This window comes from Siccirubricoccus deserti, assembly GCF_014283215.1.
GTDB classification, from domain to species: domain Bacteria; phylum Pseudomonadota; class Alphaproteobacteria; order Acetobacterales; family Acetobacteraceae; genus Siccirubricoccus; species Siccirubricoccus deserti.
In genome coordinates this window covers 1-55,128 of record NZ_JACOMF010000026.1, presented here as the reverse complement: position 1 = coordinate 55,128, position 55,128 = coordinate 1, and the positions used below count along the sequence as shown (strand labels likewise).

The following is a 55,128-nucleotide window of genomic DNA, read 5'->3' as shown; positions in this document are numbered from 1 at the left end:
GGCGGAAGCGGTGGGATTCGAACCCACGATACGGTTGCCCGTATGCCAGTTTTCAAGACTGGAGCCTTCAACCACTCGGCCACGCTTCCATACCGCCTCAGGGCTCAACTGCCGATGATAGGCTCATGGGTGATTTTCTCGCCACCCCGCGGCCCTCGCGAACCCGCCCACAACTCGTCGTAATCACACTCCTGCTTTTCGGCCCAATGGCCAACGGCGGTCAAACCTCGATCAGTATTCAAGACCGCTGCCTTAAACCGCTTGGCCACTCATCCTCACCGTGGTGGTGGACCGCTGCGCTGAAGCACCCGTCTTGCAGCGCCACATCCGCCCGACCCACTCTGTAGCCCAAGGCAATTCAGGCTGCAAAAGCCCAAGGGCGTGACGGTCCCGGACCGAAGGCCGACCCTGGCCGGCATGGCAGGGCAATGCCGCCCCGCCTGAAGGCCGCCGGATCGTGGCGCCGGTGGGTTCGAGCGCCACCGGCGCAGATCGCGCCGCCGCCCGTTGCGGAACTTCACCTTCCGTGCGGTAGTCCGCCCAGCCACGCCGCACGACATAGGGGAGAAGCGCCATGCGAAACTTCGATCAACCGACCCGCTACGGCCGCATCTTCCCGCCCAATCCCGCCTGGCTGGCGCAGCGCCCGCCGGAGCCGATCCTGGAGCCGGAACTGCCGATCGTCGATGCCCATCACCACCTCTGGGAACGGTCTGATCAGCGCTATCTGCTGCCGGAATTCCTGGCCGACCTGAACACCGGCCACAACATCGCCGCCACTGTCTTCATCCAGTGCCACGCCATGTACCGCGCGGCCGGGCCGGAGGAGATGCGCCCGGTCGGCGAGACCGAATTCGTCGCCGGCATTGCCGCGATGAGCGACAGCGGTGCCTATGGCCCCACCCGGATCGCCGCCGGCATCGTCGGCTTCGCCGATCTCACCCTGGGCGAGCGGGCCGGGCCGGTGCTGGATGCGCATATCCGCGCCGCCGGTGGGCGCTTCCGCGGCGTGCGGCATTCCGCCGCCTGGGATGCCGATCCGATCATCGGCAATGGCCATGACGCGCCCCACCTGCTGCGCCGGCCGGAGTTCCGCGCCGGGTTGCGGGAGCTGACGGCGCGCGGCCTGGCCTTCGACCTCTGGGTCTTCCACACCCAGCTCGACGAGGCGCTGGAACTGGTGCGGGCCTGCCCCGAGACCAGCTTCATCCTCGGCCATTGCGGCGGCCCGTTGGGCTACGGCCCCTACGCGGGCCGCAGGGACGACGTCTTCGCCCGGTGGAAAGCCGGCATGGCGGCGCTGGCCGGCTGCCCGAATGTGGTGGTGAAGCTCGGCGGCATGATGATGCGGCTGGCCGCCTATGACTACGGGGCGCTGCCGATACCGCCGACCTCGGCCGAGCTGGCGGCGCATTGGGAGCCCTACATCATCACCTGCATCGAGCTGTTCGGCGCCGATCGCTGCCTGTTCGAGAGCAATTTCCCGGTCGAGAAGATGGGCATCGGCTACGCCGGGATCTGGAACGCCTTCAAGCACCTGACGCACGGCGCCTCGGCGGAGGAGAAGCGGGCGCTCTTCGCCGGCACGGCGCAGCGGGTGTACCGGCTGTAGCGCCGAATCACACGCCCGGCGCCACGCTACCCTCTCGCCTTTGTCGCCGATCCGCCGCAGGCTGGCCGGCGACAAGGAATGGAGGAAACGCGCAGTGAAGTTTGCCCTGCATCTCAGCAACATCGTCTTCCCCGACGCCGCCGGCGCGGCGCGGCTCGGCCAATGGGCGGAGGCGGCGGGCTTCGACACCGTGCTGGCCATCGACCATGTGGTGCTGCCAGAGAATTTCACCACCCGCTACCCATACTCCGCCACCGGCCAGATGCCGGCCGGTCCCACCGAGCCATACCCCGATCCCTTGATCTGGCTGGCCTTCCTGGCCGCCACCACCGCCCGGATCAGGCTGCTGACCGGCGTCATCATCCTGCCGCAGCGCGAGCCGGTGGCGCTGGCCAAGCAGGTGGCGACGCTGGATGCGATGAGCGGCGGGCGGCTGGAACTGGGCATCGGCGTCGGCTGGCTGCGCGAGGAATTCGAGGCGCTCGGCGTACCCTTCGAGCGGCGGGGCAAGCGGGCCGACGAATACATCGGCGCGATGCGGGCACTCTGGGCGCCGGGCACCGCGCAATACGCCGGGGAATTCGTCAAATTCCCGCCGGTGCACTGCTACCCCAAGCCGGTGGCGGGGACGGTGCCGATCATCGTCGGCGGCCATTCCGAGGCGGCGGCGCGCCGCGCCGGGCGGCTCGGTGATGGCTTCTTCCCCTCCATCGGCGCGCAGGTGGATGTGGCGCCGCTGTTCGACGTCGCCCGCCGCGCCGCGGAGGCCGCTGGCCGCGACCCCGCAGCGGTGGAGATGATCACCGGCTGCCCCGAGGCGCTGCCCGGCTCCGGCAAGGATGCGATCGCCGCGGTCGAGGCCCGCATCGCCCGCGGCATCGGCCGGGTGGTGGTGCCGCTCACCGCCTTCCTGCCGAATGTCGAGGAGGGGCTGGCACGGTTCGGGGAGGAGGTGATCCGGCCATTCGCCGGGCGGTAGTGCCGGAGAAGTCGCTGCCCTCCCCAGGCCCCATCCGCCAGGGGCCACGCGGCCCCTGGACCGGCCTGGTACCATCGGCATGAATGTTCCATTCGTGCCGAGCGCCCGAACGGGCACCATGCCGCGTGACGCGTAGTCAAGGCTTGCGGAGCAAACCGCCCGGCGGCCGAGGCAGCGGTTGATCGGTCACGATCAACCGCCGTTGGTCTTGAGTCAGTGTTTGCCGGACATCTCCACCAGCTCGAACAGGATGCCCGCGGTGCTGGCCGGGTCGATGAAGGCGATGCGGTGGCCGCCATGGCCGCTGCGCGGCACCTCATCCAGCAGCTTCACCTGCTTCGCCTTCAGCTCCGCCAGCGCCGCATCGATGTCATCCACCTCCAGGCAGAGGTGATAGATGCTCTCGCCCTTCGCCTTCAGCCATTCGGCGGTGCCGCCGGTATCGCTCTGCGGTTCCAGCAACTCGATCGCACTCTCGCCGATCGGCAGCATCGCCAGGCGCACGGCATATTCCGGCAAGGTCTCCTCATGGTCGCAGGTGATGCCGAGTTTGCCGAGAGTGTCGCGCACCGCGTCGAGGTTGCGGACGGCGATGGCGACATGCTCGATGCGCTTGATCTTCATGAAGGGCTCTCCCTGGCCTGGGTTGGGCCGTTGCCGCCCGGCGGGGCGGGTGCCAGCCCCTATGATGCTGCCCGCCGGGCGATGAAGTCGAGGGTCGCCGCGGCGCAAAGCTCCGGATGGGTGGCGGCGACATGGTAGCTGTCGCCCGGCACCACCATCAGCTCCGACCCCGGGATGTGCTTCTGCCAGGCGCGGGTGGTCTCGACGCCGTCCAGCCCGCTGTCATCGGTGGTGACCACCAAGGTCGGCGCCGCCACCTGGGCAAGATCGCCCCGCACATCCAGCTTCGGCACCTGCGCAATGAAGCCGAGCTGGGTGCTCAGCGGCGTCGCCCCCATCAGCCGGCTCCAGCCTTCCACCATGGCGGGCGGCGCACCGGCACCCAGCCGTCCCCGCATGGTCCAGCGCGCCCAGCTCTCGACGCCATGCTCGCGGATATGCGCCATCCAGGAGGCATGGCGGTCGCCGAGCGTCGTCTGCCCCGCGACCAGCGTGCCGAGCAGCACCAGCGACCGCACCCGTCCGGGATGCAGCGCGGCCAGCCGGATGGCGATGGGGCCGGCGACCTTTGCCGCCACCAGATGCACCCGGTCGAGCCCGAGATGGTCCAGCAGGGCGATGAAATCCGCCACCAGCCCATCGAAGGACCAGGGGTGGTCCTGTGGCATCGGGCTGGACCGGCCGAAGCCACGCATGTCCGGCCGCACCACCTGTAGCCGGCGGCCGAGCGTCGGCATCCAGCCATTCCAGGCCTCGCCGCTCTCGGCATTGCCGTGCAGCAGCAGCGCCGCCTCCGGCCGGGCCCAGGGATCGGCGAAGCATTCGTCGCGGTAATGCATGGTCGCGCCGTCGGCCAGGGTGAAGACGGGCATAGGGTGCTCCTGGACGTTGCTGTTGGGACCTGCCGCATCCAGCCGGCCCTCCGCGGCGGGCCGGCCGGAGCGCCGATCAGGAAGGCATCAGTCCGGCTCGATTCCGGCCTCCCGCACCACCCGCGCCCATTTGGCGATGTCGGCGCGGATCAGCGTGGCGAATTCCTCCGGCGTGCAGGGCGCCGGCATGGTGCCCTGGCGGTCGAGCTGGGCCCGCACCTCCGGCTCGCCGAGGATTGCCACCACCTCCCGGTTCAGCAGGGTGATGATCGGGGCAGGGGTGCCGGCCGGCGCCAGCAGCCCGTTCCAGCCGAGCACCGCATAGCCGGGCAGCGCGGCCTCGGCGATGGTCGGGATCTCCGGCAGGCTCGCCAGCCGCTCCCGCGTGCTGACGCCGATGGCGCGCACCTGGTTGCCGGCCAGCAGCGGCAGGGTGGTGATCGGCGGGTCGAGGAACATCGCGACCTCGCCCCGCATCAGCGCGGTATGCGCCTCCGGCGCGCTGCGGAAGGGCACATGCACCATCTCGATCCCGGCGGTGGAACAGAACAGCGCCGCCGCCAGATGCGCCAGGCTGCCGCTGCCGACCGAGGCGTAGTTCAGCTTCTCCCGCTTCGCCCGGTCGATCAGCCCGGCCACGTCGCGGTCCGGCCCGTCGCGCGGCACCAGCAGCACCAGCGCGACGGTGGTGACGGTGCTGATCGGCGCCAGGTCGCGTTCGGTGTCATAGGGCAGCCGGGCCTTCAGCGCCGGATTCACCGGATGGCTGGGATAGACCATCAGCAGGGTGGTGCCATCCGGCCGCGACCGCACCACCGCTTCGGTGCCGATGATGCCGCTGGCGCCGGGCCGGTTGTCCACCACCACCGGCCTGCCGAGACGCTGCGCCAGCCGGTTGGCGACGATCCGCGCCAGGATGTCGGTGATGCCGCCGGCGCCGGTTGGCACCACGATCCGGATCGGCCGGTCGGCCGGCAGCTCCTGCGCCAGGGCGGCGGGTGCGGCGAGGGCGGCGGGCAGCGGCGCAAGGCCGGCCAGCAGGCTGCGGCGCGACAGCATCAGCCGAGCCGCCGGCGATAGAGCGCGATCAGCCTCTCCCAGTGCCGCTCCGCCGCCGGCTTGTCGAAGCACCAGCGTTGCGGGAAGGCGAAGCCATGGTGGACGCCGGGATAGATCTCCAGCTCCCCGGCCGCGCCGGAGGCCGCGAACAGCCCCTTCAGCTCCTCGACCATCGGCAGCGGCGCCAGCTCGTCATGCTCGGCGCAGCCGATGTAGAGCTCGCCCTTGGCACGGCCGAGCGAGAGATGCGGGCTCTCCACCGCGTCGCTGACCAGCCAGGTGCCGTAGAAGGAGGCGGCGGCGGCGATGCGGTCCGGGTAGCGGGCCGCGGCGGCCAGGGAGTAAGGGCCGCTCATGCAATAGCCATGGGTGCCGACCGGGCCGGGCTTCGCTTCCTTCTGGGTGTCGAGGAAGCGCAGCATGGCGCCGACATCCTCCATCACCGGCGGGATGGTCATCTTGGTGCGGATGGCGCGCATGCGGTCGCGCTCCGGGTCGCCCATGGTCAGCACGCCGGGGCCGAAGACGCTGTCGCGGCCGGCGCGGTAGTAGAGGTTGGGCAGCACAACGTAGTAGCCGACGGTCGCCAGCCGCCGCGCCATGTCGCGCAGCTCCTCGCGGATGCCGGGCGCGTCCATCAGCATCAGCACGGCGGGGAAGGGGCCGCCGCGTTCCGGCCGGCAGATGAAGCTCTCCATCGCGCCATCGGCGGTGGCGATGTCCAAGGTGGTCTCGATCATGGGCGTCTCCCCGGGTCCGCGATGGCGCGGCAAACCCTTTCCTTGCCGCAATCTTGGCCCTCCGGGCGGAACTGCGCCAGACCCCGCCCGGCATGGGAGGCTGGCACGCCTCACCCCCTGCCGAGATGCGGACGGCCGCGCGGGTATTGCAGCAGCAGGAATTCGGCGCCGCCGGCCCCGGCCACCGCCTCCGCCGCCGGCTCATCCGGGAAGACGAAGGCGCAGGAGAGCGGCGGCAGCGGCGCTGCATCGCCGAACGCCAGGCTGCCGGCGACGACGACCCAATACTGCCCATCCCCCTCGGCCGGCGCCGGCCCGCGCAGCCGGGCACCGGGGGGCAGGCGGTGGCGCCACGCCGCCAGCCCATCCTCCGCGTCCGGCAACAGGCTTTCGCCATGGGCTTCGGTCAGGCGGGCCAGGTCTTTCTCGGCCAGTGGCGGGCCGGGCTCGGCGACCGCGACGCGGTAGCGCCGCGGCCGGTGCCGCAACTCCGCCGCCGCGCCTGGCACGTAGCGCGCACCGGGGTCGTAGCCGTTGCGCAGGGTGAAGTAGTGCAGCCCCTGGCTGCCGGCGCGCAGCGGCCCGTAGGAGCTGAAGGCATTGGCGTATTGCACCGCGATCGGCCCCACGTCCTGCCGGCCCAGCATGCCGCCGCCGCCCACCACCACCTGGAACTGGTTGGCGGCGTGGAAATGCGCCTGCACCAGACTGTCGGCTGATTGCTCGACAAGGAAGCCCATCGGGTAGACCGCCTCAGGCCCTGGTGGTGGTGGGGTGTCCGGGCCGCGGACGGCGAAGTTGGTGCCGAAATAAGTGGTGATATGCGCCGGCACGCCATTGGCGACGACGGGCTTGCGCGTGGCCGCCGCCGATTGGCCGTTGGTGATCTGCATCTCGGCGTTGCTCCCTTGGCGTTGCGGCGGAGCTTAGAGCGGATCGCGGAGGGGCGTGAACGCCCAGCAGCGCAAATCCAGCCTACAGACAACAGGCTACAGCGGATTGGCGTTCAGCCATGGACGCCGCCCGCCGTAGAGCATGACCGCTCAGGCATGGAACTGCCGAGCGCGCCGGTCGCGTGATCAGGTGTGGGACAGGTCGGAATGCTTGGTCGTGGAAGCAATCCAGCTACAGCGCCTGCCGCCGCCGCAGCCGCCGCATCGCTGCTGCCAGGCGTCGCCGCAGCGCGCCGCGACCGTGCGGGAAGATCCTGGCCCGCAACCGCCGCGCCATGGCGCGAAGCCGAACCCAGGCCGGCCAAGCCTCCAGCAGCGCATGGCCGAGCGCCAGCAGCCGCTCCACCCAACCATGCCCCCGCACGAACCTGCGCACCTGCATGAGCTTCGGCCGGGCGATGGCGAAGAGCCGGGTGGAGAAGGCCGCCCCCACCACCTTGGCGCCGAGGATGAGCACCGCCGCCCAGACGAAGTGATGGTGGCGGATCAGCCATAGCTCCCCGAGCTTCAGCAGCGGGAGGATCGGCACCCAGGGCAGGACGAAGATGGCGGCGACCACATTCGGACTGAGCCGCTCCGCCGCCGCGAACAGCCGCAGCCGGGCAAGCCTCCGGCCGAGCGCCTCCAGCCAGCGCCAGATCGTCGCTTCCATCAGCACGCCGATGAGGGCCACGGCGAACAGGAAGGGCGTGACGACGCGAGGCAGCGACGTGTCCCGGCTCATCCGTCGGGCCGCCCGTGCCGGAATGCCGACTATCGCGAGTGGGTGATGCACTTGCCGGAAGGATGGCCACGCAAGCATGGGCCAGCATGAACCACCCCCTCCGGCCGCCCGCCGATTCTCGCCGAGAAGCAAGAAATCTGCGCCGATAATAGTCCGTGACGAAACGCCAGCCGAAGGTGGCGGTTGTAGCACCGCGTCGATGCCAGCCCCTGCAAGCCCAACCGGTAAAGCCGAGCCGGAGCTGCCGAAGCGACCGATCCGGTTGCCATCCGTGGTTCCCCGCAGGGTTGCCGTCCTTGCCTGGCATGGCGCCGGCGCCACGGCTTAACCGACCGTGTAGGTATGGTTTTGACAGGGGCCATGGTCATGTATGTAGGCCTGTGGGTTAGGGGTGGCGTTTCACCGGTACGAAAGGGCGACCTGCCCACCCGATGCGAGAGGAAGGCGTGACTGAAGCGAACGACACTCTGGCAGTGGCCGGGGAGGACCCGCCCCGCATCTCGACCGGCAGCGACGGGCTGGACGACATCCTCGGCGGTGGCCTCGACACCGACAGGCTGTACCTTTGCGAGGGTCGGCCAGGCACCGGCAAGACGACGCTCGCCTTGCAGTTCCTGCTGGAGGGCGCCCGCCGGGGCGAGGCCACGCTCTACATTTCCCTCTCTGAATCGGAACGGGAGCTGCGGCTGGTCGCGCAGCGGCATGGCTGGTCGCTCGAGGACATTTCGGTGTTCGAGCTGGTGCCACCGGAAGCCAGCCTCGACCCGAACCGGGAACTGACCGTCTTCCATCCTGCCGAGGTGGAACTCAGCGAGACGATGCAGCTGATCTTCGAGCGTGTCGCCACGCTGAACCCCTCGCGGGTGGTCTTCGACAGCCTGTCGGAGATGCGCCTGCTGGCGCAGAACCCGATGCGATACCGGCGCCAGATCCTGGCGCTGAAGCATTTCTTCGCCGGTCGCGCCTGCACGGTGCTGCTGCTGGACGACATGTCCTCGAAGGCTGATGACCTCCAGCTCCACTCCATCGTGCATGGCGTCATCCTGCTGGAACAGATCGCCATCGATTTTGGGACCGAGCGAAGGCGGCTGCGCGTCATCAAGATGCGGGGCATGTCGTTCCGTGGCGGCTTTCACGACTTCACCATCAAGCGCGGCGGGCTCGAGATCTATCCGCGGCTGACCGCGGCCGAGCACCACCGGGACTTCGTCAGCGGGGTCATCCCGAGCGGCAATGCGGCGCTCGACGCCATGATCGGCGGCGGGCTGGAGCGCGGCACCAGCATGCTGCTGCTCGGTGCGGCGGGTGTCGGCAAATCCTCGCTGGCGCTGTTCTATGCGATCGCCGCCGCTGGCCGTGGCGAGCATTCGGTCATCTACGCCTTCGACGAGGGCCGCGGCACAGTCTACACACGAGCCAGGGCACTCGGCCTGCCGATGCAGGAGGCCGTCGAGGCGGGGCTGATACGGGTGCAGCAAATCGACCCGGCCGAGATGTCGCCAGGTGAATTCGCCAGCCTGGTGCGGCGTGCCGTGGAGGCGGATGGCGCGCGGGTCATCGTTATCGACAGTCTCAACGGCTATCTCAGCGCCATGCCGGATGAGCGCTTCCTGATCCTGCAGATGCATGAGCTGCTGAGCTACCTCGGTCAGCTCGGCGTGCTGACCATCCTCGTCCTGGCCCAGCATGGGCTGGTCGGGCCGATGCAGACCCCGGTCGACATCAGCTACCTCAGCGACACGGTGCTGATGCTGCGCTACTTCGAATTCGAGGGCTCGGTCCGGCGTGCACTCTCCGTCGTGAAGAAGCGTAGCGGTGCGCATGAGATGACCATCCGCGAGTTCCGGCTCAGCTCGCGCGGGGTGACCATCGGTCCCCCGCTCATGGACTTCAGTGGGGTCTTTACCGGCACGCCCCGCTATACCGGCACCGGCTCCCCGCTCCTGGACGACGATGAGTCCGCAGGCAGCTGAACGGCACCGCCCGCGAGTCCTGGTCCTCGCCCCGACCGGCCGTGACGCCGCGGCCTCGGCAGAGCTGCTTGCCCGGGCCGACCTGTCCGCCCAGATCTGCGCCAACCTCGACGCGCTCGTCGCTGGCCTTGCAGCCGAAGCCGATGCGGTGTTCGTCGCGGAGGAGGCGCTGCTGGGCAGGCCGATCGATCGGCTGTGCGCCTGGGTCGAGGCCCAGCCGCCTTGGTCGGACATGCCTTTCGTGATGCTGACCAGCCATCGCGAACAGCCGGTGGTGGTGGCGGGGCGCAGTCGGCTGGTGGCCGCGCTGCGGAACGTTTCCCTGCTTGAGCGACCGGTCCAGGCGATCACCCTGACGAGCACTATCCAGGCCGCCGTGCGCGCCCGGCGGCGGCAATATGAGGTGCGCAGGTATCTGGCCGAACAGGAACGGGCGGCGCGGGAGCTGGAAGATCTGGTCGCGGCGCGGACCCGCGAACTGGAGGCGGCGAACCAGGAGTTGCGGGCGCAGATCGCCGAGCGCGAGCGGATGGAGGTGACGCTGCGCCACGCCCAGAAGATCGAGGCGATGGGCCAGCTCACCGGTGGCGTGGCGCATGATTTCAACAACCTGCTGATGGTCATCTCCGGCGGCCTCGACATGATCGATCGCCAGGACGACCCCGGCCGGCGCAAGCGGCTGATGGATGGCATGCGGCAGGCTGCCGGGCGAGGCGCGGCGCTGACGCGCCAGCTTCTGGCGTTCTCCCGTCGCCAGGCCCTCAGGTCGGAGCCGGTCGACCTCGGCCGGCAGATCGGCGGCATGCGCGAGCTGCTGGACCGCAGCCTCAGTGGCGACGTCCATGTCACCCTCGACTTCGCCGCCACTCTCTGGCCGGTGGAGGTTGACCCGGGCGAGCTTGAACTGGTCGTGCTGAACCTCGCGGTGAATGCGCGCGACGCCATGCCCGAGGGCGGCACGATCACCATCCGCGCCGAGAACCTGGCCGGCCTGGCGGAACGGGAGCTTTGCGGCGACTTCGTCCGCCTTTCGATCATCGACACCGGGATCGGCATGCCGCCCGAGGTGGTTTCGCGTGCCTTCGAACCCTTCTTCACGACCAAGGACATCGGCAAGGGTTCGGGGCTGGGGCTTGCCCAGGTCTATGGCTTCGCCAAGCAATCCGGCGGCACGGTGCGCATCGAGACAGCGGTCGGGCGCGGCACCACCATTGCGCTGTTCCTGCCACGGTCGCACAAGGCACCTGCGGTGGAGGAGCACCACCTCATCGACCTCCATGCCGGGCGGCCGGCAGCCGGTGTGGCCGGCCATGTGCTGCTGGTCGAGGATGATGACGAGGTCGCGGCGCTGGTGTCCGAGATGCTCTCCCAGCTCGGCTTCGAGGCAACGCGCGCGTCGAGCGGCGCGGCTGCCCTTGGCGCGCTGACGAACGGCCGAGCCTTCGATCTGGTGTTCTCCGACATCATGATGCCGGGCGGCATGAATGGCGTGGACTTGGCCCGTGAGGTGAGGCGGCGGCGGCCCGGCCTGCCGGTTCTGCTGACGACGGCCTATGCGGCGGCGGCGAAGCGTGACGCGGAGGCGGAGGGGGTTGCCGTGTTGCCGAAGCCATACCGGCTCGAGGAACTCGCCGCAGCCACCCGCAACGTGCTTGGGCGGTAGCACGCGATCTCGCCCGACGCTCGGGGAAGGGGGAGCGGCATCAGCGCCGGCGGATTCCGTCCAGCGCGAGATCGACGTGCAGCGCGACGATCTCCGCCCGCCCGAGCCGGCCGCCGGGCCGGTACCAGGTGCAGACACCGGTGAGCATCGCCAGCATTGCATAGGCGGTGACGCGCACATCGCTCATCGCCAGCGTGCCCTCGGCAACACCTTCCTCCAGTAGCGCGATCAGCCGGTCCTCATAGGCGCGCCGCATCGCCAGGATGCACGCGGCATTTGGCGGATCCAGCGCGCGCAACTCGAAATTGGCGATGTAGACTTCCTGCTTGCGTTCCAAGTGATAGAGCACGTGGTGGGCAATGAAGCCGCGCAGCCGGTCGATCAGGGCCGGACCGGCGGCGGCCAGGGCTGCATCGGTCTCCGCCAGCAGGGTCGTCATGTGCTCCTGCATCAGGTCGAACAGCAGGCCCTGCTTGGTCGTGATATGGTTGTAGAGCGAGCCGGGCTGGATGCCGACGCCGGCGGCCAGCTCGCGCAGGTTCATGGCGGCGAAGCCATGCCGATGGATCAGCCGGAGCGCGGCGCGGCGGATGGCCGCGGCGGTCCGCTCGCCGTTCGATCCCGTGATCCGTGCCATCCGCCTCCCGCTCCGGGGTAGCCGTCACCCCGGCAACAGGCTTGGCTGCGATAGCGCTTGCGGTCAATGAGAAAACAAACGTATGTTAGTTTAGAGCAGGCACGAAGATGCCTGCCGGGGAGGGACATCGTGGCACTGCGCGCGCCGCATTTCCACAGCCGGATCAGCCGCCATGGCTGAGGCCGGCGCGCCGATCCTGGCGGCGGAGCAAGTTAGCCTGCGGTTCGGTGGCGTGCGGGCGCTGACCGATGTCTCCTTCCAGGTGAACCGCGGCGAGGTCTTCTCCATCATCGGCCCGAACGGTGCCGGCAAGACCTCGATGGTCAATTGCATCTCCGGCCGCTACCGCCCGACCGAGGGCGCCATCCGCTTCGACGGTGCCGACATCACCCGCGTGCCGACCCGCAGGCGCGCCGGCCTCGGCATCGGCCGCACCTTCCAGAACCTGGCGTTGTTCGGGCATATGAGCGTGCTCGACAACATCATGGTCGGCCGCCACCACCTGCTGCGGCGCGGTTTCCTGCCCGGCATGATCTATTGGCTTGGCGGCGCCCAGGACGAGGAGATCGCGCATCGGCGCGAGGTCGAGGAGATCATCGACTTCCTCGAAATCCAGCACATCCGCAAGGCGCCCGCCGGCACACTCCCCTATGGGTTGCGCAAGCGAGTGGAGCTGGCGCGCGCCGTCGCCCTCAAGCCCAGGCTGATCCTGCTGGATGAGCCAATGGCGGGCATGAACCTCGAGGAGAAGGAGGACATGGCGCGCTACATCCTCGACCTCAATGAGGAATGGGGCATGACCGTGCTGATGATCGAGCACGACATGGGCGTGGTCATGGACATCTCCCAGCGCGTCATGGTGCTGGATTTCGGCCGCAAGATCGCCGAGGGTACGCCGGAGGCGGTGCTGGCCGACCCGCATGTGCGGCGTGCCTATCTCGGCGAGGCCGATGAGGTGGTGCGCGATATCGATGAGTCGATGCCGGTATGATCGCGGACACCTTGCCGAAGCTGCTGCTTCGCAATGCCCGCGCGCATGGCGCCGAGGTGGCGCTGCGGGAAAAGCAGTTCGGCATCTGGCGCAGCATCACCTGGGCGGAATACGAGGCGCGCACGCGGGCCTTCGCGCTCGGGCTGCGTGCGCTTGGCCTAGGCGCCGGCGATGTGGTCGGGCTGATCGGCGACAACCGGCCGGATTGGGTGATGGGTGAGGTCGCCGCGCATGCGATCGGCGCCCGCAGCCTCGGCATCTACCGCGACGCGCTGGATGATGAGGTGGCCTATCTGCTGGCGCATAGCGGCGCCGCCGCGGTGATCGCCGAGGATGAGGAGCAGGTCGACAAGCTGCTCGGCATGAGCGGCCGGGCGCCCCGGCTGCGCCACATCATCTATTGCGACCCGCGCGGCATGCGCAAGCATGCCGATCCGCGGCTGCTGCCGGTCGCCGAGCTGGTACGGCTGGGCGAGGCGGCGCATGCCGCCGATACCGCGGGCTGGGAGGCGATGGTGGCGGCGACGCGGGGGGAGGAGGTGGCGATCCTCTGCACCACCTCCGGCACCACGGCGCGGCCGAAGCTGGCGATGCTGACCGGCGGCGCGCTGGTGCGGCATTGCGCCAGCTACCTCAAGGCTGATCCGAAGGGGCCGGAGGATGAATACGTCTCGGTCCTGCCGCTGCCCTGGATCATGGAGCAGATCTACGCCCTCGGCTGGAGTCTGCTGGCGCGGATGAAGGTCAATTTCGTCGAGGAGCCGGAGACGATGATGGCCGATTTCCGCGAGATCGGCCCAAGCTTCGTGCTGTTTGCCCCACGCGTCTGGGAGGCGCTGGCGGCCGAGGTCCGCGCCCGGGTCATGGACGCCAGCCCCATGAAGCGGGGGATGTTCGATCTCGGGATGCGCTGGGGGCTGGCGGCGCTCGACAGCGGCGGGCGTTCCGCCGCTGCCGACCAACTGCTGTTCCGCGCGCTGCGCGACCGGCTCGGCTTCACCAACCTTCGCTCGGCCGCCACCGGCGGTGCCGCGCTGGGCCCTGACACCTTCCGCTTCTTCCTGGCGATGGGCGTGCCGCTGCGCCAGCTCTATGGCCAGACCGAATTGCTGGGCGCCTACACCGTGCACCGGCCGGGCGAGGTGAATTTCGACACCGTGGGTGTCGGCTTCGACGCGAGCGTCGAGATGCGGATCGACCAGCCGGACCAGAACGGCGTTGGGGAGATCGTCACCCGCCACCCCAACATGTTCAGCGGCTATTTCGGCTTGGCGGATCCCGGCGACCTGCGCGACGGTTGGCTGCACACCGGCGATGCCGGCTACTTCGACAAGGCCGGGCATCTGGTGGTCATCGACCGCATCAAGGACATCGCCACCACCAGCGGCGGTGACCGGTTCAGCCCGCAATACATCGAGAACAAGCTGAAATTCAGCCCCTATGTGGCGGAGGCGGTGGTGCTGGGCGACAGAAGGCCGCACCTCGCCGCGATGATCTGCATCCGCTTCTCCATCGTCGCCAAATGGGCGGAGCGGAACCGCATTTCCTTCACCACCTACACAGACCTCTCGGCCCGCGACCAGGTGCTGGCGCTGCTGCGCGCCGAGGTGGCGAAGGTGAACGCGACCTTGCCGGAGCCGCAGCGCATCCGCGACTTCCTGCTGCTCTACAAGGAGCTGGACGCCGATGACGAGGAGCTGACCCGCACCCGCAAGATCCGCCGCGGCGTCATCAACGAGAAATACGGCGATATCATCGAGGCGATCTACCGTGGCGATGCGGCCATTCCGGTCGACACCACCATCGCCTTCCAGGACGGCACGAGACAGCGCATTCGGACCACCCTGCGGGTGATCTCCATGCGCGAGCCGGCACTGGCGCAGGCAGCGGAGTAGAGCTGATGGACTGGACCCTGCTGCTGCAACTCACGCTCAACGGGTTGATCGTCGGCGCGCTCTATGGCGTGGTCGCGATGAGCTTCGTGCTGATCTACAAGGCCAGCCAGGTGGTGAATTTCGCCCAGGGCGAGTTCCTGCTGGTCGGCGCCTGGGTCTGCTGGTGGATGCTGACGGAATGGCAGCTGCCGTTCTGGATGGGCTTTCTCTTCACCTTGGCCTTCATGACCATTTTCGGCATGGTGCTGCAGGTGATGGTGCTGCGGCCGCTGATCGGCGAGCCGGTGATCAGCGTCATCATGGCGACCATCGGCCTCGGCATCTTCTTCCAGGCGCTGATGAAGTGGATCTTCGGTGTCTTCGCCAAGCCCTTCCCGCCGATCTTCACCACGGAGCAGGTGAGCCTCCTCGGGCTGCAGGTGCAGACGGTCTATCTGATGAGCCTTGGCATCTCCATCCTCATCATGGCTGGCTTCGCCTGGTTCTTCACCGTCAGCAAGCATGGGCTGGCGATGCGGGCGACGGCCTTCGACCAGCAGGTGGCGCAATCCCTTGGCATCTCCGTGCCCAAGGTCTTCGCCATGTCCTGGGCGATCTCGGCGGTGGTCTCGGCGGTGGCCGGGGTGGTGGTCGGGGTGGTGAACGGCGTCTCCTCGGCGCTGTCCTTCTACGGCATCAAGGTGTTCCCGGCGGTGATCGTCGGCGGGCTGGACAGCGTGGTGGGCGCGGTGCTGGGCGGGCTGATCGTCGGGCTGCTGGAGAACTGGGCGCAGTACCTCGATGCCGGCTGGCTGAACTGGGGCAACATGTACACCGTCGCGCCCTTCTACGCGCTGATCCTGATCCTGCTGGTCAAGCCCTACGGCTTGTTCGGCACCAGGAACATCGAGCGCGTCTGATGTCCGCCACAACCCCTTCCGGCGACTTCCGGACCAGCTACCGGGAAGACATGACCATCTTCCCGACCCGCAACAGCCGGATCGCGCTGTGGGCCGGCCTTGCGCTGCTGTTGGCCTCGCCGCTGCTGCTCGGGCGCTATGAGCTTGGGCTGCTGATCAATATCGGCATCATGGGCATCGCCGCGCTGGGGCTGAACATACTGGTCGGCTTCACCGGCCAGATCAGCATCGGCCATGCCGCCTTCTTCGGCTTCGGCGCCTTCGCTTCCGCCTGGCTGCATGAAGGCTGGCACATCCCCGTCGCTTTCTGCATCCCGCTGGCGGGGCTGATGACGGCGCTGGTCGGCCTGGTGTTCGGCGCGCCGGCGGCGCGGCTGAAGGGCCTCTACCTCGCCATCGCGACCCTCGCGGCGCAGTTCATCCTGGAGGATTTCTTCGCCCGCGCCCAATGGTTCACCGGCGGCGTCGCCGGCCGCATCACCGAGCCCTTCGCGCTCGGCGGCTGGGTGGCGGACAGGGAGGAAACCTACCTCTACGTCGTCGTCGCCTATGTGGTGGTGATGTTCCTCGGCGCCGCCAATCTGATGCGGACGCGCGACGGAAGGGCGCTTGTGGCGGTGCGCGACCACTACCTCTCGGCCGAGGTGATGGGCATCAATCTTGCCTATTACCGCACGCTTTCCTTCGGCATCGCCAGCTTCTACGCCGGCATCGGCGGCGCGCTCTATGCCCATTACCTGCTCTTCGTCAGCGTCGAGGCGTTCAACATCCTGTTCTCCATCCAATTTCTCGGCATGGTGATCATCGGCGGCCTCGGCAGCATCATGGGCAGCCTGATGGGCGCCGCCTTCATGGTGCTGTTGCCGGAGGTAGTGCAGGCCGGTGCCGATCTGCTGGCCGGCGGTGCCATCGACCGCGCGCTGAAGCTCGGCGCCTCGATCTCCTTCCTGCGGGAGATGGCGGTCGGTGCCGCCATCATCCTCTTCCTGCTGTTCGAGCCCGATGGCCTTGCGCACCGCTGGCGCCTGATCAAGGCCTATTGGAAGCTCTATCCGTATTCGCACTGATAACAATCGGGAGGAAACCACGATGAGGATGCGAAGGATAATGCTGGGGCTGACGGCGGTTGCGGCGCTGGCGTTGCCAGCTGTGGCGCAGCAGCGGATTCCGGTCGGTCATCTGATGGACAACTCCGGCGCCACCAGCGATGTCGGCGTGCCCTATGGCCAGGGCGTGGCGGATACTCTTGCCTGGGTGAACGCCAGCCGCAACGGCATCGCCGGACGGCCGTTGAACGTGCTGAGCTTCGACTACGGCTACCAGGCGCCGCGCGCCGTCAGCCAGTACCAAGCCTGGTCGCGCGAGCGGGTGGTGGCCATCCAGGGCTGGGGCACCGCGGATACCGAGGCGCTGGTGCGCTTCGTGACGCGCGACCGCATTCCCTTCATCTCCGGCTCCTACTCCGCGGCGCTGACCGATGCCGGCGGCAAGTCCGGGCGGCAGGGCGTCGAGGCTGCGCCCTATAATTTCTTCTACGGCCCGTCCTACTCCGACGCGCTGCGCGCCATGCTGCGCTGGGCTGCGGATGACTGGAAGGCGAAGGGCGGCCAGGGGAGGCCGAAATACGTCCATATGGGCGGCAACCATCCCTATCCGAACTCGCCCAAGGCGGCGGGCGAGGCGCTGGCCGCCGAACTCGGCTTCGAGGTGCTGCCGGCGATCGTCTTCGCCCTGACCCCGGGCGACTACACCGCGCAGTGCCTGACCCTGAAGAGCCAGGGCGCGAACTACGCCTACCTCGGCAATACCGCGGGATCGAACATCTCCGTTCTGCGCGCCTGCCAGACCGCCGGGGTGCAGGTGCAGTTCCTCGGCAATGTCTGGGGCATGGACGAGAATGCCATGAAGGCCGCCGGCGCGGCGGCGAATGGCGTGGTCTTCCCGGTGCGCACCGCGGTGGTCTGGGGTCAGCAGGCGCCGGGCATGGCCACGCTCCAGCAGATCAGCCGCGTCTCCGACCCCGCCGGCACCGCCTATCGCCCGGTGCACTATCTTGCCGGCGCCTGCGCCGCGATGCTGATGGTGGAGGCGATGGAGACCGCCACCGCGAACAACGGCCAGATCACCGGGGAGCGCATCCGCGACGGCTTCTATGCAAAGCAGAATTGGGTGCCGCGCGGCTTCGACGGTGTCTGCAACCCTTCGACCTTCACCGCGGACGATCATCGCGGCACCTTGCGCGTCGGCCTCTACCGCGCCGTGGTCAGCGGCGACACCAGCCAGGGCAGCGTCGCCGATCTCATGCGCGCCGGGACCATGAAGCTGGAGCCGGTGACGACCATCGAGCTGGAACGCCGGCGCGAGCTGCTGGGCTGGTGAGGCGATGAGCGCCGGCCAGGAGACGCTCGGGCGAGCCCCGGCAGCGGCGGCGCAACCCGCGCCGCTGCTGGAGGTGAACAACATTGAGGTCGTCTACAACGACGTCATCCTGGTGCTGCGCGGCTTGTCGCTCAGCGTGCCGGCGGGCAAGATCGTGGCGCTGCTCGGCGCCAATGGCGCGGGCAAGTCGACCACGCTGAAGGCCATCTCCGGCCTGTTGAAGACCGAGGAAGGCGAGGTGACGCGCGGCGAGATCCGCTTCGGCGGCGAGCGCATCGACGGCATCGACCCGCACCTCATTGTCCGGCGCGGCATCTTCCAGGTGATGGAAGGCCGCCGGATCATCGCCGACATGACCTGCCTCGAGAACCTCCGCCTCGGCGCCTTCATCCGGAGGGATGCCGAGGTGAAGCATGACATCGAGATGGTCTATTCCTATTTCCCCCGGCTGAAGGAGCGCACCGGCCTTGCCGGCTACCTCTCGGGCGGGGAGCAGCAGATGCTCGCCATCGGCCGGGCGCTGATGGCGCGGCCGAAGCTGATCCTGATGGACGAGCCCTCCATGGGTCTGTCGCCGCTGCTGGTGAAGGAGGTCTTCGGCATCATCCGCCGGCTGAACGAGGAGCTCGGCATCACCATCCTGCTGGTCGAGCAGAACGCCCGCATGGCGCTCTCCGTCGCCAGCCACGCCTATGTGATGGAGCAGGGCAAGGTCGTGCTGGACGGCACCGCCGAAGCGCTCGCATCCAATGAGGATGTGAAGGAGTTCTACCTCGGCGGCCATGGGACGGAGCGGAAATCCTTCCGCAACCTGAAATCCTACAAGCGACGGAAGCGGTGGCTGTGAGCGAGCATTTCGACTCTCTGGAAACCCGCAGCGCCGAGGCGCGTGCCGAAGCGCTGGCCGCCGCCCTGCCGCGCCAGGTCGCGCATGCGAGAGCCAGTGCGCCCTATTATGCGCAGCGGCTGGATGGCTTAGACCCGGCGGTAGTCACCGATATGGCCGCATTGGCGCATCTGCCGGTCACCCGGAAATCCGCGCTCATTGAGCACCAGGCGGCGGAGCCGCCCTTCGGCGGCGTGGTCGCCTCGCCCTTCGGCAGCCTCGCTCGCGTCTACGCCTCGCCGGGCCCGCTCTATGAGCCGGAAGGCGAGGGACCGGATTACTGGCGCTTCGCCCGGGCGCTGCACGCCACCGGCTTCCGCGCCGGAGACCTGCTGCATAACTGCTTCGCCTATCACTTCACCCCGGCCGGCAGCATGCTGGAAGGTGGCGCCCGCGCCCTCGGCTGCCCGGTCTTCCCCGCCGGCACCGGCAATACCGAGATGCAGGCCCGCGCCGCGGCGCAGCTGCGCCCACGCTGCTACAGCGGCACGCCGGAGTTCCTCAAGGCGATCCTGGAGAAGGGCGAGGAGCTGGGCCTCGACCTCGCCTCGCTGCGGCTCGGCCATGTCTCCGGCGGCGCCTATCTGCCGTCGCTGCGCGCTTGGTACGCCGAGCGCGGGATGACCGTGCTGCAAAGCTACGGCACCGCCGATCTCGGCCTCATCGCCTATGAGAGCGTGGCGCGCGAGGGGCTGATCCTCGATGAGGGCGTGGTGGTGGAGATCGTTCGGCCTGGCACCGGCGAACCGTTGCCGGAGGGCGAGGTGGGGGAGGTGGTGGTGACCACGCTCAACCCGGTGCATCCGCTGCTGCGCTTCGCCACCGGCGATCTCTCGGCGATCCTGCCCGGCGCCTCGCCCTGCGGCCGCACCAATGCCCGCATCCGCGGCTGGATGGGCCGCGCCGACCAAGCCGCGAAGGTGCGCGGCATGTTCGTCCGCCCCGAGCAGGTGGCGGAGTTGCTGCGCGCCGTGCCTGGCGTGGCGCGGGCGCGGCTGGTGGTGGCGCTGGACGGCGACCGCGACACCATGCTGCTGCGCGCCGAGGCCGCGGCGCCGGATGAGGCGCTGGTGACCCGGCTCGGCCTCGCCCTGCAGGCGGCGACGCGGCTGCGCGGCACGGTCGAGCTGGTGCCGCCGGGCAGCCTGCCGAACGACGGCAAGGTTATCGACGATACCCGCCCGGTGCCCGGCTGATGCTGCCGCCGGGCGACAGCTACGACGCGATCCGCGCCGGTTTCCGCTGGCGCATCCCGCCGCGCTACAACATCGGCGTTGATGTCTGCGACCGTTGGGCGGATGGCTCCGGCCGGCCTGCTGTGCTGCACCTGCTGGCCGATGGACGCATCGAGCGCATCAGCTTCGACGCGCTGAAGGCCGCCAGCAACCGTCTCGCCAATGTGCTGCGGGCAGAGGGCATCCGGCGTGGCGACCGCGTCGGGGTGCTGCTGCCGCAGGTGCCGGAGGCGGCGATCGCCCATATCGCCGCCTATAAGCTCGGCGCCATCGCGGTGCCGTTGTTCCAGCTCTTCGGCGAGGAGGCGCTGGCCTTCCGGCTGCGCGACTGCGGCGCCGCGGCGCTGGTCACCGATGCCGTCGGCCTCGGCAAGCTCGCCGGCATCCGTGCCGCGCTGCCCGCGCTGCGGCTGGTGCTCAGCGCCGATGGTGCGGGCGATGCGGCGCTCGACCTGGGGGCGCGGATGGCGCGCGCCAGCGACCGCTTCGCGCCGGTGGACACTGCCGCCGACGACCCGGCGCTGATCATCTACACCTCCGGCACCACCGGCGCGCCGAAGGGTGCGCTGCATGCGCATCGGGTGCTGCTCGGCCACCTGCCCGGCGTCGAGATGCCGCAGGAGATGTTCCCGCAGAAGGGCGATCTGTTCTGGACGCCGGCGGACTGGGCCTGGATCGGCGGGCTCTGCGACGTGCTGCTGCCGAGCCTGCACCACGGCGTGCCGGTGCTGGCGCATCGCATGGCGAAGTTCGATCCGGATTTCGCCTTTCGGCTGATGGCCGAGCATGGCGTGCGCAATGCCTTCCTGCCGCCGACCGCGCTCAAGCTGATGCGCGGCACCACGCCGCCGCCGGGCCTCCGGCTGCGCAGCCTCGGCAGCGGAGGGGAGACGCTGGGGGTCGAGCTGCTGGAATGGGGCCGCGCCAGCTTCGGCTGCGCCATCAACGAATTCTACGGCCAGACCGAATGCAACCTCGTCATCAGCAATAGCAGCGGCATCCTGCCGCTGAAGCCTGGCTCCATGGGCCGCGCCGTGCCGGGGCATGAGGTGGCGGTGGTGGATCCGGCGGGGGTGCCGGTGGCGGCGGGCATCCAGGGCAATATCGCCGTGCGGCGACCGGATCCGGTGATGTTCCTCGGTTATTGGAACAACCCGGCGGCAACGGCGGCGAAATTCGTCGGCGACTGGCTGATCACCGGCGACCGGGGGGTGCAGGAGGCGGACGGCTACTTCCGCTTCATCGGCCGGGAGGATGACGTGATCACCTCCGCCGGCTACCGCATCGGCCCCGGCGAGATCGAGGATTGCCTGCTGCGCCACCCCGCCGTCGCGATGGCCGCCGTCATCGGCCTGCCCGACCCGCTGCGGACCGAGGCGGTGACCGCGGTCATTGTCCCGGCCCCCGGGGTGGCGCCGGATGCGGCGCTGGCCGCGGCCCTGCAGCAGCATGTGCGCAGCCGCCTTGCCGCCCATGCCTATCCGCGGCGGGTGGAATTCGTGGAGGCGCTGCCGCTGACCGCGACCGGCAAGGTGATGCGCGGCGAATTGCGGCGCAGGCTTGCCGCCAGCTGACCTACGGCGCGGCCTGCCAGTTGAGGATCGACTGCAGCGGATAGAGCAGCATGAGCAGGTTGAGCGTGAGGTTGTCGCGGATCACCGCCAGCGCCAGCGCTTCCAGCCCGAGTGCCAGGACCACTGAAGCCCAGACCGGCAGCCGCGCCGCCAGCCAGAAGCCCAGCAGCGTTGTCAGCATGTCGCTGACCGAATTCAGCACGCTGTCGCCGTGGTAGCCGAGGGCGATGGTCGCCTCACGGTAGCGGGCGATGGCCCAGTCGGTGTTCTCGGTGACTTCCCAGGCGATCTCGACCGCGAAGGCGATCAGCGCCCGGAGGCCGAGTGCCGCGCGCGGCGCCGCCCAGGCGAGGGCCGCGTAGAAGATCAGCCCATGAACGATGTGGGATAGGGTGTACCAATCGGCGATCTGCTGCGAGTTCTCCGGGCTCAGCACCTCATTCTGCCAGAGCCGGATGGTGCCGCAGCGGCAGATGGGCGTGCGGCCCATCGCCAGTTCGATCTTCGCTGCCGCGTGCAGAAGGAGGAGGCCGAGGATCCAGTAGTGCGCGTTCCTCACGCGGCGCGCAGCACCCGGCCGGCAACGGCGTCGAGCTTCGCCAGCAGCGCCGGGTCGCGCTTCTCCGGCGCGGTGATCAGCGCATGGTCCAGCGCGCGGTCGCAGCCGGCGGGGCAGGGGCCGCGCCTCTGCCCCAGCTTCGGCACCACCGCCTTCACCAGCGCCCGCGCCTTGTCGGCATTGCCGAACAGCACCTTCACCACTTGGTCGACGGTGACGTGGTCATGGTCCGGGTGCCAGCAGTCGAAGTCGGTCACCATGGCGACGGTCGCGTAGCAGAGCTCCGCCTCGCGGGCGAGCTTGGCCTCCGGCATGTTGGTCATGCCGATGACGCTGCAGCCCCATTGCCGGTACAGCTCGCTTTCCGCCTTGGTGCTGAACTGCGGGCCTTCCATCACCAGATAGGTTCCGCCGCGCGTCACCGGCAGCGCCAGTTCCCGTGCCGAGGCCTCCAGCGCATCGCCGAGCCGCGGGCAGACCGGATGCGCCACCGAGACATGCGCCACGCAGCCGGTGCCGAAGAAGCTCTTCTCCCGGGCGAAGGTGCGGTCGATGAACTGGTCGACGATGACGAAATGCCCCGGCGGCAGGTCTTCCCGCAGCGAGCCGACGGCCGAGAGCGAGAGGATCTCGGTCACCCCGGACCGCTTCATCGCATCGATGTTGGCGCGGTAGTTCAGCGCGCTCGGCGGTGTCGGGTGGCCGCGGCCATGGCGCGGCAGGAAGACGCAGCGCACCCCGGCCAGCCGGCCGAACAGCAGCAGGTCGGAGGGCTCGCCCCAAGGGGTTTCCACCCGGCGCCACGCGCGCTCCTCCAGCCCGTCGATGTCGTAGAGGCCGGAGCCGCCGATCAGGCCGATGACGGGTTCGATGAGGTCGGGCATGGCGGCTCCTGCGGTCGTCGGCTAGGCTTCTAGCCTGAATCGGCGCGGTTCTGTAGTTCTGTTGCGCCGGGAAGAGGGCGATGATGCAACCGCGGATCAGCGTGCTGATGACGACCTGGAACGGGGCTGCCAGCATCGGCGCCAGCATCGCCAGCATCCTTGGCCAGAGCTTCACCGATTTCGAGTTGGTGGTGGTGGATGACGGCTCGACCGACGCCACGCCGGGGATCCTCGCGGGGATCGACGACCCGCGGCTCATCGTGCTGCGGCCGCCGCGCAACCTCGGCATCGTCGGCGCCCGGAACTTCGGCTTCGCCGCCTGTCGGGGGGAATACCTCGCGGCGCTCGACCATGACGACCTGAGCCATCCCGACAGGCTAGCCCTACAAGTGGCGCATTTGGATCGTCATCCAGAGGTGGTGGTTCTCGGCACCGGGGTCGAGGTCCACTCCAAGGGTCGGCGTTGGCGGCGCGGCACCGACCATCCCCCTCGCCTGACGCCGCAGCAGCTGCGCTGGCTGCTGCTGGTCGACAACCCCTTCACCTGGTCCTCGGTGATGCTCAGGACCGCGGCGCTGCGCCGGCTGGATGGCTTCCTGCGGCCGGAGGCGGAATATGCCGATGATTTCGACCTTTACCACCGGCTGCTGGCGGTGGGTGAGGTGGACCGGCTGGAGACGGTGCTGACCACCTATCGCTGGCACGCAACCAATACGAGCCATGCCCAGGGCGGCCCGCTGTCGCAGCGGGCCGCTGCGGTCCTGGCAGCGGCCTACCAGCCCTGGCTGGGCGAGGCGGCGCCGGAGGCGGCGAGGCTGGCGGTGCGGCATTTCACCGACCGCCAGCCGGCACGGGATGCGGCGACCCTGGCGCGGCTCGGCCAGATCCTGGCGCGGCTGCTGGACGGATTCTGCGCCGGCCTGCCCGCATCATCGCGCGCCGCGGTGGAGGAAGCGGCAGCGCGCCTGTGGTGGCGGGTGGTCCGCAGCGCGGTGCGCAGCGGCCATCCCGGCCTGCTCAGGCTCCGTGCTGGCCAGCCGGGGCTGCGGCGCGGCTTCCGACCGGGGGCGGTGGATGTCGCCAGCTCCCTCGGTATCGGCCTGCTGCGGTCCCGGGCCTCGACCCGCCGGCTATTGGCGCGGTTGCACGGCTGAACTGGCGTGTGCTGGCGGCATGGGTGGCGGGGCAGGGGGCAGCGATGGCATCATGCCGCGGTGCCGCGGAATGGCGCACAGCTGAAACAGGAGCCGCCATGTCCGCCCATCTTGCCTCGATGATCCTGCTCTGCGCACTCGGCCTCGGGGCCTGCGCGCCCTCCGGTCTGGCGCCGACCGCCGACGGCATCGATCGTGGCACGGCCCTGCCGCCACCCGGCCTGGTCACCCCCGTCCGCAACTAGAACGCCCGGCACAGCCGTTTCGCGGCCTTGCCGGGGGGGCTTGATGTCCTCCCGACCGCAAGGCCGTGGGAGGATAGCAGGCGCGCCTGGTCCAGAAAGGCACTCATGGAAAAGGCCGCCCGAGGGCGGCCTTCATTGGCAGAGGGGCTGGCTGTCTCGGGCCAGGCCGAGGTTCGACGGATCAGTGGACGTCGGCCCAGATCTTCCGCTTCACGCCATAGGCGAGGAAGCCGAGGACGGTCAGGAAGAGGATGAACTTCACCCCCAGCGCCTTGCGCTGCTCGAGCTCCGGCTCGGCCGCCCAGGCGAGGAATTGGGTGACGTCCCGGGCCATCTGGTCGACGGTCGCATTGGTGCCGTCGTGGAACTCGACCTGACCGTCGCCGCTCAGCGGCGGGGCCATGGCGATCTGATGGCCGGGGAAGTACTTGTTGTAGTTCATCCCTTCCATCAGCGTCACATCGGCCGGCGGATCGGCGTAGCCGGTCAGCAGCGCATGAATGTAGTCGGCGCCGCCCTCACGGGCCTTCACGATCACCGAGAGGTCGGGTGGCAGGGCGCCGTTGTTGGCCGCCCGCGCCGCCCGTTCATTGGCGAAGGGGCTGCGGAAGCGGTCGGAAGGACGCCCGGGGCGCTCGAACATCGCGCCCTCGTCGTTCGGCCCGTCCTGCACCTCGACTGTCGCTGCGATCGCCCGCACCTCGGCATCCGAGAGGCCGAGGTCCCGCAGGTTGCGGTACGACAGCAGATGCATCGAATGGCAGCTCGCGCAGACTTCCTTGTAAACCTGGAAGCCGCGCTGCGCCGAAGCACGGTCGAAATGACCGAACAGCCCGTCGAAGGAGAAGCGGGTGTCGGGCACATGCACCTCGCCGGCCGCCAGGGCAGGGCCGGCGGCTGCCAGACCGGCAGCGACCAGCAGGGCCTTCAGGCTGTGAAAGCGGCGCATCAGGCCTTCTCCATCGGCTTGCTCATGGCGCCGGCGGGCAGCGGTCCACCACCGCGCAGCACCGGCATGGCGATGCTCTCGGGCAGCGGCAACGGCCGCTCCAGCCGCCCCAGCAGCGGCAGGATCACCAGGAAGTAGGCGAAGTAGTAGAGGGTGGCGATCCGGCTGATGGTGACGAAGGGCTCATCCGGCGGCTTGCCGCCGCAGTACAGCAGCACCAGGAAGGACAGCAGCCAGATGAACAGCGCCACCCGGGCCACCGGCCGGAACCGCATCGACCGGATCGGCGAGGTGTCGAGCCAGGGCAGCACGAACAGCACGGCGATGGCGCCGAACATCATCAGCACGCCGCCGAGCTTGTCCGGAATCGCGCGCAGGATGGCGTAGAACGGTAGGAAGTACCATTCTGGCACGATGTGCGGCGGCGTCACCAGCGGGTTGGCCGGGATGTAGTTGTCGGCATGGCCCAGCATGTTCGGGAAGAAGAACACCAGTACCGCGAAGACGATGAAGTAGACCACCAGGCCGACGCTGTCCTTCGCCGTATAGTAGGGGTGGAAGGGCAGGGTGTCCTGCGGCCCCTTCGGGTCGATGCCAAGCGGGTTGTTCGAGCCGGTGATGTGCAGCGCGGCGACGTGCAGGAACACCACGCCGAAGATCACGAAGGGCAGCAGGTAGTGCAGGCTGAAGAAGCGGTTCAAGGTCGGATTGTCGACCGAGAAGCCACCCCACAGCCAGGTCACGATGCTCTCGCCGACCAGCGGGATGGCGCTGAACAGGTTGGTGATGACAGTGGCGCCCCAGAACGACATCTGGCCCCAGGGCAGCACGTAGCCCATGAAGGCGGTGGCCATCATCAGCAGGAAGATGACAACACCCAGCATCCACAGCAGTTCGCGCGGCGCCTTGTACGACCCGTAGTAGAGGCCGCGCCAGATGTGGATGTAGACCACGATGAAGAACATGCTGGCGCCGTTGGCATGGACGTAGCGCAGCAGCCAGCCGTAATTCACGTCGCGCATGATCCGTTCGACGCTGTCGAAGGCCATGCTGACATGCGGGGTATAGTGCATTGCCAGGACGACGCCGGTCGCGATCATGACCAGCAGGTTCACCATCGCCAGGGCGCCGAAATTCCAGAGGTAGTTGAAGTTACGGGGCGTGGGGAACGTCCCGTACTCCTTCTGCATCAGGGTGATGACGGGCAGGCGGGCGTCGATCCAGCGCAGGACCGGATTGGCGACGTCGCTCTTGTGCAGGCCGGTTGCCATGACGTGCTCCTCAGCCGACGCGGATTTGCGTGTCGGAGGTGAAGGCATATTCGGGCACCAGCAGGTTGGTCGGTGCCGGCCCCTTCCTGATTCGGCCCGAGGTGTCGTAGTGGCTGCCGTGGCAGGGGCAGAACCATCCGCCGTAGTCGCCCCGCGGGTCGGTCGGCTTCTGGCCGAGCGGCACGCAGCCAAGATGGGTGCAGACGCCGACCAGCACCAGCCACTGGTCCTTCTTGACCCGCGACTGGTCGGTCGCCGGGTCCGGCAGCTGGGACAGCGGCACCTGGCGCGCCACCTGGATCTCCTCCGCGGTGCGGTTGCGGACGAACACCGGCTTGCCACGCCACATCACCGTCACTGCCGAGCCGGTGGCGATCGGGGTGAGATCGACCTCCGTGGTGGACAGCGCCAGCACATCCCGTGCCGGGTTCATCGAACTGATAAAGGGCCAGACGACGGCGCCGACGCCGACCGCCGCGAAGGCGCCTGTCACCAATTGCAGGAAATCCCTGCGGGTCTCGCCGTCCTGCGGCGCCGTCGGCGCCATACTATCGGCCATGCCTCGTCGTCCCTGGTCACGGCCGCGCGCCTGCCCCGGGGCGGGGCGGGCGGGACCGAATTGGTGCGGCGGCAGGGTCGGGCCGGGCAGCCGCCGGCCTGCGCCGCCCCGCCGCGCTGCGCCGCATATAAAGGTACCCTCCACAGGGTGGCAATCCGCTGGCGATGCAATCAGAATCATCCCGAACCGGAGAACCTCGTGACGAACACCCAGAACCCCGCCGATCATGCTTTCGCCGGCCCCGCCCAGGCCTGGTTCGAATCGCTGCGGGACCGCATCTGCGCCGCCTTCGAGGCGATCGAGGATGCCGGCGATCAGGGCCCGCATGGCGGCCTGCCGCCCGGCCGTTTCGAGCGCACCGCCTGGACCCGCCCCGAAGGTGGCGGCGGCGTCATGGGCGTGATGCGCGGCCGGGTGTTCGAGAAGGTGGGGGTGAATGTTTCCGCCGTGCATGGCGAGTTCTCGCCCGAATTCCGCAAGCAGATCCCCGGCGCCGAGGCGGATCCCCGCTTCTTCGCCACCGGCATTTCCCTGGTCGCGCATATGCGAAGCCCGCGGGTGCCGGCGGTGCATTTCAACACCCGATTCCTGGCGACCACCCGGAGCTGGTTCGGCGGCGGCGGCGACATCACCCCGATGCGGCTCGATGCGCCCGAGTCGCTGGCCGATGCCGCGCGCTTTCACGCCGCCTTCCAGGCCGCCTGCGACCGTCACGACCCGGCCTGGTACCCACGCTTCAGGCAGTGGTGCGACGAATATTTCTACCTGCCGCATCGCGGCGAGGCCCGCGGATTAGGGGGCATCTTCTTCGACTGGCTCGGCGACCGCACCCCGGGGCATGGGATCGAAGCCGACTTCGAATTCGTCAGGGACGTCGGCCTCGCCTTCCTCGAGGTCTACCCGGCCATCATCCGCGACCGGATGGCCGAGCCCTGGACGGCGGCAGAGCGCGAGCACCAGCTGGTGCGGCGCGGCCGCTACGTGGAGTTCAACCTGCTGCACGACCGCGGTACACTCTTCGGCCTCAAGACCGGCGGCAATGTCGAGGCCATACTGATGTCGATGCCGCCGGAGGCCAAATGGCCTTGACCCGGTCTGGCCAAAGCACCCTGGAGAGGAATACGTCATGAAAGCCGTTTGGTACGACCGCACCGGCGGGTCGGAGGTCCTGACCTACGGCGAGCTGCCGACGCCGACCCCGGGCCCGGGGGAGGTGCTGGTCCGCCTCGCCGCCTCCGGCGTGAACCCCTCCGACTGGAAGACCCGGCGTGGCTCCTCCCGTCCCATGGCCTTCCCCCGCGTCATCCCGCACAGCGACGGTGCCGGCACCATCGAGGCAGTGGGGGAGGGCGTGGACCGCGGCCGCATCGGCCAGCGGGTCTGGATCTGGAACGGCCAGTGGAAGCGGCCCTTCGGCACCGCCGCGGACTACATCGCCCTGCCGGAAATCCAGGCCGTGCCCCTGCCGGAGGGCACCGGCTTCGACGCCGGTGCCTGTCTCGGCATCCCGGCGCTGACCGCGTTGCATGCGCTGGTGACGGATGGCGGGGTGACCGGGCAGCGGGTGCTGGTCACCGGCGGGGCCGGCTCGGTCGGCCATTACGCCATCCAATTCGCCCGGCTGCTGGGCGCCGCGCAGGTGATCGCCACCGTCAGCGGCGCGGCCAAGGCGGCGCATGCGATGGACGCCGGCGCCGATGCCACGGTGAATTACCGGGCGGAGGACGTGCCCGCCCGGGTGATGGAGCTGACCGCCGGCCAGGGCGTCGACCGGGTGGTGGAGGTGGATCTGGCTGGCAACGGGCCGATGATCCACAAGCTCTGCGCCCATGGCGCGGTGGTCGGTGCCTATGGCTCCAATACCCAGGAGGCGATCTTCCCCTTCTCACCGACCATCGTGAAGGGCATCGGGGTGCGCTTCTTCATCGTCTATGAGCTGACCGCGCCGCAGCGGGCGCAGGCGGTGGGGGCGCTGCAGTCCTGGCTGGCGCGCGGCCTGGTGCGCCATGCCATCGCCGCCCGCATGCCGCTCGCCGAATGCGCCGCGGCGCATGACGCGGTGGAGGGCGGCGCGCTGATGGGCAATCTGGTACTGGACTGCTGACCGGCCGGCACGCGATGCTTCCTCAAAACCGGGAGGAAACCATCGCATGCCACGACGCCGTCGCCTGCTGGCGGGCGCGGCCGGGCTGGCGTCTGCCGGCCTTGCCGCCCCCGCCATCGCCCAGCCCCGCTGGCCGGACCGGCCGGTACGGGTCGTCGTCGGCTTCCCGCCCGGCGGGTCGCTCGACATCCTGTCCCGGGTCCTGGCGGAGCAGCTCTCGGCCCGCAGCGGCCAGCCGGTGGTGGTGGAGAACCGGCCCGGCGCCGGCGGCAACATCGGCGCCGATGTGGTGGCCAAGGCGGCGCCGGACGGCACCACCATCGGGACCATCGGCTTCACCGTGCCCCTGGTCGCGCCACACCTCTATGCCCGGCTGCCCTTCGACCCGGTGAAGGATTTCGCCTATGTCTCCGAGGTCTGGGAATTTCCCAATGTCGCGGCGGTACCGGCACAGCACGTGCCGGCGCGGACGGTGGCGGAGTTCGCCGCCTGGGTGAAGCAGCGGCCGCAGGGCATCAGCTACGGCTCGCCCGGCGTGGGCACCTCGCCGCATCTCTCGGCCGCGCTCCTGCTCGACCGCCTTGGGCTGGCAGGGGTGCATGTGCCGTTCCGCGGCGCGGCGCAGACCATTCCGGCCATGCTCTCTGGCGATGTGCAACTCGCGGTGGACAACCTTGCCAGCTACATCTCGGTGATCCAGGAAGGCCGGATGCGGGCGCTGGCGGTGACCAGCGCGGAGCGCTGGCCGACCCTGCCGGAGGTGCCGACCATGGCGGAGGCCGGGATTCCCGACCTCACCCTGGCCTCCTGGACCTGCTGGGCATTCCCCGCCGGCACGCCACAGCCGATCATCACCCGCTTGGCGGAGGAGATCGCCACCATCAACGGCAGCGCCGCCATGCGCGAGCGGGCAATCGGCATGGGCGCCCGCATGCTCGCCAGCAACCCGGCGGCGGTGCAGGCCCGGCTGGACCGCGAGCGGGAGAAATGGCGGGAGATGGTTCGCCTCTCCGGTGCCCGGATGGAGTAGCCGCCATGCAGCGCGGAACGCTGATCGCCGCCACCGCCCTGTCTCCACTGGCCCGCTTCGCGCTGGCGCAGGGCGCCTGACCCAACCGCTTGGCCCGGCTCATCCTAGGCTTCCATCAGGCGCTCGCCCGACGTCATGGCCCGGCTGGCGGCGGAGCGGATGCGGCATCGCCTCGGCCAGCCCGCCGTCGTCGAGGCCCGCAGTGGCGCCTCCGGCCATATCGGCGCCGAGGCGACCTCCGGCGTGGTGCCGGATGGCTACACCACCGGCACCGTCAGCATGCACACCATCCTGATCAACCCGCTGCCGTTCAGCGGGCGACATCCACTTCGCCCTGGACAGTCTCGCCAGCTATATCGGCGTCATCAGGAAGGCCGCGTCCGGCCGCTGGCGGTCACCACCCGCGAACGCTGGCCGGCGCCGCCGGCCGTGGTGGGGGCGGCCATGGCCGGACTCTCGCTCGGTTCCTGGCACCTGTGGGCCGGGCCGCCCGGCACGCGGTCGGAGGTGATCGACCGCCTCTTGCAGGCGATCCGCGCTGCCTTCGCCGAGTAGGCGCTGCAGCAGTGGGTCATCGGCGTGGGGGCGTGGCTCATCGGTCCTCACCAGCGGAGGCGGCGGCGCGGCTGGAGCGGGAATGGCCGATCTGGGCGGAGATGGTCCGCATTTCCGGCGCAGAGCCGGAATGAAGGGGGCTTTCTTCGCCTGCCATAGGGTGCGATGACCGGACGGTCCAGGATCAGGAGAAATCTCCGCCCATGTTCCGCCGTCGTTCGCTATTGGCCGCCCCGCTGCTGCCGCTTGCCACGCCCGCCTTCGCGCAATCCGCCGGCGACTGGCCGAACCGGCCGGTGCGGGTCATCATTCCCTGGCCGCCCGGCGGTTCCACCGATGTGCTCGCGCGCATCGTCTGCGAGCAGCTGACCGCGAAGCTGGGCCAGCCCTTCGTGCTGGAGAACCGGCCAGGCGCCAGCGGCAACATCGGCATGGAGGCGATCGCCAGGGCGGCGCCCGATGGCTACACCCAGGGCCCGGCGACGGTGGCCAACCTCTCGATTGCGCAATTCCTCTACGCCAGGCTGCCCTTCGACCCGGAGAAGGACTTCTCGGTCATCTCCATGCATTGGGAACTGCCGAACGTGCTGGTGGCGCCGGCGCAGTACACGCCGCCGAACACCATGCAGGAGTTCATCGCCTGGGCGAAGTCGCGGCCGAACGGCGTCAGCTTCGGCAGCCCCGGTGTCGGTACCACGGCGCATCTCTGCGGTTCGCAATTCTGCGACCGGCAGAAAATCGATGGCCAGCACGTGCCGTTCCGCGGCGCGGCGCAGATCATCCCGGCGATGCTCTCCGGCGACCTGACCTTCGCCATCGACAATCTGGCCAGCTACATGCCGGTGATCGCGGAAGGCCGGATGAAGGCCTATGCGGTGACCAGCGCCGGGCGCTGGCCAACCCTGCCGAGCGTGCCGACCATGGCGGAGGCGGGGGTGCCCGATTTTGTCGTCACCTCCTGGTGCACCTGGGCCGCCCCGGCCGGGGTGCCGCGGCCGATCATCGACAAGGTGAATGCGGCGATGCGCGAGGTCGCCGCAGACCCCGAGGTGCAGAAGAAATTCGAGCGGACCGGCGCCCGGTGCGTCTGGAGCACGCCGGAGGATGCCACGGCCCATGCCGCGCGACAGCGGCCGATGTTCCAGGAGATGGTGCGGATCTCCGGCGCACGGATGGAATAGCGCCGGCGGCTGACAGGCCCTGGACCCGCGCGGGTTCAGGGCCGTGGCCATCAGAAGCCGGGGCGCGGGGTAAGCTCCATCACCACCTGGTCCAGCCCGCCATCCACCAGGATCTCGGCGCCGGTGACGTAGCTGGCACGCGGGCTGCACAGGAACAGCACCGCATCCGCCATGTCCTGCGGCGTGGCGACGCGACGCAGCGGCACCATGGCGGCGCGTTTCTCGGCGACGCCTGGTGCCTGGTAGAAAGCCTCCGACATCGGCGTGCGCACCAGTCCGGGCGAGACGATGTTGCTGCGGATGCCGTCCGGGCCCCATTCCAGCGCCAATTGGCGCGACAGCATCGCGACTGCCGCCTTGCTCGGCGAATAGGCGCCGCTGCGTGGCTGCGGGTTGCTGGCCGCGATGGAGGCGATGGAGACGATGGCGCCGCCGCGCCCCAGCATCTGCGGCCGGAAGGCCTGGGCGCAGAGCAGGTAGCCGGTCAGGTTCACCGTCAGCAGGGTGTTCCATTCCTCCAGCGGCAGCGTCGCCAGCGGCCCGGGGCGCAGGATGCCGGCATTGTTCACCAGTATGTCCACCGGGCCGAGCCGGTCCTGCGTCGCCCGCGCCGCATCGGCGATGCTGCCCTCGGAGCCGATGTCGCAGACCATGGCGGCGACAGTGCCGCCGGTGTCGCGCAGGCTATGCTCGATCGCGTGCAGCGCCTCCGCATCGCGGTCGAGCAGCATGACGGAGACGCCGGCTTCGACGAAGGATGCGGCGACGGCGCGGCCGATGCCGCCCGCGGCACCCGTGACCACGGCGATCCTGCCGCCGAGGCCGAGCCAATCGGTGTTCATCGCCTTCACCTCCCCCTTTTGAGCAGCGATGTGACCCGCTGCCGGGGAGAGGGTCAAGCCCGCAACAGCCGTGCGGCATCCGTCGCGAAATAGGTCAGCACGCCGTTCGCGCCGGCGCGCTTGAAGCCCAGCAGGCTTTCCAGCATCGCCCGCTCATGCTCCAGCCAGCCGTTGCGTACCGCAGCCATGATCATCGCGTACTCGCCGCTCACCTGATAGGCGAAGGTCGGCACGCCGAAGCGGTCCTTCACCCGGCGCACGATGTCGAGATAGGGCATGCCCGGCTTGACCATCACCATGTCGGCACCCTCGGCGAGGTCGAGCGCCACTTCGCGCAGCGCCTCGTCGGTGTTCGCCGGATCCATCTGGTAGGTCTTCTTGTCGCCGCGCAGTGCGCGGCCGCTGCCGACGGCGTCGCGAAACGGACCGTAGAATGCTGAGGCATATTTCGCGGCGTAGGACATGATGCGGGTGTCGATGAAGCCGCGCGCATCCAGTGCCTGGCGGATCGCGCCGATGCGGCCATCCATCATGTCGGAGGGCGCGATGACGTCGATGCCGGCCTCGGCCTGGTTCACCGCCTGGCCGACCAGCACGGTGACGCTGTCGTCATTGTGGACGTAGTCGCCGCCGCGGGTCTCGCGGATCACCCCGTCATGGCCATGATCGGTATAGGGGTCGAGCGCCACGTCGCCGACCAGGCCGAGCTGCGGGAATTCGCGCTTCAGCAGCCGCGCCGCGCGGCACATCAGATTCTCGGGGTTGAGTGCCTCGGTGCCCTCGGCGTCCTTCCGCTCCGGCGGCGTCATCGGAAAGAGCGCGAGCGCCGGGATGCCGAGCGTCGCGGCCTGCTCGACATGGCCGGCGAGCCGGTCGAGCGTGACACGGAGCACGCCGGGCATGGAGGCGACCTCGGTGGTCCGGCCGCTGCCCTCGATGAGGAAGATCGGCCAGATCAGGTCGTCGACCGTCAATGTATTCTCCGCCACCAGCCGCCGGGTCCAATCGTCCCGGCGGTTGCGGCGCATGCGGGTGCTGGGGAAGCTCCCCGTGGGAGTGCCTATGGTCATGTGGCTGCTTTCAACGCCTGGTCGAGATCGGCGATGATGTCGTCGATGTGCTCGATGCCGATGGACAGGCGCACATAGCCGGGCGTCACGCCCGTCGCCGCCTGCTCCTCGGCCGAGAGCTGGCTGTGCGTGGTGGTCGCCGGATGGATCGCCAGCGAGCGCGCGTCGCCGATATTGGCGACGTGGTAGAACATCTGCAGCGCGTTGATGAACTTCGCCCCGGCCTCGGCGCCGCCCTTCAGCTCGAAGCCCATCAGGCTGCCGTAGCCGCCCTTGAGATAGGCATCGGCGCGGCGCCGGGCCTCGCCGGATTGCAGGCTGGGGTGGATCACCTGGGTGACGGCGGGCTGTTCGGCCAGCCAGGCAGCGACTTTCAGCGCATTGGCGCAATGCCGCTCCATGCGCAGTGGCAGCGTCTCCAGCCCCTGTATGAAGAAGAAGGCGCTCATCGGCGACATGGCGCTGCCGAGGTCGCGCAGCAGGCAGGTGCGCATGCGGAGGATATAGGCGATGGGGCCGAGCGGCTTCACCGCCTGGGTCCAGATCGCGCCATGGTAGCTGGGGTCGGGCGTGTTCAGCGTCGGAAAGCGGTCGCCATGCGCCTCCCAGTCGAAATTCCCGCCATCGACCACGACGCCGCCGATGCTGGTGCCATGGCCGCCGATGAATTTGGTGGTGCTGTGCATCACCACCGCGGCGCCATGCGCCAACGGCTTGCAGAGGATGGGGGCGGCGGTGTTGTCCATGATCAGCGGCACGCCGAGCCTGCGGCCGATGGCGGCGACCTCGGCGATCGGGAAGACCTGCAGCTTGGGGTTCGGCAAGGTTTCGGCGTAATAGGCGCGGGTGCGGCTGTCGGTGGCGCGAGCGAAAGCCTCAGGGTCGGCGGGGTCGACGAAGCGGGTCTCGACACCAAGCTGCTTCAGCGTATTGGCGAAGAGGTTCCAGGTGCCGCCGTATAGATCGGTGGAGGAGACGATGTTGTCGCCCGGGGTCGTCAGGTTCAGCACCGAGAAGGTGGTGGCGGACTGGCCGGAGCTGACCGCCAGCGCCGCGACGCCGCCCTCGATCGCGGCGATGCGCGTCTCGAAGGCGTCCTGCGTCGGGTTCATGATGCGGGTGTAGATGTTGCCCAGCTCCTGCAGCCCGAACAGCCGGGCGGCATGGCCGGTGTCCTGGAACTGGAAACTGGTGGTCTGGTGGATCGGCACCGCGACCGAGCCGGTGGTGGGGTCGGCCCGATGGCTGCCGCCATGCAGCGCCAGGGTCTCGGGGCTGGTCCAAACCGGCTTGGTCATATGATGCCTCCCGCAACGCATTCTCGTGCGGGCTATCCCTGCCATTTCGCGGGCCCGGGCGGAAGGGGCGGCGCGCATGGCCGGGTTGCGGGGCGGCCGCAGGCCCTCAGGTATCGCGTCCGCCCCCCGGCGTGGTAGTCAGGCGCCCATGACCGCGCTCCCCATTGCCATCGGCGGCGACCATGCCGGGCTGCCGCTGAAATCCGTGCTCCAGCAGGCCCTGGCCGAGGCCGGACACGGGCTGATCGATTTCGGCACCCATTCGACCGAGAGCGTCGACTACCCGGATTTCGCCCATGCGGTGGCGGCCGAGGTCGAAGCCGGGCGGGCGCGCTTCGGCGTGCTGGTCTGCGGCACCGGCATCGGCGTCCAGATCGCCGCCAACCGCCACCCGGGCATCCGCGCCGCGGTGCTGCATGGCGCCACCGAGGCCCGGCTCACCCGGGCCCATAACGATGCCAATGTCGCCTGTTTCGGCGCCCGGCTGATCGGGCCGGAGGTGGCGCTGGACGCACTGCGGGTCTTCCTCGCGACCGAATTCGAGGGCGGCCGCCACGCCCGCCGCCTCGACAAGCTTTCCCCGAGCCACCAGGGCTGACCCGATGAACACGACCACCGCCTACCGTATCCCCGAGCGCTTCTTCGCCGCCGGCGTCGCCGAGGCCGACCCCGAGCTGGCCGCCGCCATCAGCCAGGAGCTCGGCCGGCAGCAGGATGGCATCGAGCTGATCGCCTCCGAGAACATCGTCTCCCGCGCCGTGTTGGAAGCTCAGGGTTCGGTGCTGACCAACAAATACGCCGAGGGCTATTCCGGTCGCCGCTACTATGGTGGTTGCGAATTCGTGGACATCGCCGAGACCCTGGCGGTGGAGCGGGCCAAGACGCTGTTCGCCTGCGGCTTCGCCAATGTGCAGCCGCATTCCGGCGCCCAGGCCAACCAGGCGGTGTTCCTGGCGCTGCTTGCCCCGGGTGATGCCTTCATGGGCCTCGACCTCGCCGCCGGCGGGCACCTGACCCATGGCTCGCTCGCCAACCTGTCCGGCAAGTGGTTCAAGCCGGTGCCCTATACGGTGCGGCGGGAGGATCAGCGGATCGACATGGCGGAGGTCCGCCGGATCGCGCTGGAGAACAAGCCGAAGCTGATCATCGCCGGCGGCAGCGCCTATGCCCGGCACTGGGATTTTGCCGAATTCCGCGCCATCGCCGATGAGATCGGCGCCTGGTTCATGGTCGATATGGCGCATTTCGCCGGCCTCGTCGCCGGCGGGGCGCATCCGTCGCCCTTCCCGCATGCCCATATCGCCACCACCACCACGCACAAGACCTTGCGTGGCCCGCGCGGCGGCATGATTCTCACCAATGACGAGGCGCTGGCGAAGAAGATCAGCAGCGCCGTCTTCCCCGGGCTGCAGGGCGGCCCGCTGATGCATGTGGTCGCCGCCAAGGCGGTGGCTTTCGCCGAGGCGCTGAAGCCCGAGTTCCGCGCCTATGCCCACGCCGTGGTCAGCAATGCCGCGGCGCTGGCCGAGGAGCTGAAGGGGCAGGGGCTCGACCTGGTCACCGGCGGCACCGACAACCACCTGCTGCTGGTCGACCTGCGGCCGAAGCGGCTGACCGGCAAGGCGGCCGAGGGCGCGCTGAACCGGGCGCACCTCACCTGCAACAAGAACGCAATCCCCTTCGATCCGGAGAAGCCGATGGTGACCTCCGGCGTCCGCCTCGGCACCCCGGCCGGCACCACCCGCGGCTTCGGCGATGCCGAGTTCCGCGAGGTCGGAAGGCTGATCGGCGAGGTGCTGGACGGGCTGGCGAAGGCCAATGACGCCGCGGCGAACTCCGCGGTGGAGGAGAGCGTGAAGGCAAGGGTGCTCGCGCTCTGCCAGCGCTTCCCCATTTATGGCTGACCCGGCAGGATAGGCGCCGTCCCGCTCTGCGGCGCCACGGTGGCCGCGGGGCCTGAGCTTACCCGTGCCACCGGAGGGCACCGCCTATGAAGTGCCCCTACTGCGGCAGCGACGACACCCAGGTGAAGGACAGCCGCCCGGCCGAGGACAGTGCGGCGATCCGCCGCCGCCGCTCCTGCCCGAGTTGCGGCGCCCGCTTCACCACCTTCGAGCGGGTCCAGCTGCGCGAGATCACCGTGCTGAAGAGCGATGGCCGCAGGGTGCCCTTCGACCGCGAGAAGGTCGCCCGCTCCATCCGCGTCGCGCTGCGCAAGCGGCCGGTCGGCGAGGACCGGATCGAGCGCATCGTCAACGGCATCCAGCGCCGGCTGGAGACCGAGGCGGAGAACGAGGTCACCTCCCGCCAGATCGGCGAGATCGTCATGGAGACGCTGAAGGAGGTGGACGAGGTGGCCTATGTCCGCTTCGCCAGCGTCTACCGCAATTTCAGCGAGGCGCGGGATTTCCGCGAATTCCTCGGCGGGCTGAAGTCGGGCTGAGCCTCCGGCCCCTTTCCCCGGGCCCCTGGCTGCGCCACTTTCCGCCGATGCGACTCCTCGCCCAGCGCTGACCCCCATGGCTGATTCCGACGCGGGTCCCGATCCCGAAGGGGATGCGGCCCATATGGCCGCTGCCCTGGCCCTGGCCCGCCGCGGCCTCGGCAATACCTGGCCCAACCCGGCGGTCGGCTGCGTGCTGGTGCGCGACGGCCAGGTGGTCGGCCGCGGCTGGACCCAGCCCGGCGGCCGGCCGCATGCCGAGGCCGAGGCGCTGGCCCGGGCAGGGGAGGCGGCCCGCGGCGCCACTGCCTATGTCACCCTGGAACCCTGCTCCCACTGGGGTCGCACCCCGCCCTGCTGCGACGCGCTGATCCGCGCCGGCGTGCGCCGCGTGGTGGTGGCGACCGGCGACCCCGACCCGCGGGTCGACGGCCGCGGGCTGCAGCGGCTTCGGGATGCCGGGGTGATCGTGGAACTCGGCCTCGGCGGCGCCGCGGCCCGGGCCGACAATGCCGGCTTCGCCCGCCGCATCACCCGTGGCCTGCCTCTGGTGACGCTGAAACTCGCGACCACGCTGGACGGCCGCATCGCCACCTCCACCGGCGAGAGCAAATGGATCACCGGGCCGGAGGCACGCCGCGCCGCCCATGCCATCCGCGCCAGCCACGACGCCATCCTGGTCGGCAGCGGCACGGTGCTGGCCGATGACCCGGAGCTCACCTGCCGCATCCCCGGCATGGCCCGGGTGCCGCTGGCCCGGGTCGTCGCCGATTCCCGGCTGCGCACCCCGATCGCCTCCCGCCTGGTGACGACGGCGCGGGAGATGCCGACCTGGATCGCCACCCGCACCGGGCAGAAGCCGGCGTCCCTGGCTCCCTACCAGGCCGCCGGCGTCGATATATTGACGGTGCGGCGGGAGCGGCGGGGGCTCGATCTGGCGGCGCTGCTCGGCGCGCTGGCGCAGCGCGGGGTGACGCGGGTGATGGCCGAGGGGGGGGCCGGGCTGGCGGCCGCGTTGCTCAGGGCCGGCCTGGTCCAGCGCCTCGCCTGGTTCCACGCCCCCGGCATCATCGGCGGCGACGGCCTGCCCGCGGTGCAGCCCTTGCCGCTGGACCTGCTTTCCGCCATGCCCAGATTCCGGCGCGTGGCGAGCCGCCCCGTCGGCCAGGACTGGCTGACCGAACTCGTCCACGAGGAGACCTCGGACCAATGTTCACCGGGATCGTGACCGACCTTGGCACGGTGCGTGAGATCCAGCCGATCGGCGAGGGCCAGGACATGCGCCTCGTCATCGGCACCTCGCCGGCCTTCCTCGCACAGCCACAGCCGGCGGTCATCGGCGCCTCCATCGCCTGCTCGGGCTGCTGCCTGACGGCGGTGCAGCTCGGCGGCGACTGGTTCGCCGTGGATGCCTCGGCCGAAACCCTGTCGAAGACCACGCTCGGGCTGTTGCGGGCCGGCAGCCGGATCAATCTTGAACGCTCGTTGCGGATCGGCGACGAGCTGGGCGGGCATCTGGTCTCCGGCCATGTCGATGGCGTGGCCGAGGTGCTGTCGGCGGTGCCGGAGAATGCCTCGGTGCGCTGGCGCTTCCGCCTGCCGCCAGGATTGTCACGCTTCGTTGCCGAGAAGGGCTCCATCGCCATCGACGGCGTTTCCCTTACGGTGAACGAGGTTGACGGGGACGTGTTCGGGGTCAACATCATCCCGCACACCGCGGCCGTGACCACCTTCGGCACCCTGCAGCCGGGCGGGCGCGTGAACATCGAGATCGACACGCTGGCGCGGTACGTAGCGCGGCTGGTGGCGGCGGATCCGGGCGCCATCGGTGCGCGAAGCGTAGTGTAGAGGATGCCGCCGATGACTGTTTCGCTGCCGCAAAAAGCCAGCTTTGCCGAATTCATCTCCCCGACCGAGGAGCTGATCGAGGAGGCACGGCGCGGCCGCATGTTCATCCTGGTGGATGACGAGGACCGCGAGAACGAGGGCGACCTCGTCATTCCCGGCCAGTTCGCCACGCCGGACGCGATCAATTTCATGGCCAAATACGCCCGCGGCCTGATCTGCCTGGCGCTCGGGCGGCCGCGGGTGGAACAGCTCGGCCTGCCGCTGATGGCCGCGGCCAACGGCACCCGCCACGCCACCGCCTTCACCGTCTCGATCGAGGCGAAGGAGGGGGTGACCACCGGCATCTCGGCGGCCGACCGTGCCCATACCATCGCGGTGGCGATCAACCCCGAGATGGGCCGCGACGACATCGTCACCCCCGGCCATATCTTTCCGCTGATGGCCCGCGACGGCGGCACGCTGGTGCGGGCCGGGCATACCGAGGCCTCGGTGGATCTGGCGCGGCTGGCCGGGCTCAACCCCTCCGGCGTGATCTGCGAGATCATGAACGACGACGGCACCATGGCGCGGATGCCGGATCTCGTCGCCTTCGCCCAGCATCATGGGCTGAAGCTCGGCACCATCGCCGACCTGATCGCGCATCGCCGGCGGACCGAACGGCTGGTGCGGCGCATCCAGGAAAGCCACATCGACCACCCGATCGGCGGCGAGTGGCAGTTGGTGGTCTACACCAACACGCTGGAGTACGCCGAGCATCTGGCGCTGGTGAAGGGTGATGTCTCGGCGCCCGGCGCGGTGCATGTGCGGATGCACGCCGCCAACCTGCTGCACGACATCATCGCCGGCACCGGCACCCGCGACCTGCACGATGCGATGCGGATGATCGCCGCGGCCGGGCGCGGCGTCGTCGTCGTCATCCGCGACTGGCGCTTGACCAACATGAGCGAGCAGGTGAAGCGCAACAAGGATCGTCGCGTTGCACCGCCGGAGATCCGCGACTATGGGATCGGCGCCCAGATCCTGGCGGATCTCGGCGTGCGCGACATGGTGCGGCTGTCGAACAACCCGCGGCCGATCGTTGGCCTCGAAGGCTATGGCCTCAGGGTGCTGGAATCGAAGCCGCTGGTCCGGAAGGATAGGGAATGAGTACGATTGATGCGCCGGAGCGCGTGGCGCAGCCCATCCCAGGCTCGGCGCCGCGGCTGCTGGTGATCCAGGCGCCGTACTATGAGGCGGTGGTCACCGGCATGCGGCGCGGCGCGGAGCGGGTGCTCGGCGAGGCCGGGGCACAGGTGACGGTGGTTGACGTCGCCGGCGCCTTCGAGCTGCCGGCGGCGCTGCGTATGGCTCTGGCACAGGGTGCGCTGCCGGGCGGTACCGGCTTTGACGGTTTTCTGCTGCTCGGCTGCGTGGTGAAGGGCGAGACCGACCATTACGATTTCATCTGCTCGGCGGTCTGCCAGGGCGTGATGGATGTCAGCACCGCCAGCGGCGCCGCCATCGGCTTCGGGCTGCTCACCGTCGACACGCTGCAGCAGGCGGTGGCGCGCTCCGCCGAGGATCGCCACAACAAGGGCGCCGAGGCGGCGCATGCGCTGCTCGGCCAGGTGGCGCTGCGGCGGCGCTGGGGCCTGTGATGGCCGGCGAGAAATCCGCGACTCCCGAACTCGACCGCCTGCGTGCCGAGATCGCGGCGGAACAGCCGGAAGCCGCAGCCGCGACGCCGCCGAAGCCCGCCGACGCGAAGCGTCCCGGCAAGGGCAAGCCGCAGCGCGGCGGCGCGCCGGCGCCCCAGCAGCGTGGCCGGCCGCGCACCGGGGCCAGGGTCGCGGCGGTGCAGGCGCTCTACCAGAGCGAGCACACGGGCGAGCCGGCCGAATCCGTTGTCGCGCAATTCCTCCGCCACCGCATCGGCAGCGCCGCCGGCGATGGCGGCTTCGAGGATGGCCGCGTGCCGGAGGCGGATGCGCCGCTGTTCTCCGCCATCGTCCGCCGTGCCGCGAAGCATGGCGCGACCTTGGACGGCATTATCGCCGGGCATCTGGACGCCGGATGGCCGTTGACCAAGCTCGACCCGGTTCTGCGTGCCCTGCTGCGCGCCGCCTGTGCCGAGCTGTGGGAGGCCAGGGAGCCGCCCGCCCGGGTGGTGATCAACGAGTACCTCGACATCGCCCATGGTTTCTTCGGCGGCGAGGAGCCGCGCTTCGCCAACGGCGTGCTCGACGCCATGGCGCGCGCCCTGCGGGCGGAGGAATTCGCCGGCGCGCCGCGTCGCGCCGGCCCCTGAGCCAATGGGCTTGCCGGGCGAATTCGCCCTGATCGCCCGGCATTTCCGCCGCCTCGCCGGCCCTGCCGCGCTGGACCTCAAGGATGACGCGGCGGTGCTGGACCCGCCGCCCGGCCGGCAGCTGGTGCTGGCGGCGGATGCGATGGTCGCCGGCGTGCATTTCCTCGCCGAGGATCCGCCGGAGACCATCGGCCGCAAGCTGCTGCGGGTGAACCTGTCCGACCTCGCTGCCATGGGGGCGACGCCGCTCGGCTATCTGATGACCACGGCGCTGCCGCCCGGCACCTCGGACGCCTGGCTCGGCCGTTTCGTCGACGGGTTGGCGGCGGATCAGGCAGCCTTCGGGCTCTCGGTGCTCGGCGGCGATACCGTTTCCATCCCGGGACCGATGACGCTGTCGCTGACCATCCTCGGCAGCGTGGCGCCGGGGGCGGCGCTGCGGCGGCAGGGGGCGCGGCCGGGGGATGCGCTCTGGGTCTCCGGCACGCTGGGCGACGGGGCGCTCGGGCTGCGGGTGTTGCAGGGCAAGCTGCCGGGTGATGCCGCGGGGCATCTGGCGCGGCGCTACCGGCTGCCGGAGCCGCGCCTGGCGCTGGGTTCGGCGCTTGCCGGGGTGGCGCGGGCGACGATGGATGTCTCGGACGGGCTGGTCCAGGATCTCGGGCATCTCTGCCGGGCAGGGGGGTGTGGCGCGGTGCTGAAGGCGGATTCAGTACCGCTGTCGCCCGCCGCCCGCGCCCTGGTCGAAGCCGATCCGGCGCTGCTGCCGCTGCTCCTGACCGGCGGCGATGACTACGAGCTGCTGTTCGCCGCGCCGGCCACGGCGGAGGCCGAGATCCTCGCCCGTGCCGCCGCCGCCGGCGTCGCCGTCACCCTGATCGGCGGGTTCGTCGCCGGGCCGCCGGAGGTGCAGGTGCGGGGCCCGGACGGGGCGCCGATGACCCTGCCGGCGGGCGGCTGGAGCCATTTCTGATTCGGCGGCCTACCCATCAAGGCCGCGCAAGGGCCTGACCCGCGCATCTGCTGATGATCGCTACAGGCCGAGGCACCCGGCCCACCGCGATCCGCCTCATGGAGGGCATCAGTACCGGACACTTTCTGGTGTCCTCCGGCGGCTTTGCCGCGGCAGGCGTACCGAAGCGCCGATCGGGACCGATCGCTGAGGCCGCGCAGAGCCGCGACACGGTTTCGCGGAGAAGCCCTAGCGGATCTGCCCCGGCCCCGGTGCCATGGTACCCGGCCCGGTTCCGGCCTGCGCGGCGCCCGGGCCGATCCGGCCGACATTGCCGAACAACGCCTGCAGCAGCGTCCGCTCATTGCCCGGGCTCGGGGTCTCGCGCGCCACCATCGCCACCGGCTGGCCATCCTCGGCACCGAGGGTCTTCACCTCGCGCACCACGCCGCGCTCGTCGAATTGCACCACCACGGTCCGCTGGTCGCTCACCGCCAGCTCCCGGCCCGGCCGGGCCCGGGTGTTGCTGCTGATATAATACCAGCTGTTGTCGTCGAAGGTGCTCGACTGGGTGGGGGAGCCGAGCAGCGACTGGACATCCTGGCGGGTCTGTACCCCCGGGGTGATCTGCGCCAGCAACTCATCGGTCACCCGGTTGCCGCGCTGGACGACGGGCGAATCGAACACGCTGCACCCGGGCAGCAGGAGCATTGCTCCAAGTGCCAGGGCTCGCGCTGCGTTGACCGTACGGGTGGGGCGATCCATGTCTCGTTCCAGCTGGCCGGCCGTCCGAGGGTGCCCCCCGGGCCGGCCCTGCCGCGAATGCCATCTTGCCACGGCACGGTCAACCGCGCCGCCAGTTGAAGGACCGCCGCCCATGGGCCTCCTCGCCCTGTTCCGCCGCCGGCCGCATGAGCGGGCCGGCTTCGAGCTGTATGGCGCGGCTGTCGCCGCGGCACGCGACCCCTGGTTCTTCGGTGGCCTCGGCGTGCCGGATTCACTCGATGGCCGGTTCGACCTGGTCGGGCTGCATGTGGCGCTGGTCATCCACCGGCTGCGCAACGACCCTGACCCGCGCGGCGCGGCGTTGGCCCAGGCGGTGTTCGACGCCATGTTCGCCGACATGGACATGAACCTGCGGGAGATGGGGGTCGGCGATATGGTCGTCGGCAAGCGGATGAAGCGGATGTGGGAGGCCTTCCACGGCCGCGCCCATGCCTATGAGGCGGCGATCGACGCCGGCGACGCCACGGCGCTGGCCGAGGCGCTGCGGCGCAACGTCTGGCGGGCCGAGGCCACCGGCGGCGACCCGCCGGCCGGGGCACGGGCGCTGGCGGCCCAGGCGATGCGTGCGGCGGCGGCGCTGGCGGCACAGCCCTTCGCCAGCCTGCTGCGCGGCACGGCGCAGTTCCCGGCCCCGGAGCGCCCTGCCGATGCAGCCTGAATTCTCCCGCCCCCTGCCGCTCGGCACGGTCGGCCCGGCCGGCCGCCATGTGGAGATCACTGCGACTCCGGCGGAATGCGAGGCGCTGAGCCGGCGCTTTCACCTGCTCGGCATCGCCGCCCTGGCCGCGGAACTGCGGCTCACGCCGGAGCCGGACGGCGCGGTGCGGGCCGAGGGACGCTTCACCGCGACGGTCACCCAGGCCTGCATCGTCACCCTGGAGCCGGTCGAGCAGCAGATGGCGGAGTCGCTCGCCTTCCGCCTGCTGCCGCCGGAGCAGGAGGAGGCCGACGGCCCCGAGGACCTCGACGAGATCGCCTGCCCCGATGGCGTCGCCGACCTGGGCGAGGCGGTTGCCGAGCAGCTTGCCCTGGCGCTCGACCCCTATCCCCGGGCTCCGGGCGCGGAATTGCCGCCGGAAGCGCAGGATGGCCAGACCGGCGCCTTCGCCGCCTTGGCGACGCTGCGGCGGCCGCAATGACCGGCACCTGCGGCCGCGCAACCGCGGCGGAAAGCACGGCAACTTGCGTGCCGGGGGGCAGGGTGCTACAGCGCCGCGCTCCCGTTGAATCCCGCTAAGGCTTGAAAAGGAAGGCTCGGCACCATGGCCGTTCCGAAGAAGAAGGTTTCGCCCTCCCGCCGCGGCATGCGCCGCGCGCATGAGGCGCTCCCGCGCGAGAACCATGCCGAGTGCCCCAACTGCGGTGAGCTGAAGCGCTCGCACCATGTGTGCAGCTCCTGCGGCTACTACGACAGCCGCGAGGTCATCGCCGCCGAGGCCGTCAAGGGCGTCGTCCGCACCTGAGCCACACGGGGCAGCTTGGCGGAGGCCCGCAAGCCGTGTCGCAAACCTTCTCCCTGGCGATCGATGCCATGGGGGGCGACAACGCACCCGACATCGTGCTGGATGGGTTGGAATTGGCTGCCGAGCGGCATCCAAAGGCCCGCTTCCTGCTGATCGGTGATGAGGCCAGGATCGGTGCGATGCTCGCGCGGCGGCCGCGCGCGGCGAAGCTCTGCATGTTGCGGCACGCGCCCGGCGTCATCTCGGCGGAGATGAAGCCAACCGCGGCGCTGCGCCAGGGCCGCAACAGTTCCATGCGCCTGGCGATCGACGCCGTGGCCAGTGGCGAGGCGAGCGGCGTGGTCTCAGCCGGGAACACCGGTGCGCTGATGGCGTTGGCGAAGATCGTGGTGAAGACGCTGCCGGAGATCGACCGGCCGGCGCTCGCGGCCATCACCCCCTCGGCACGCGGCGATGTGGTGATGCTCGACCTCGGCGCCAATGTGCAGTGCGATGCCCGCAACTTGGTGGAATTCGCCGTCATGGGGGACACCTTCGCCCGCGCCGTGCTCGGCCTGACCGCGCCGAGCTTCGGCCTGCTCAACGTCGGCTCCGAGGAGCTGAAGGGCGATGAGCGGGTGCGCCAAGCCGCCGAGGTGCTCCGCGAAAGCCATATCGGGCCGAATTTCCACGGCTTCATCGAAGGCCATGACATCGCCGCCGGTACCGTCGACGTGGTGGTCACCGACGGCTTCACCGGGAATGTCGCGCTGAAGACCGGGGAGGGCGCGCTTAAGCTGATGCGCGACCTGCTGCGCCAGGTCTTCACCAGCAGCGTCCCGGCGCGGATGGGCTACCTGCTGGCCCGCCCGGCGCTCGACCGGCTGCGCGAATGGATGGACCCGCGCCGCTACAACGGTGCCATCCTGCTCGGCCTGAACGGCGTGGTGGTGAAGTCGCATGGCGGCACCGACGCCACCGGCTTCGCCCATGCCGTCGATGTGGCGATGGACATGGTGACCCACCGCTTCAACGACCGCATCCGCGAGGGCCTGTCCATGCTCTCCACCCCGGCGCGGGTGCCGGTGCCCGCAACCGCGCCGCGTTAACCCTCTGGCCGCTGAATCCCGGAACGTGCCATGACCATCCGCTCCCTGATTGCCGGCTGTGGCGGCTACCTGCCGGAACGGGTGGTGCGCAACGACCAGTTGGCAGCCGAATTCGGCATCGAGACCTCCGACGCCTGGATCACCGAGCGCACCGGCATTCGCCAGCGCCACATCGCCGCGCCGGGCGAGACCGCTTCCTCCATGGGCGCCGCGGCGGCGCTTCAGGCGCTGGAACGCGCCGGCATTCCGGCCGCGGCGGTCGATTGCGTCATCGTCGCCACCGCGACGCCGGACAGCGCCTTCCCGGCCACGGCGGTGCGGGTCCAGGCCGCCATCGGCGCCGGGCCGGGCTTCGCCTTCGACCTGGCGGCCGCCTGCACCGGCTTCATCTACGCCCTCGGCGCCGCGGATGCGCTGATCCGCACCGGCCAGGCGCGCTGCGCCCTGGTAATCGGCGCCGAGACCTATTCCCGCATCCTCGACTGGACCGACCGCGGCACCTGCGTGCTGTTCGGCGATGGCGCCGGGGCGGTGGTGCTGACGGCCGGGGAAGGCGCGGGTGATGCCACCGACCGCGGCATCCTTTCCACCCACATGCATTCCGACGGGCGATTCGCCGATATCCTGCACATCGAGGGTGGCGCCGGCAGCACCGGCGGCACCGGCCTGCTGCGGATGGCAGGGCGGGAGGTGTTCCGCCATGCCGTCTCCAAGCTCGCCGCCGTGGTCGATCAGGCGCTGACGGCGAATGGGCTGGCGCAGTCTGATATCCGTTGGCTGGTGCCGCACCAGGCCAACCTTCGCATCATCGACGCCATGGGCAGGAAGCTTGGCCTGCCGAAGGACCGGGTGGTGGTGACGGTGGACCGCCACGCCAACACCTCCGCCGCTTCCATCCCGCTGGCGCTGGCCGATGCCTCGGCCCGCGGGCTGATCGAGCGCGGCGACCTGGTGGTGATGGAGGCGATCGGCGGCGGCCTGACCTGGGGTGCCACCCTGGCACGTTTCTGAGCGCCCGTTCCCGAGGCATTTTCACCACCGAGGTTGACGGCCGCGGCGGATACCGGTTTCCTAGCTGCCAGAATGACTTGCAGGACCGGGCTCAGACCATGAACACGTTGACGCGGGCCAACCTGGCCGAGGCGATCTATTCCCAGGTCGGGCTGTCGCGCAATGAATCCTCCGCCTTGCTGGAGACGGTGCTGGAGCGCGTCGCCGCCACCCTCGAGGCCGGCGAGGCGGTGAAGATCTCCGCCTTCGGCACTTTCATGGTGCGGCAGAAGGGCCAGCGGGTCGGCCGCAATCCGAAGACCGGCATCGAGGTGCCGATCCTGCCGCGCAAGGTACTGTCCTTCCGCCCCTCCCAGGTGCTGAGGGCGCGGATCAACGGCCAGCCGGTGCCGCGCGGTGAGCAGGACCAATGAGCGATTGCCGTGAGTGATCCTGGTACGGACGGCCGCCCACGGGCGCAGAAGGCGCCAACCGCCTTCCGGACCATCTCCGAGGTCGCCGACGACCTGCAGATCCCGCAGCATGTGCTGCGCTTCTGGGAGACGAAATTCCCCCAGCTCAAGCCGCTGAAGCGCGGCGGCGGCCGGCGCTACTACCGGCCGGAGGATATCGCCCTGCTGCGGCGCATCTCCGACCTGCTCTACACCCAGGGCTACACCATCAAGGGCGTGCAGCGGCTGCTGCGGGAAGGCGGGCTGGAGGACGCCGAGCTGGCGCTGCACGAGCCGCCGGAGTCAGGCGCCGCCAGCCTGCGCGCGGTGCTGGAGGATCTGGAGGACATCGCCGGCGAGCTGCACGCGCTGGCCGGGCGTTAGGGCGGTTCTGCTGCGGCCGCTGTGCCGCGCCGCCAACCATGGCGCTGTGGTTGATCCGGGCCGCGACCACTACGGCGGGGGCCGGCTACCGCATCCTGCACCAGGTGCAGCCTGGCGCCGGTCGGCTCGGCCGAGACCTGCCCAGCCTTCGCCCCCGACCGGCCGTTCGCAGAGGCGGCGGCCGAACGCCAGCCTTGCAACGGCGTTGAGCCCGCAAGGAGAATTGCCATGTCGCACGTCGAACGACCCAGTCGTGCCGAGGCCGAGGCCGCCATCCGCACCCTGATCCGCTGGGCCGGCGACGACCCGGCGCGCGAGGGGCTGCACGACACGCCCGCCCGCGTCGCCCGCGCCTATGAGGAATTCTTCGCCGGCTACGCCATCGACCCGGTCGCGTTGCTGGAACGTACCTTCGCCGAGACCGAGGGCTATGACGAGATCGTCCTGCTGAAGAACATTCGGCTGGAGAGCTATTGCGAGCACCATATGGTGCCGATCATCGGGGTCGCGCATGTCGCCTACCTGCCGGCGCATCGCGTCGTCGGCATCAGCAAGTTGGCCCGGGTGGTGCACGCCTATGCCAAGCGCTTGCAGATCCAGGAGAAGCTGACGGCCCAGATCGCCAATACCATCGAGGCGGTGCTGAAGCCGAAGGGGGTCGGCGTGGTGATCGAGAGCGAGCACCAATGCATGACCACCCGCGGCGTGCACCAGCACGGCGCGTCGATGGTCACCAGCCGCATGCTGGGCGCCTTCCGCGATGATGCGAATACGCGGCGGGAGCTAATGGCGCTGATCAAGGCGCCGGCCTAGCAGGCTGCGGAGAAGCGCAGGCCACGCTCGTGACAGCCACCTCCTCGTCGCGGCCCGGCCTGACCGGCCGTTTCCAACCAACTGATTTTTTCTAAGGATCCGGATGCACGGGTCAAGCCCGCGCATGACGAAAACAGGAGTGCACCGCCCTGTTATTCCGTGGTCTGGTAGAGGTGTGATCGCGGAGCGGCGCGAATGCCCCGGAGCGTGCATCCGCTCTCGTTCAGGCATGAACGCAATCCGCTGCAGAGCGGATCGCGACGGGGCGCGACGGGCTGCTCCGGAAGGCGACCGCAACCATCAGCGGCGCGCCCCGGCGGCGATGAGCTCCGCCATGGCGCCGATCGCCAGTTCGTAGCCCAGCGGACCGAGCCCGCAGATCGTCGCGGTCGCCGCGCGGCTGATGAAGGTGGCGTGCCGGAAGGCCTCGCGCCGGTGAATATTGCTCATGTGGACCTCCAGCACCGGGCCATCGATCATCAGCAGCGCATCCATCACCGCGATGGAGGTGTAGGAGAGGCCGGCGGCGTTGATCAGCACGCCATCCGCCCTTTCCCTCGCCTCCTGGAGCCAGTCGATGAGCTGGCCCTCGTCATTGGTCTGGCGGCATTCCAGCACCAGCCCGGCACGCTCGGCGGCGGCGAGGCAGCGGGCGCGGATCGCCGGGAAGCTCCAGCTTCCATAGGTGCCGGAGCGGTCCAGTCCGTAGAGGTTGACATTCGGCCCGTTGAGGAAATAGGCGGTCGGCATCGGCGGTGCTCCTGCCGATATGGTTCCACGCGCCGCACCACGGCGCCAGCAGCTTCGCTCAGCCGGCTGCCGCGTCGCTGAGGCCGAATTGCAGCGCCGCCAGCCGGCCATAGAGCCCGCCTTCCCGCACCAGCGCCTCATGCGTGCCAATGGCGACGATCCGCCCCGCCTCCATCACCACGATGCGGTCGGCGCGGCGGACGGTGGCCAGGCGGTGCGCCACCACCAGCGTGGTGCGACCGCGCGCCAGCCGTTCCAGCGCCTGCTGCACCGCCTGCTCGCTTTCGGCATCCAGGGCGCTGGTCGCCTCGTCCAGCAGCAGCACCGCCGGGTCGCGCAGGATCGCGCGGGCGATCGCCACCCGCTGCCGCTGGCCGCCCGAGAGCATCACCCCCTTGGTGCCGAGGAAGCTGGCATAGCCCTGCGGCAACGCCGCCAGGAAGCCATCCGCGGCGGCGGCGCGGGCGGCGGCCACGACCTCGACCTCGGTCGCCTCCGGTCGGCCGAAGCGGATGTTGTCGGCGGCGCTGGCGGTGAAGATCACCGGATCCTGCGGCACCAGCCCCAGCCGCGCCCGCAGCGCCGCCGGATCCACCGCAGCGATGTCGGCACCATCCAGCGTGATGCGCCCCGACTGCGGGTCGTAAAAGCGCAGCAGCAGCTGCAGCACCGTGGTCTTGCCGGCGCCGGAAGGGCCGACCAGCGCCACCGTCTCGCCCGGCTCGACCGTCAGGCTGAAGCCCTCCAGCGCCGGCGGCTCGGGCCGCGTCGGGTAGCGGAAGCTGACATCCTCGAACCGGATCCGGCCTCGGGTCGGGGCGGGCAGCAAGGTTGGGCATGCCGGGGCGGTGATGCCGGGGTGGACCCGCAGCAGCTCCACCAGCCGCTCCGCCGCGCCGGCGGCGCGCTGGATCTCGCCCCAGACCTCGCTGAGCTGGGCGCCGGAACTGGCCATCAGCACGGCATAGAGCACGAAGGCGGACAGCTCCCCGCCACTCATCCGCCCCGCCAGCACGTCCCGCCCGCCGACCCAGAGGGCGAAGGTGATGGCGCCGAAGCCGAGCAGGATCACCGCCAGGATCAGCATCGCCCGGCTGCCGATGCGGCGCTGCGCCGCCACCACCGAAGCCTCGGCCTGGGCGGCATAGCGCCGCCGCTCCTCCGGCTCCCGGGTGAAGGCCTGGACCGTGCGGAGGCCATGGATCACCTCCTCCGCCGTCACCCCGAGGTCGGCGACGCGCTCCTGCACCGTGCGGCTCAGCCGCTTCTCCCGCCGGCCGAAGACCACCAGCGGCAGCACCACCAGCGGCACCACCACGGCGACCAGCCCGGCCAGCTTCAGGCTGGTCACCAGCAGCATGGCGAAGGCGCCGACCAGCATCAGCGCGTTGCGCAGCCCCTGCGACACCGCGGCGCCGATCAGCGCCTGCAGCAGCGCCACATCGGCGCTCAGGCGGGAGAGGATGTCGCCGGTCCGCGCCGTCTCGAACCAGGCCGGCGAGAGGCTCAGCAGATGGTCGAAGACCCGGCGCCGCAGGTCTGCGGCAACCCGCTCGCCCAGCCAGGTCACCAGCCAATAGCGGCTGCAGGAGGCGACGCCGAGCCCGGCGACGAGGCCGAACATCGCCAGGGCGGCGCTGTCCAGCCGTTCGGCGCTGGCACTGGCGAAGCCGGCATCGATCAGGTGCCGCAGCCCCTGGCCGAGCGAGAGCATCAGCCCGGCGGCGACCAGCAACGCCAGCCCGGCCAGGACAACCCGGCCTCGATAGGGCCGCAGGAAAGGCAGCAGCAAGGCGAGGGAGGCGATGCGGGAGGTAGAGGGCAGGGGCGGGATTCCGGATCGGGTGCCGAGGATAGCGCAAGTGAACGCCGAAGGTGAGGCGGGGGCGTGGCCACGCCCGGAGACACCACTAGCCGCTGCCCCACCGCCTCGGCACACTCCCCGCATGCCCGATGCGCTCCGTGACCACGCCGCCCTCGTCTTCGCCGATACCCTCGGCGCCATCCTCGCCGGCCATCGGGAGGCGAGCGTCGCCGCCTTGGTTGTCCGCCACGCCACCGGCGGCGTGCCGCTGATCGGCACCGCCGCCGCAGCGCCGCCGCCGATGGCCGCCTTCATCACCGGGCTGGCCGGCACCGCCGTGGAATTGGATGAGGGCAATTACGCTGCCGGCGGTCATCCGGCGATCCATGCCGTTGCCCCGGCTTTGGCCGAGGCCGCCGCCGCCGACCCGAGCGGCGAGGCGCTGCTCTCGGCGGTGATCGCCGGCTACCACGCCGGCTCACGCGTCGGCCATGCCATGCGGCTGCGGCCGGCGGCGCATCCGCATGGCACCTGGGGGGTGATCGGCGCCGCGGCAGCCGTCGCCGCGCTGCGCCGGCAGGATGCGGCGCGCACCCGGGCGACGCTGGAGGTGGCGGCCAGCCTGGGTCTTGCCACCAGCGCCACCGCCTCGCTCCGTGGTGGCTCGGTGCGCAATGTCTATGCCGGGGCGGCGGCGCAGAACGGCTTGCTGGCGGCGGATCTGGTGGAGGCCGGCATCACTGGCGAACCGGACGGCATTGCGGTGGTCTTCGGCCAGGTGATCGGCGAGGCGTTCGATGCCGCCGCCTATGCCGCCACGGCCGACCGCCCCTTCATCCTGGAGAGCTTCCTGAAGCAGCATGCTTGCTGTCGCGAGACCCAGGGTGCGCTGGAGGCGATCGAGCTGCTGCTGGCCGACGCGCCGATCCGGCCCGAGCAGGTCGAGGCGATCGAGGTCGCCACCTTCGCCTCCGCCGCCACCCTGGCGGAGCGGGCGCCGGTCTCGCCCATTGCCGGCCGCTTCAGCATCCCCTTCGCCGTGGCGACGCGCATCACCAAGGGCCATGCCTGGATCGAGGCCTTCGCCGAGGAGGCCATTGCCGACCCGCGGACCCGCGCCCTGGCGGCGAAGGTCACGGTGCGGGAAGCGCCGGAGTTCACCGCGCGCCAGCCGGGCGAGCGCCTCTGCCGGCTGCGGCTGCACCTGGCGGATGGCAGCGTGCGGGAGCGCATGGTCATCGGCACCCCCGGCGACCCCGACCGTCCGCTGCCGGAAGCGGCGCTGCGGGAGAAATTCCGCCGCAGCGTCGCGCCCGGCTTCGGCCCGCGCTGGGCGGAGATGTGGGCCATGGCGCGCAACCCGGATGCGCTGCCGCGGGCGGCGACGCTGATCGAGACGTTCCGCATCTGACTGCGGGGCTGTGAGGCGCCGCAGCCGCGGCAAGGCCAGGGCCGTCCAGCCGTGCTGGAAATCTGCCCGCGGACCGGACCTTCGTAGGCCATAATATTGCTATATGATTATAAAAAGTGCATTAAGGCGCTACGAAATTCTTCCATGCAGAAGCGGTACGGGAAACACCAGCGATGATTGGCACCTTGGCCAGGCTTGCGACACCGCGTACCAACAAGAAGCAGCGCACCACCTATCGGGACCGCTATGTCATCGCGGGATGCCTGTCGGTGCTGGCCCTGCCGCTGGAGCGTATCTTCACGATCTTTGGCTCGGACAAGCAACTGCCGAACGAGCATTCCTACGGCGCCGCCTATGCCGCAGCCTTCCGCAAGCTGCGGTTCCGGCGCATCACCCTGCTGGAGATCGGCCTACTCAGCGGCGCATCCCTGCTGGCATGGCGGTGTTATTTCCCCTTCGCCACCACTATCGGTATGGATATCGAACCGAAATTCGGCATGGCGGGAGCAAAGACCCGCATCTATCAGGGCGACCAGAGTTCCGCCGGCGACCTCGAGGCTGTGGCCCGGAAGGAAGGCCCTTTTGACGTCATCATTGACGATGGGTCGCACATTAACGCACATCAGCTGTTCTCATTCGAGCGGCTGTTTCCGTACCTGAAGGATGGCGGGGTGTACGTCATCGAGGACGTTCAGACCTCCTACTGGCCAAGTGAGCACGGTGGCCCATCATGGGGCGGACGGCACGTCCATGATCCCGCATTTGCCGGCACCTGCGTGGGCGAATTCGTCGAGCTTGCGAAATACCTGAATTACTCGGAATTCCTCTCGCATGATGAGCTCGACTTGCGCCGGTTGGCGCTCGCCCGCAACATCACCCGCATCAGCTTCGAGCATAATCTGATCTTCGTTTGGAAAGGCCGGAACGAAGGCGCCTCAAATGCCCATCGCTATGCGCGGCCCGCATTGCAGGTGGCGGAGGCTGCCGAGCCCGGGCCCTGAAGCCGGGCCGATCTGCATCGGCGCGGCAGGGTGGAGCGGCCCTAGGCCCTGATGCAGCCTCATCGGCGCATGCTCAGCCCTCCAGCCGGACGCCGGTGCGGGCGACCACGTCGCGGTATTTCGCCTGCTCGCGGATGATGAAGGCCCTTGCCTCCTCCAGCCCGTTCGGGGCGCGCCAGGCATCGTGGCCGGCGGCCATCAGCCGGTCGCGCAGCGGGTCCTCGTGCAGGCTGGCGACCAGGGCGCGGTTGATGGCGCTGGCAATCGGCACCGGCATGCCGGGCGGGCCGACCAGGATGAACCAGGTGTCGAATTCGAAGCCGCGCACCCCGCTCTCGTTCAGGGTCGGCGTATCAGGATAGGTCGGGAAGCGCCGCTGGCCGGTGACGGCGACGCCCCGCACCATGCCGTCCCGCACCATCTGGTTGGCCGAGGCCAGGGCGGCGATGCCGAATTGGGCTTCCCCGGTGTGGATCGACTGCAGCATCTGCGCGCCACTGCGGTAGGGCACGTGCACGAAGCGGGTACCGAGGTGCTGGCCGAGCAACTCGGCGGCCAGATGCAGCACGCCGCCGACGCCGGAGGTGGCATAGGTGATGCTCTCGGGCGGGGCACGGCGCAGCGCCTCCACCGTCCCGGCGGCGTTGCGGCCGGGGAAGCGGTTGTTCACCACCAGAATCAACGGCGGCGCGCCGATGATGCCGAGATGGGTGAAGTCGCTCACCGGGTCGTAGCGATTCCAATTGGCGATGGCATTGGGCGCGATGGCATGGGACCCGGTCTCGGCCAGCAGCAGGGTGAAGCCATCCGCCGGCTGCCGCCGCAGCCATTCGCTGGCAACCGCCCCGGCCGCGCCGGGCCGGTTCTCCACGACGACGCGCGACCCGGCGCCGAGATGCGCCGCGAAGCGATCCGACAGCATGCGCGCCGCAATGTCGGTGGAGCCGCCCGGCGAATAGCCGGTGACGAGGCTGACCGGCCGTTCGGCGAAGCCCTGCGCCCGTGCCGCAAGCGGCAGCATGGCGAGGGCCGGCAGCAGGCTGCGGCGACGCATGATTGTCCTCCCGGGTGGTTTCTTGCCCGGGAGGAAAGCATCGGCCGAGGTAACGGGAAAGGATTTTTGGCGGGCGCCCTAGGCTCGGAACTCGATTACCGCTTTGAGTGGCCCGGCCGGTTGTGATTCGCTGCCCCTTGGGCATCAGGGGCTTGCGCATGTCGGTACTGTTCTGGCTGAGCGATGAGCAATGGTCGGCGATCGCG

General features: G+C 69.7%; 56 protein-coding genes, 1 tRNA gene and 1 pseudogene (1 of these 58 only partly in view). 38 read left to right on the top strand and 20 right to left on the bottom strand.

Going from position 1 to position 55,128, the window contains the following annotated elements:
* Positions 1–89: transfer RNA gene (locus H7965_RS18540), tRNA-Ser, on the bottom strand (it extends 1 nt beyond the left edge of the window).
* Positions 90–574: 485 nt separating this feature from the next.
* Between H7965_RS18540 and H7965_RS18535 the strand changes: the two genes are divergently transcribed.
* Positions 575–1,612 (top strand): amidohydrolase family protein, encoded by a 1,038-nt coding sequence (locus H7965_RS18535; RefSeq protein WP_186772077.1) that lies wholly within the window; start codon positions 575–577, stop codon positions 1,610–1,612.
* 94 nt (positions 1,613–1,706) lie between these two features.
* Positions 1,707–2,591 carry an LLM class F420-dependent oxidoreductase gene (locus H7965_RS18530; RefSeq protein ID WP_186772076.1) on the top strand — a complete coding sequence of 295 codons (885 nt, stop codon included), beginning with the start codon at positions 1,707–1,709 and terminating at the stop codon, positions 2,589–2,591.
* A gap of 213 nt (positions 2,592–2,804) precedes the next feature.
* On the opposite strand, the gene mce is transcribed toward H7965_RS18530, so the two are convergent.
* From mce to H7965_RS18500, 6 genes are all read right to left on the bottom strand, one after another.
* Positions 2,805–3,215: a methylmalonyl-CoA epimerase gene (mce, locus tag H7965_RS18525; protein ID WP_186772075.1), complete on the bottom strand. Its 411-nt coding sequence runs from the start codon at positions 3,213–3,215 to the stop codon at positions 2,805–2,807.
* A 59-nt stretch (positions 3,216–3,274) separates the two neighbouring features.
* Entirely contained in the window at positions 3,275–4,087 is an 813-nt protein-coding gene (locus H7965_RS18520; protein WP_186772074.1) for an alpha/beta fold hydrolase, read from the bottom strand.
* Between the two features lie 87 nt (positions 4,088–4,174).
* A complete protein-coding gene (locus H7965_RS18515) occupies positions 4,175–5,146 on the bottom strand; it encodes a tripartite tricarboxylate transporter substrate binding protein (protein ID WP_186772073.1) in 972 nt (323 codons plus the stop codon).
* A complete protein-coding gene (locus H7965_RS18510; protein WP_186772072.1) occupies positions 5,146–5,886 on the bottom strand; it encodes a dienelactone hydrolase family protein in 741 nt (246 codons plus the stop codon). The genes H7965_RS18515 and H7965_RS18510 overlap by 1 nt, the downstream gene beginning before the upstream one ends.
* Positions 5,887–5,996: 110 nt before the next feature.
* A complete protein-coding gene (locus H7965_RS18505) occupies positions 5,997–6,779 on the bottom strand; it encodes a hypothetical protein (RefSeq protein ID WP_186772071.1) in 783 nt (260 codons plus the stop codon).
* A gap of 232 nt (positions 6,780–7,011) precedes the next feature.
* A complete protein-coding gene (locus H7965_RS18500) occupies positions 7,012–7,563 on the bottom strand; it encodes a hypothetical protein (protein ID WP_186772070.1) in 552 nt (183 codons plus the stop codon).
* A 446-nt stretch (positions 7,564–8,009) separates the two neighbouring features.
* Here H7965_RS18500 and H7965_RS18495 point away from each other — a divergent pair, with 446 nt between their 5' ends.
* Both H7965_RS18495 and H7965_RS18490 read left to right on the top strand, forming a co-directional pair.
* Positions 8,010–9,536 (top strand): ATPase domain-containing protein, encoded by a 1,527-nt coding sequence (locus H7965_RS18495; protein ID WP_229682694.1) that lies wholly within the window; start codon positions 8,010–8,012, stop codon positions 9,534–9,536.
* Positions 9,517–11,199, top strand: coding sequence for an ATP-binding protein (locus H7965_RS18490; protein ID WP_186772068.1), 1,683 nt, complete (start codon positions 9,517–9,519; stop codon positions 11,197–11,199). Before H7965_RS18495 ends, H7965_RS18490 begins: the two co-directional genes overlap by 20 nt.
* A gap of 40 nt (positions 11,200–11,239) precedes the next feature.
* On the opposite strand, the gene H7965_RS18485 is transcribed toward H7965_RS18490, so the two are convergent.
* Complete coding sequence (locus H7965_RS18485) at positions 11,240–11,836, bottom strand: TetR family transcriptional regulator (protein ID WP_186772067.1); 597 nt, start codon at positions 11,834–11,836, stop codon at positions 11,240–11,242.
* 172 nt (positions 11,837–12,008) lie between these two features.
* Between H7965_RS18485 and H7965_RS18480 the strand changes: the two genes are divergently transcribed.
* Genes H7965_RS18480 through H7965_RS18445 form a run of 8 tightly spaced genes read left to right on the top strand, consistent with a single transcriptional unit; the run spans position 12,009 to position 21,695 of the window.
* Positions 12,009–12,827, top strand: coding sequence for an ABC transporter ATP-binding protein (locus H7965_RS18480; RefSeq protein WP_186772066.1), 819 nt, complete (start codon positions 12,009–12,011; stop codon positions 12,825–12,827).
* The gene (locus H7965_RS18475) at positions 12,824–14,722 is read left to right on the top strand and encodes an AMP-binding protein (protein WP_186772065.1); all 1,899 of its coding nucleotides are present in this window, start codon (positions 12,824–12,826) and stop codon (positions 14,720–14,722) included. The genes H7965_RS18480 and H7965_RS18475 overlap by 4 nt, the downstream gene beginning before the upstream one ends.
* A gap of 5 nt (positions 14,723–14,727) precedes the next feature.
* A complete protein-coding gene (locus H7965_RS18470; RefSeq protein WP_186772064.1) occupies positions 14,728–15,621 on the top strand; it encodes a branched-chain amino acid ABC transporter permease in 894 nt (297 codons plus the stop codon).
* Positions 15,621–16,688, top strand: coding sequence for a branched-chain amino acid ABC transporter permease (locus tag H7965_RS18465; RefSeq protein WP_186772063.1), 1,068 nt, complete (start codon positions 15,621–15,623; stop codon positions 16,686–16,688). The genes H7965_RS18470 and H7965_RS18465 overlap by 1 nt, the downstream gene beginning before the upstream one ends.
* Positions 16,689–16,728: 40 nt before the next feature.
* Positions 16,729–18,000 (top strand): ABC transporter substrate-binding protein, encoded by a 1,272-nt coding sequence (locus H7965_RS18460; protein ID WP_229682693.1) that lies wholly within the window; start codon positions 16,729–16,731, stop codon positions 17,998–18,000.
* 4 nt (positions 18,001–18,004) lie between these two features.
* On the top strand, positions 18,005–18,847 hold the full coding sequence (locus H7965_RS18455) for an ABC transporter ATP-binding protein (RefSeq protein ID WP_186772061.1): 843 nt from the start codon (positions 18,005–18,007) through the stop codon (positions 18,845–18,847).
* Positions 18,844–20,082, top strand: coding sequence for a phenylacetate--CoA ligase family protein (locus H7965_RS18450; RefSeq protein ID WP_186772060.1), 1,239 nt, complete (start codon positions 18,844–18,846; stop codon positions 20,080–20,082). The genes H7965_RS18455 and H7965_RS18450 overlap by 4 nt, the downstream gene beginning before the upstream one ends.
* The gene (locus H7965_RS18445) at positions 20,082–21,695 is read left to right on the top strand and encodes an acyl-CoA synthetase (RefSeq protein ID WP_186772059.1); all 1,614 of its coding nucleotides are present in this window, start codon (positions 20,082–20,084) and stop codon (positions 21,693–21,695) included. Before H7965_RS18450 ends, H7965_RS18445 begins: the two co-directional genes overlap by 1 nt.
* Before the next feature lies 1 nt (position 21,696).
* Here H7965_RS18445 and H7965_RS18440 read toward each other — a convergent pair whose 3' ends face one another.
* A complete protein-coding gene (locus H7965_RS18440; protein WP_186772058.1) occupies positions 21,697–22,254 on the bottom strand; it encodes a DUF2585 family protein in 558 nt (185 codons plus the stop codon).
* Positions 22,251–23,138 (bottom strand): S-methyl-5'-thioadenosine phosphorylase, encoded by an 888-nt coding sequence (locus H7965_RS18435; protein ID WP_186772057.1) that lies wholly within the window; start codon positions 23,136–23,138, stop codon positions 22,251–22,253. Before H7965_RS18435 ends, H7965_RS18440 begins: the two co-directional genes overlap by 4 nt.
* An 83-nt stretch (positions 23,139–23,221) precedes the next feature.
* On the opposite strand from H7965_RS18435, the gene H7965_RS18430 reads away from it, so the two are divergent.
* On the top strand, positions 23,222–24,292 hold the full coding sequence (locus tag H7965_RS18430; RefSeq protein WP_186772056.1) for a glycosyltransferase family 2 protein: 1,071 nt from the start codon (positions 23,222–23,224) through the stop codon (positions 24,290–24,292).
* 98 nt (positions 24,293–24,390) lie between these two features.
* Positions 24,391–24,537, top strand: a complete 147-nt coding sequence (locus H7965_RS18425) for a hypothetical protein (RefSeq protein WP_186772055.1) — start codon at positions 24,391–24,393, stop codon at positions 24,535–24,537.
* A gap of 181 nt (positions 24,538–24,718) precedes the next feature.
* Here the strand turns inward: H7965_RS18425 and H7965_RS18420 are convergent, their stop codons facing one another.
* From H7965_RS18420 to petA, 3 genes are read right to left on the bottom strand one after another with little or no spacing between them, the layout of a single operon-like run.
* Entirely contained in the window at positions 24,719–25,486 is a 768-nt protein-coding gene (locus H7965_RS18420; protein WP_186772054.1) for a cytochrome c1, read from the bottom strand.
* The gene (locus tag H7965_RS18415) at positions 25,486–26,757 is read right to left on the bottom strand and encodes a cytochrome b (RefSeq protein ID WP_186772053.1); all 1,272 of its coding nucleotides are present in this window, start codon (positions 26,755–26,757) and stop codon (positions 25,486–25,488) included. Before H7965_RS18415 ends, H7965_RS18420 begins: the two co-directional genes overlap by 1 nt.
* Positions 26,758–26,767: 10 nt before the next feature.
* Positions 26,768–27,316 (bottom strand): ubiquinol-cytochrome c reductase iron-sulfur subunit, encoded by a 549-nt coding sequence (petA, locus tag H7965_RS18410; protein ID WP_186772052.1) that lies wholly within the window; start codon positions 27,314–27,316, stop codon positions 26,768–26,770.
* A gap of 198 nt (positions 27,317–27,514) precedes the next feature.
* Here petA and hemF point away from each other — a divergent pair, with 198 nt between their 5' ends.
* From hemF to H7965_RS18385, 5 genes are all read left to right on the top strand, one after another.
* Entirely contained in the window at positions 27,515–28,405 is an 891-nt protein-coding gene (gene hemF, locus H7965_RS18405; protein WP_186772051.1) for an oxygen-dependent coproporphyrinogen oxidase, read from the top strand.
* A 37-nt stretch (positions 28,406–28,442) separates the two neighbouring features.
* Entirely contained in the window at positions 28,443–29,420 is a 978-nt protein-coding gene (locus H7965_RS18400) for an NADPH:quinone reductase (RefSeq protein WP_186772050.1), read from the top strand.
* A 46-nt stretch (positions 29,421–29,466) separates the two neighbouring features.
* Positions 29,467–30,450 (top strand): Bug family tripartite tricarboxylate transporter substrate binding protein, encoded by a 984-nt coding sequence (locus tag H7965_RS18395; RefSeq protein WP_186772049.1) that lies wholly within the window; start codon positions 29,467–29,469, stop codon positions 30,448–30,450.
* 135 nt (positions 30,451–30,585) lie between these two features.
* Positions 30,586–31,005: a tripartite tricarboxylate transporter substrate-binding protein gene (locus H7965_RS18390; RefSeq protein WP_186772048.1), complete on the top strand. Its 420-nt coding sequence runs from the start codon at positions 30,586–30,588 to the stop codon at positions 31,003–31,005.
* 203 nt (positions 31,006–31,208) lie between these two features.
* Positions 31,209–32,186, top strand: a complete 978-nt coding sequence (locus H7965_RS18385) for a Bug family tripartite tricarboxylate transporter substrate binding protein (RefSeq protein ID WP_186772047.1) — start codon at positions 31,209–31,211, stop codon at positions 32,184–32,186.
* Between the two features lie 50 nt (positions 32,187–32,236).
* Here the strand turns inward: H7965_RS18385 and H7965_RS18380 are convergent, their stop codons facing one another.
* From H7965_RS18380 to H7965_RS18370, 3 genes are read right to left on the bottom strand one after another with little or no spacing between them, the layout of a single operon-like run.
* A complete protein-coding gene (locus H7965_RS18380) occupies positions 32,237–33,028 on the bottom strand; it encodes an SDR family NAD(P)-dependent oxidoreductase (RefSeq protein ID WP_186772046.1) in 792 nt (263 codons plus the stop codon).
* A 53-nt stretch (positions 33,029–33,081) separates the two neighbouring features.
* Positions 33,082–34,098 (bottom strand): porphobilinogen synthase, encoded by a 1,017-nt coding sequence (gene hemB, locus H7965_RS18375; RefSeq protein ID WP_186772045.1) that lies wholly within the window; start codon positions 34,096–34,098, stop codon positions 33,082–33,084.
* Complete coding sequence (locus tag H7965_RS18370) at positions 34,095–35,396, bottom strand: O-acetylhomoserine aminocarboxypropyltransferase/cysteine synthase family protein (RefSeq protein ID WP_186772044.1); 1,302 nt, start codon at positions 35,394–35,396, stop codon at positions 34,095–34,097. The genes hemB and H7965_RS18370 overlap by 4 nt, the downstream gene beginning before the upstream one ends.
* Positions 35,397–35,544: 148 nt before the next feature.
* Between H7965_RS18370 and rpiB the strand changes: the two genes are divergently transcribed.
* The 9 genes from rpiB (at position 35,545) to thiL (ending at position 42,947) form a co-directional block, all read left to right on the top strand.
* Positions 35,545–35,994: a ribose 5-phosphate isomerase B gene (gene rpiB / locus H7965_RS18365; protein ID WP_186772043.1), complete on the top strand. Its 450-nt coding sequence runs from the start codon at positions 35,545–35,547 to the stop codon at positions 35,992–35,994.
* A gap of 4 nt (positions 35,995–35,998) precedes the next feature.
* The gene (gene glyA / locus H7965_RS18360; RefSeq protein ID WP_186772042.1) at positions 35,999–37,300 is read left to right on the top strand and encodes a serine hydroxymethyltransferase; all 1,302 of its coding nucleotides are present in this window, start codon (positions 35,999–36,001) and stop codon (positions 37,298–37,300) included.
* Positions 37,301–37,386: 86 nt separating this feature from the next.
* The gene (nrdR, locus tag H7965_RS18355) at positions 37,387–37,839 is read left to right on the top strand and encodes a transcriptional regulator NrdR (RefSeq protein ID WP_186772041.1); all 453 of its coding nucleotides are present in this window, start codon (positions 37,387–37,389) and stop codon (positions 37,837–37,839) included.
* Positions 37,840–37,963: 124 nt separating this feature from the next.
* The gene (gene ribD, locus H7965_RS18350) at positions 37,964–39,067 is read left to right on the top strand and encodes a bifunctional diaminohydroxyphosphoribosylaminopyrimidine deaminase/5-amino-6-(5-phosphoribosylamino)uracil reductase RibD (RefSeq protein WP_186772040.1); all 1,104 of its coding nucleotides are present in this window, start codon (positions 37,964–37,966) and stop codon (positions 39,065–39,067) included.
* Positions 39,049–39,687, top strand: coding sequence for a riboflavin synthase (locus H7965_RS18345; RefSeq protein ID WP_186772039.1), 639 nt, complete (start codon positions 39,049–39,051; stop codon positions 39,685–39,687). The genes ribD and H7965_RS18345 overlap by 19 nt, the downstream gene beginning before the upstream one ends.
* A gap of 3 nt (positions 39,688–39,690) precedes the next feature.
* Entirely contained in the window at positions 39,691–40,833 is a 1,143-nt protein-coding gene (ribB, locus tag H7965_RS18340) for a 3,4-dihydroxy-2-butanone-4-phosphate synthase (protein ID WP_456308171.1), read from the top strand.
* Positions 40,830–41,324, top strand: coding sequence for a 6,7-dimethyl-8-ribityllumazine synthase (ribH, locus tag H7965_RS18335; protein WP_186772037.1), 495 nt, complete (start codon positions 40,830–40,832; stop codon positions 41,322–41,324). Before ribB ends, ribH begins: the two co-directional genes overlap by 4 nt.
* Positions 41,324–41,974, top strand: a complete 651-nt coding sequence (gene nusB / locus H7965_RS18330; protein ID WP_186772036.1) for a transcription antitermination factor NusB — start codon at positions 41,324–41,326, stop codon at positions 41,972–41,974. The genes ribH and nusB overlap by 1 nt, the downstream gene beginning before the upstream one ends.
* Positions 41,975–41,978: 4 nt before the next feature.
* Complete coding sequence (gene thiL, locus H7965_RS18325) at positions 41,979–42,947, top strand: thiamine-phosphate kinase (protein WP_186772035.1); 969 nt, start codon at positions 41,979–41,981, stop codon at positions 42,945–42,947.
* Between the two features lie 228 nt (positions 42,948–43,175).
* Here thiL and H7965_RS18320 read toward each other — a convergent pair whose 3' ends face one another.
* Positions 43,176–43,691 carry an outer membrane protein assembly factor BamE gene (locus tag H7965_RS18320; RefSeq protein WP_186772034.1) on the bottom strand — a complete coding sequence of 172 codons (516 nt, stop codon included), beginning with the start codon at positions 43,689–43,691 and terminating at the stop codon, positions 43,176–43,178.
* A 112-nt stretch (positions 43,692–43,803) separates the two neighbouring features.
* Between H7965_RS18320 and H7965_RS18315 the strand changes: the two genes are divergently transcribed.
* The 8 genes and pseudogenes from H7965_RS18315 to folE all read left to right on the top strand — a co-directional run bounded on the left by H7965_RS18315 (position 43,804) and on the right by folE (position 48,902).
* A complete protein-coding gene (locus H7965_RS18315; RefSeq protein WP_186772033.1) occupies positions 43,804–44,370 on the top strand; it encodes a ubiquinol-cytochrome C chaperone family protein in 567 nt (188 codons plus the stop codon).
* Positions 44,360–44,851, top strand: coding sequence for a YceD family protein (locus H7965_RS18310; protein ID WP_186772032.1), 492 nt, complete (start codon positions 44,360–44,362; stop codon positions 44,849–44,851). Before H7965_RS18315 ends, H7965_RS18310 begins: the two co-directional genes overlap by 11 nt.
* 123 nt (positions 44,852–44,974) lie before the next feature.
* Positions 44,975–45,175: a 50S ribosomal protein L32 gene (gene rpmF / locus H7965_RS18305; RefSeq protein WP_186772031.1), complete on the top strand. Its 201-nt coding sequence runs from the start codon at positions 44,975–44,977 to the stop codon at positions 45,173–45,175.
* Between the two features lie 35 nt (positions 45,176–45,210).
* On the top strand, positions 45,211–46,263 hold the full coding sequence (plsX, locus tag H7965_RS18300) for a phosphate acyltransferase PlsX (protein ID WP_186772030.1): 1,053 nt from the start codon (positions 45,211–45,213) through the stop codon (positions 46,261–46,263).
* A gap of 30 nt (positions 46,264–46,293) precedes the next feature.
* On the top strand, positions 46,294–47,274 hold the full coding sequence (locus tag H7965_RS18295; RefSeq protein ID WP_222440695.1) for a beta-ketoacyl-ACP synthase III: 981 nt from the start codon (positions 46,294–46,296) through the stop codon (positions 47,272–47,274).
* A 77-nt stretch (positions 47,275–47,351) separates the two neighbouring features.
* Positions 47,352–47,687: an integration host factor subunit alpha gene (locus tag H7965_RS18290; protein WP_261394287.1), complete on the top strand. Its 336-nt coding sequence runs from the start codon at positions 47,352–47,354 to the stop codon at positions 47,685–47,687.
* A gap of 3 nt (positions 47,688–47,690) precedes the next feature.
* Positions 47,691–47,984: pseudogene (locus H7965_RS31780) on the top strand (MerR family transcriptional regulator); the annotation flags it as partial.
* A gap of 333 nt (positions 47,985–48,317) precedes the next feature.
* Entirely contained in the window at positions 48,318–48,902 is a 585-nt protein-coding gene (folE, locus tag H7965_RS18280; RefSeq protein ID WP_186772027.1) for a GTP cyclohydrolase I FolE, read from the top strand.
* A 300-nt stretch (positions 48,903–49,202) separates the two neighbouring features.
* On the opposite strand, the gene H7965_RS18275 is transcribed toward folE, so the two are convergent.
* The gene (locus tag H7965_RS18275; RefSeq protein WP_186772026.1) at positions 49,203–49,652 is read right to left on the bottom strand and encodes a type II 3-dehydroquinate dehydratase; all 450 of its coding nucleotides are present in this window, start codon (positions 49,650–49,652) and stop codon (positions 49,203–49,205) included.
* A gap of 58 nt (positions 49,653–49,710) precedes the next feature.
* Positions 49,711–51,600 carry an ABC transporter transmembrane domain-containing protein gene (locus H7965_RS18270; RefSeq protein WP_186772025.1) on the bottom strand — a complete coding sequence of 630 codons (1,890 nt, stop codon included), beginning with the start codon at positions 51,598–51,600 and terminating at the stop codon, positions 49,711–49,713.
* Here H7965_RS18270 and H7965_RS18265 point away from each other — a divergent pair.
* Positions 51,599–52,867, top strand: coding sequence for an MmgE/PrpD family protein (locus tag H7965_RS18265; protein WP_186772024.1), 1,269 nt, complete (start codon positions 51,599–51,601; stop codon positions 52,865–52,867). The genes H7965_RS18270 and H7965_RS18265 overlap by 2 nt on opposite strands.
* A 173-nt stretch (positions 52,868–53,040) precedes the next feature.
* Positions 53,041–53,868, top strand: coding sequence for a class I SAM-dependent methyltransferase (locus H7965_RS18260; protein WP_186772023.1), 828 nt, complete (start codon positions 53,041–53,043; stop codon positions 53,866–53,868).
* 73 nt (positions 53,869–53,941) lie between these two features.
* On the opposite strand, the gene H7965_RS18255 is transcribed toward H7965_RS18260, so the two are convergent.
* The gene (locus tag H7965_RS18255) at positions 53,942–54,922 is read right to left on the bottom strand and encodes a Bug family tripartite tricarboxylate transporter substrate binding protein (protein WP_186772022.1); all 981 of its coding nucleotides are present in this window, start codon (positions 54,920–54,922) and stop codon (positions 53,942–53,944) included.
* Between the last annotated feature and the right edge of the window lie 206 nt (positions 54,923–55,128).

Coding starts and splice junctions, on each gene's coding strand:
- H7965_RS18535 (WP_186772077.1), top strand. CDS start 575: ATGCGAAACTTCGATCAACCGACCCGCTACGGCCGCATCTTCCCGCCC.
- mce (WP_186772075.1), bottom strand. CDS start 3,215: ATGAAGATCAAGCGCATCGAGCATGTCGCCATCGCCGTCCGCAACCTC.
- H7965_RS18520 (WP_186772074.1), bottom strand. CDS start 4,087: ATGCCCGTCTTCACCCTGGCCGACGGCGCGACCATGCATTACCGCGAC.
- H7965_RS18515 (WP_186772073.1), bottom strand. CDS start 5,146: ATGCTGTCGCGCCGCAGCCTGCTGGCCGGCCTTGCGCCGCTGCCCGCC.
- H7965_RS18510 (WP_186772072.1), bottom strand. CDS start 5,886: ATGATCGAGACCACCTTGGACATCGCCACCGCCGATGGCGCGATGGAG.
- H7965_RS18505 (WP_186772071.1), bottom strand. CDS start 6,779: ATGCAGATCACCAACGGCCAATCGGCGGCGGCCACGCGCAAGCCCGTC.
- H7965_RS18500 (WP_186772070.1), bottom strand. CDS start 7,563: ATGAGCCGGGACACGTCGCTGCCTCGCGTCGTCACGCCCTTCCTGTTC.
- H7965_RS18490 (WP_186772068.1), top strand. CDS start 9,517: ATGAGTCCGCAGGCAGCTGAACGGCACCGCCCGCGAGTCCTGGTCCTC.
- H7965_RS18485 (WP_186772067.1), bottom strand. CDS start 11,836: ATGGCACGGATCACGGGATCGAACGGCGAGCGGACCGCCGCGGCCATC.
- H7965_RS18480 (WP_186772066.1), top strand. CDS start 12,009: ATGGCTGAGGCCGGCGCGCCGATCCTGGCGGCGGAGCAAGTTAGCCTG.
- H7965_RS18475 (WP_186772065.1), top strand. CDS start 12,824: ATGATCGCGGACACCTTGCCGAAGCTGCTGCTTCGCAATGCCCGCGCG.
- H7965_RS18470 (WP_186772064.1), top strand. CDS start 14,728: ATGGACTGGACCCTGCTGCTGCAACTCACGCTCAACGGGTTGATCGTC.
- H7965_RS18465 (WP_186772063.1), top strand. CDS start 15,621: ATGTCCGCCACAACCCCTTCCGGCGACTTCCGGACCAGCTACCGGGAA.
- H7965_RS18460 (WP_229682693.1), top strand. CDS start 16,729: ATGCTGGGGCTGACGGCGGTTGCGGCGCTGGCGTTGCCAGCTGTGGCG.
- H7965_RS18455 (WP_186772061.1), top strand. CDS start 18,005: ATGAGCGCCGGCCAGGAGACGCTCGGGCGAGCCCCGGCAGCGGCGGCG.
- H7965_RS18445 (WP_186772059.1), top strand. CDS start 20,082: ATGCTGCCGCCGGGCGACAGCTACGACGCGATCCGCGCCGGTTTCCGC.
- H7965_RS18435 (WP_186772057.1), bottom strand. CDS start 23,138: ATGCCCGACCTCATCGAACCCGTCATCGGCCTGATCGGCGGCTCCGGC.
- H7965_RS18430 (WP_186772056.1), top strand. CDS start 23,222: ATGCAACCGCGGATCAGCGTGCTGATGACGACCTGGAACGGGGCTGCC.
- H7965_RS18425 (WP_186772055.1), top strand. CDS start 24,391: ATGTCCGCCCATCTTGCCTCGATGATCCTGCTCTGCGCACTCGGCCTC.
- H7965_RS18420 (WP_186772054.1), bottom strand. CDS start 25,486: ATGCGCCGCTTTCACAGCCTGAAGGCCCTGCTGGTCGCTGCCGGTCTG.
- H7965_RS18415 (WP_186772053.1), bottom strand. CDS start 26,757: ATGGCAACCGGCCTGCACAAGAGCGACGTCGCCAATCCGGTCCTGCGC.
- petA (WP_186772052.1), bottom strand. CDS start 27,316: ATGGCCGATAGTATGGCGCCGACGGCGCCGCAGGACGGCGAGACCCGC.
- H7965_RS18400 (WP_186772050.1), top strand. CDS start 28,443: ATGAAAGCCGTTTGGTACGACCGCACCGGCGGGTCGGAGGTCCTGACC.
- H7965_RS18395 (WP_186772049.1), top strand. CDS start 29,467: ATGCCACGACGCCGTCGCCTGCTGGCGGGCGCGGCCGGGCTGGCGTCT.
- H7965_RS18390 (WP_186772048.1), top strand. CDS start 30,586: ATGGCCCGGCTGGCGGCGGAGCGGATGCGGCATCGCCTCGGCCAGCCC.
- H7965_RS18385 (WP_186772047.1), top strand. CDS start 31,209: ATGTTCCGCCGTCGTTCGCTATTGGCCGCCCCGCTGCTGCCGCTTGCC.
- H7965_RS18380 (WP_186772046.1), bottom strand. CDS start 33,028: ATGAACACCGATTGGCTCGGCCTCGGCGGCAGGATCGCCGTGGTCACG.
- hemB (WP_186772045.1), bottom strand. CDS start 34,098: ATGACCATAGGCACTCCCACGGGGAGCTTCCCCAGCACCCGCATGCGC.
- H7965_RS18370 (WP_186772044.1), bottom strand. CDS start 35,396: ATGACCAAGCCGGTTTGGACCAGCCCCGAGACCCTGGCGCTGCATGGC.
- rpiB (WP_186772043.1), top strand. CDS start 35,545: ATGACCGCGCTCCCCATTGCCATCGGCGGCGACCATGCCGGGCTGCCG.
- glyA (WP_186772042.1), top strand. CDS start 35,999: ATGAACACGACCACCGCCTACCGTATCCCCGAGCGCTTCTTCGCCGCC.
- nrdR (WP_186772041.1), top strand. CDS start 37,387: ATGAAGTGCCCCTACTGCGGCAGCGACGACACCCAGGTGAAGGACAGC.
- ribD (WP_186772040.1), top strand. CDS start 37,964: ATGGCCGCTGCCCTGGCCCTGGCCCGCCGCGGCCTCGGCAATACCTGG.
- H7965_RS18345 (WP_186772039.1), top strand. CDS start 39,049: ATGTTCACCGGGATCGTGACCGACCTTGGCACGGTGCGTGAGATCCAG.
- ribB (WP_456308171.1), top strand. CDS start 39,691: ATGCCGCCGATGACTGTTTCGCTGCCGCAAAAAGCCAGCTTTGCCGAA.
- ribH (WP_186772037.1), top strand. CDS start 40,830: ATGAGTACGATTGATGCGCCGGAGCGCGTGGCGCAGCCCATCCCAGGC.
- nusB (WP_186772036.1), top strand. CDS start 41,324: ATGGCCGGCGAGAAATCCGCGACTCCCGAACTCGACCGCCTGCGTGCC.
- thiL (WP_186772035.1), top strand. CDS start 41,979: ATGGGCTTGCCGGGCGAATTCGCCCTGATCGCCCGGCATTTCCGCCGC.
- H7965_RS18320 (WP_186772034.1), bottom strand. CDS start 43,691: ATGGATCGCCCCACCCGTACGGTCAACGCAGCGCGAGCCCTGGCACTT.
- H7965_RS18315 (WP_186772033.1), top strand. CDS start 43,804: ATGGGCCTCCTCGCCCTGTTCCGCCGCCGGCCGCATGAGCGGGCCGGC.
- H7965_RS18310 (WP_186772032.1), top strand. CDS start 44,360: ATGCAGCCTGAATTCTCCCGCCCCCTGCCGCTCGGCACGGTCGGCCCG.
- rpmF (WP_186772031.1), top strand. CDS start 44,975: ATGGCCGTTCCGAAGAAGAAGGTTTCGCCCTCCCGCCGCGGCATGCGC.
- H7965_RS18295 (WP_222440695.1), top strand. CDS start 46,294: ATGACCATCCGCTCCCTGATTGCCGGCTGTGGCGGCTACCTGCCGGAA.
- folE (WP_186772027.1), top strand. CDS start 48,318: ATGTCGCACGTCGAACGACCCAGTCGTGCCGAGGCCGAGGCCGCCATC.
- H7965_RS18275 (WP_186772026.1), bottom strand. CDS start 49,652: ATGCCGACCGCCTATTTCCTCAACGGGCCGAATGTCAACCTCTACGGA.
- H7965_RS18265 (WP_186772024.1), top strand. CDS start 51,599: ATGCCCGATGCGCTCCGTGACCACGCCGCCCTCGTCTTCGCCGATACC.
- H7965_RS18270 (WP_186772025.1), bottom strand. CDS start 51,600: ATGCGGGGAGTGTGCCGAGGCGGTGGGGCAGCGGCTAGTGGTGTCTCC.
- H7965_RS18260 (WP_186772023.1), top strand. CDS start 53,041: ATGATTGGCACCTTGGCCAGGCTTGCGACACCGCGTACCAACAAGAAG.
- H7965_RS18255 (WP_186772022.1), bottom strand. CDS start 54,922: ATGCGTCGCCGCAGCCTGCTGCCGGCCCTCGCCATGCTGCCGCTTGCG.